This is a genomic window from Salirhabdus sp. Marseille-P4669 (assembly GCF_900240405.1).
Lineage (GTDB): Bacteria > Bacillota > Bacilli > Bacillales > Alkalibacillaceae > OEQK01.
Map to the genome: position 1 here is coordinate 576,714 of NZ_OEQK01000001.1, position 57,671 is coordinate 634,384.

At 40.8% G+C, this 57,671-nt stretch carries 51 protein-coding genes (2 of these 51 cut by a window edge); 43 read left to right on the plus strand and 8 right to left on the minus strand.

Going from position 1 to position 57,671, the window contains the following annotated elements:
- From C1A05_RS02570 to C1A05_RS02630, 13 genes are all read left to right on the plus strand, one after another.
- Window positions 1-722, plus strand: partial view of a TRAP transporter permease gene (locus tag C1A05_RS02570; protein WP_102026601.1) — the 3' end only. 1,309 nt of this gene lie to the left of the window's left edge; only the last 722 of its 2,031 coding nucleotides appear in the window; the start codon falls outside the window, past its left edge; it ends in the stop codon at window positions 720-722.
- A 145-nt stretch (window positions 723-867) separates the two neighbouring features.
- Complete coding sequence (locus C1A05_RS02575) at window positions 868-1,542, plus strand: GntR family transcriptional regulator (protein WP_102026602.1); 675 nt, start codon at window positions 868-870, stop codon at window positions 1,540-1,542.
- A gap of 97 nt (window positions 1,543-1,639) precedes the next feature.
- On the plus strand, window positions 1,640-2,497 hold the full coding sequence (locus C1A05_RS02580; protein ID WP_159461976.1) for an HpcH/HpaI aldolase/citrate lyase family protein: 858 nt from the start codon (window positions 1,640-1,642) through the stop codon (window positions 2,495-2,497).
- Window positions 2,498-2,560: 63 nt separating this feature from the next.
- Window positions 2,561-3,718 (plus strand): CaiB/BaiF CoA transferase family protein, encoded by a 1,158-nt coding sequence (locus C1A05_RS02585; protein WP_102026604.1) that lies wholly within the window; start codon window positions 2,561-2,563, stop codon window positions 3,716-3,718.
- Window positions 3,719-3,757: 39 nt separating this feature from the next.
- Window positions 3,758-4,552, plus strand: a complete 795-nt coding sequence (locus C1A05_RS02590) for an enoyl-CoA hydratase/isomerase family protein (RefSeq protein ID WP_102026605.1) — start codon at window positions 3,758-3,760, stop codon at window positions 4,550-4,552.
- 13 nt (window positions 4,553-4,565) lie between these two features.
- A complete protein-coding gene (locus tag C1A05_RS02595) occupies window positions 4,566-5,726 on the plus strand; it encodes an acyl-CoA dehydrogenase family protein (RefSeq protein WP_102026606.1) in 1,161 nt (386 codons plus the stop codon).
- A gap of 33 nt (window positions 5,727-5,759) precedes the next feature.
- Window positions 5,760-7,112 (plus strand): MmgE/PrpD family protein, encoded by a 1,353-nt coding sequence (locus C1A05_RS02600; protein ID WP_102026607.1) that lies wholly within the window; start codon window positions 5,760-5,762, stop codon window positions 7,110-7,112.
- 8 nt (window positions 7,113-7,120) lie between these two features.
- Entirely contained in the window at window positions 7,121-7,987 is an 867-nt protein-coding gene (locus C1A05_RS02605; protein WP_102026608.1) for a fumarate hydratase, read from the plus strand.
- A 13-nt stretch (window positions 7,988-8,000) separates the two neighbouring features.
- Window positions 8,001-8,552 (plus strand): Fe-S-containing hydro-lyase, encoded by a 552-nt coding sequence (locus tag C1A05_RS02610; protein ID WP_102026609.1) that lies wholly within the window; start codon window positions 8,001-8,003, stop codon window positions 8,550-8,552.
- Window positions 8,553-8,633: 81 nt separating this feature from the next.
- Window positions 8,634-9,836, plus strand: coding sequence for an MFS transporter (locus C1A05_RS02615; RefSeq protein ID WP_159461977.1), 1,203 nt, complete (start codon window positions 8,634-8,636; stop codon window positions 9,834-9,836).
- A gap of 10 nt (window positions 9,837-9,846) precedes the next feature.
- On the plus strand, window positions 9,847-10,908 hold the full coding sequence (locus tag C1A05_RS02620) for a tartrate dehydrogenase (RefSeq protein ID WP_102026611.1): 1,062 nt from the start codon (window positions 9,847-9,849) through the stop codon (window positions 10,906-10,908).
- 29 nt (window positions 10,909-10,937) lie between these two features.
- Window positions 10,938-12,398, plus strand: coding sequence for an SLC13 family permease (locus tag C1A05_RS02625; protein WP_234998274.1), 1,461 nt, complete (start codon window positions 10,938-10,940; stop codon window positions 12,396-12,398).
- 17 nt (window positions 12,399-12,415) lie between these two features.
- Entirely contained in the window at window positions 12,416-13,582 is a 1,167-nt protein-coding gene (locus tag C1A05_RS02630; RefSeq protein ID WP_102026613.1) for a mandelate racemase/muconate lactonizing enzyme family protein, read from the plus strand.
- A 43-nt stretch (window positions 13,583-13,625) separates the two neighbouring features.
- Here the strand turns inward: C1A05_RS02630 and C1A05_RS02635 are convergent, their stop codons facing one another.
- The 5 genes from C1A05_RS02635 to rpoN all read right to left on the minus strand — a co-directional run bounded on the left by C1A05_RS02635 (window position 13,626) and on the right by rpoN (window position 18,742).
- Window positions 13,626-14,342 carry a LutC/YkgG family protein gene (locus C1A05_RS02635; protein ID WP_102026614.1) on the minus strand — a complete coding sequence of 239 codons (717 nt, stop codon included), beginning with the start codon at window positions 14,340-14,342 and terminating at the stop codon, window positions 13,626-13,628.
- A complete protein-coding gene (locus C1A05_RS02640) occupies window positions 14,335-15,768 on the minus strand; it encodes a LutB/LldF family L-lactate oxidation iron-sulfur protein (protein ID WP_102026615.1) in 1,434 nt (477 codons plus the stop codon). The genes C1A05_RS02635 and C1A05_RS02640 overlap by 8 nt, the downstream gene beginning before the upstream one ends.
- A complete protein-coding gene (locus tag C1A05_RS02645) occupies window positions 15,768-16,493 on the minus strand; it encodes a (Fe-S)-binding protein (RefSeq protein WP_102026616.1) in 726 nt (241 codons plus the stop codon). The genes C1A05_RS02640 and C1A05_RS02645 overlap by 1 nt, the downstream gene beginning before the upstream one ends.
- Window positions 16,494-16,672: 179 nt before the next feature.
- Entirely contained in the window at window positions 16,673-17,389 is a 717-nt protein-coding gene (locus tag C1A05_RS02650) for a FadR/GntR family transcriptional regulator (protein ID WP_102026617.1), read from the minus strand.
- A gap of 45 nt (window positions 17,390-17,434) precedes the next feature.
- Window positions 17,435-18,742 (minus strand): RNA polymerase factor sigma-54, encoded by a 1,308-nt coding sequence (rpoN, locus tag C1A05_RS02655; RefSeq protein WP_102026618.1) that lies wholly within the window; start codon window positions 18,740-18,742, stop codon window positions 17,435-17,437.
- A 159-nt stretch (window positions 18,743-18,901) separates the two neighbouring features.
- Here rpoN and C1A05_RS02660 point away from each other — a divergent pair, with 159 nt between their 5' ends.
- The 11 genes from C1A05_RS02660 (at window position 18,902) to C1A05_RS02710 (ending at window position 33,330) form a co-directional block, all read left to right on the plus strand.
- A complete protein-coding gene (locus C1A05_RS02660) occupies window positions 18,902-19,804 on the plus strand; it encodes an AEC family transporter (protein WP_102026619.1) in 903 nt (300 codons plus the stop codon).
- Between the two features lie 305 nt (window positions 19,805-20,109).
- A complete protein-coding gene (locus C1A05_RS02665; RefSeq protein WP_102026620.1) occupies window positions 20,110-21,612 on the plus strand; it encodes an aldehyde dehydrogenase family protein in 1,503 nt (500 codons plus the stop codon).
- A 57-nt stretch (window positions 21,613-21,669) separates the two neighbouring features.
- Window positions 21,670-22,821 (plus strand): saccharopine dehydrogenase family protein, encoded by a 1,152-nt coding sequence (locus C1A05_RS02670; RefSeq protein ID WP_102026621.1) that lies wholly within the window; start codon window positions 21,670-21,672, stop codon window positions 22,819-22,821.
- Window positions 22,822-23,020: 199 nt separating this feature from the next.
- Entirely contained in the window at window positions 23,021-24,748 is a 1,728-nt protein-coding gene (locus C1A05_RS02675; RefSeq protein WP_102026622.1) for a phospho-sugar mutase, read from the plus strand.
- Between the two features lie 538 nt (window positions 24,749-25,286).
- The gene (locus tag C1A05_RS02680; protein ID WP_234998277.1) at window positions 25,287-26,237 is read left to right on the plus strand and encodes an LCP family glycopolymer transferase; all 951 of its coding nucleotides are present in this window, start codon (window positions 25,287-25,289) and stop codon (window positions 26,235-26,237) included.
- A gap of 220 nt (window positions 26,238-26,457) precedes the next feature.
- Entirely contained in the window at window positions 26,458-27,207 is a 750-nt protein-coding gene (locus C1A05_RS02685) for a DeoR/GlpR family DNA-binding transcription regulator (protein ID WP_102026623.1), read from the plus strand.
- Window positions 27,208-27,277: 70 nt separating this feature from the next.
- A complete protein-coding gene (locus C1A05_RS02690; RefSeq protein ID WP_102026624.1) occupies window positions 27,278-28,585 on the plus strand; it encodes a four-carbon acid sugar kinase family protein in 1,308 nt (435 codons plus the stop codon).
- Entirely contained in the window at window positions 28,582-29,595 is a 1,014-nt protein-coding gene (pdxA, locus tag C1A05_RS02695; RefSeq protein WP_102026625.1) for a 4-hydroxythreonine-4-phosphate dehydrogenase PdxA, read from the plus strand. Before C1A05_RS02690 ends, pdxA begins: the two co-directional genes overlap by 4 nt.
- A 176-nt stretch (window positions 29,596-29,771) precedes the next feature.
- Complete coding sequence (locus C1A05_RS02700) at window positions 29,772-31,172, plus strand: GntP family permease (protein ID WP_102026626.1); 1,401 nt, start codon at window positions 29,772-29,774, stop codon at window positions 31,170-31,172.
- Between the two features lie 280 nt (window positions 31,173-31,452).
- The gene (gene adh / locus C1A05_RS02705) at window positions 31,453-32,973 is read left to right on the plus strand and encodes an aldehyde dehydrogenase (RefSeq protein WP_102026627.1); all 1,521 of its coding nucleotides are present in this window, start codon (window positions 31,453-31,455) and stop codon (window positions 32,971-32,973) included.
- 21 nt (window positions 32,974-32,994) lie between these two features.
- Entirely contained in the window at window positions 32,995-33,330 is a 336-nt protein-coding gene (locus C1A05_RS02710; protein WP_102026628.1) for a DUF779 domain-containing protein, read from the plus strand.
- 84 nt (window positions 33,331-33,414) lie between these two features.
- Here C1A05_RS02710 and C1A05_RS02715 read toward each other — a convergent pair whose 3' ends face one another.
- Window positions 33,415-33,684: a hypothetical protein gene (locus C1A05_RS02715; RefSeq protein ID WP_145997281.1), complete on the minus strand. Its 270-nt coding sequence runs from the start codon at window positions 33,682-33,684 to the stop codon at window positions 33,415-33,417.
- A gap of 82 nt (window positions 33,685-33,766) precedes the next feature.
- Between C1A05_RS02715 and gloA2 the strand changes: the two genes are divergently transcribed.
- From gloA2 to C1A05_RS17955, 13 genes are all read left to right on the plus strand, one after another.
- Window positions 33,767-34,153 (plus strand): SMU1112c/YaeR family gloxylase I-like metalloprotein, encoded by a 387-nt coding sequence (gene gloA2 / locus C1A05_RS02720; protein ID WP_102026630.1) that lies wholly within the window; start codon window positions 33,767-33,769, stop codon window positions 34,151-34,153.
- Between the two features lie 114 nt (window positions 34,154-34,267).
- Window positions 34,268-35,365 carry an ABC transporter ATP-binding protein gene (locus C1A05_RS02725; RefSeq protein ID WP_102026631.1) on the plus strand — a complete coding sequence of 366 codons (1,098 nt, stop codon included), beginning with the start codon at window positions 34,268-34,270 and terminating at the stop codon, window positions 35,363-35,365.
- Between the two features lie 98 nt (window positions 35,366-35,463).
- Window positions 35,464-36,558: a M24 family metallopeptidase gene (locus C1A05_RS02730; RefSeq protein ID WP_102026632.1), complete on the plus strand. Its 1,095-nt coding sequence runs from the start codon at window positions 35,464-35,466 to the stop codon at window positions 36,556-36,558.
- A gap of 1 nt (window position 36,559) precedes the next feature.
- On the plus strand, window positions 36,560-37,720 hold the full coding sequence (locus tag C1A05_RS02735; RefSeq protein WP_102026633.1) for a galactokinase: 1,161 nt from the start codon (window positions 36,560-36,562) through the stop codon (window positions 37,718-37,720).
- Window positions 37,721-37,738: 18 nt separating this feature from the next.
- Window positions 37,739-39,253 (plus strand): UDP-glucose--hexose-1-phosphate uridylyltransferase, encoded by a 1,515-nt coding sequence (galT, locus tag C1A05_RS02740; RefSeq protein WP_102026634.1) that lies wholly within the window; start codon window positions 37,739-37,741, stop codon window positions 39,251-39,253.
- Between the two features lie 67 nt (window positions 39,254-39,320).
- Entirely contained in the window at window positions 39,321-40,277 is a 957-nt protein-coding gene (locus C1A05_RS02745; protein ID WP_159461978.1) for a substrate-binding domain-containing protein, read from the plus strand.
- Window positions 40,274-41,725, plus strand: a complete 1,452-nt coding sequence (locus C1A05_RS02750; protein ID WP_102026636.1) for a sensor histidine kinase — start codon at window positions 40,274-40,276, stop codon at window positions 41,723-41,725. Before C1A05_RS02745 ends, C1A05_RS02750 begins: the two co-directional genes overlap by 4 nt.
- Entirely contained in the window at window positions 41,722-43,140 is a 1,419-nt protein-coding gene (locus tag C1A05_RS02755) for a response regulator (protein ID WP_102026637.1), read from the plus strand. The genes C1A05_RS02750 and C1A05_RS02755 overlap by 4 nt, the downstream gene beginning before the upstream one ends.
- A 107-nt stretch (window positions 43,141-43,247) precedes the next feature.
- Entirely contained in the window at window positions 43,248-44,516 is a 1,269-nt protein-coding gene (locus C1A05_RS02760) for an ABC transporter substrate-binding protein (RefSeq protein ID WP_102026638.1), read from the plus strand.
- Between the two features lie 193 nt (window positions 44,517-44,709).
- Entirely contained in the window at window positions 44,710-45,636 is a 927-nt protein-coding gene (locus tag C1A05_RS02765) for a carbohydrate ABC transporter permease (RefSeq protein ID WP_373419455.1), read from the plus strand.
- Window positions 45,636-46,463, plus strand: coding sequence for a carbohydrate ABC transporter permease (locus C1A05_RS02770; protein WP_102026640.1), 828 nt, complete (start codon window positions 45,636-45,638; stop codon window positions 46,461-46,463). Before C1A05_RS02765 ends, C1A05_RS02770 begins: the two co-directional genes overlap by 1 nt.
- A gap of 150 nt (window positions 46,464-46,613) precedes the next feature.
- The gene (locus tag C1A05_RS02775) at window positions 46,614-47,495 is read left to right on the plus strand and encodes a PucR family transcriptional regulator (protein ID WP_102026641.1); all 882 of its coding nucleotides are present in this window, start codon (window positions 46,614-46,616) and stop codon (window positions 47,493-47,495) included.
- A 248-nt stretch (window positions 47,496-47,743) separates the two neighbouring features.
- The gene (locus C1A05_RS17955) at window positions 47,744-47,914 is read left to right on the plus strand and encodes a hypothetical protein (protein WP_159461979.1); all 171 of its coding nucleotides are present in this window, start codon (window positions 47,744-47,746) and stop codon (window positions 47,912-47,914) included.
- 232 nt (window positions 47,915-48,146) lie between these two features.
- Here C1A05_RS17955 and C1A05_RS02780 read toward each other — a convergent pair whose 3' ends face one another.
- Together C1A05_RS02780 and recQ are read right to left on the minus strand one after the other, a co-directional pair.
- A complete protein-coding gene (locus C1A05_RS02780; protein WP_102026642.1) occupies window positions 48,147-48,785 on the minus strand; it encodes a hypothetical protein in 639 nt (212 codons plus the stop codon).
- A 72-nt stretch (window positions 48,786-48,857) separates the two neighbouring features.
- The gene (gene recQ / locus C1A05_RS02785; protein WP_306373243.1) at window positions 48,858-51,020 is read right to left on the minus strand and encodes a DNA helicase RecQ; all 2,163 of its coding nucleotides are present in this window, start codon (window positions 51,018-51,020) and stop codon (window positions 48,858-48,860) included.
- 282 nt (window positions 51,021-51,302) lie between these two features.
- Between recQ and galE the strand changes: the two genes are divergently transcribed.
- From galE to C1A05_RS02820, 6 genes are all read left to right on the plus strand, one after another.
- Entirely contained in the window at window positions 51,303-52,292 is a 990-nt protein-coding gene (gene galE, locus C1A05_RS02790) for a UDP-glucose 4-epimerase GalE (protein ID WP_102026644.1), read from the plus strand.
- Window positions 52,293-52,328: 36 nt separating this feature from the next.
- Window positions 52,329-53,210 (plus strand): ROK family protein, encoded by an 882-nt coding sequence (locus C1A05_RS02795; protein WP_102026645.1) that lies wholly within the window; start codon window positions 52,329-52,331, stop codon window positions 53,208-53,210.
- Between the two features lie 603 nt (window positions 53,211-53,813).
- Window positions 53,814-54,248 carry an RbsD/FucU family protein gene (locus tag C1A05_RS02805; RefSeq protein WP_102026647.1) on the plus strand — a complete coding sequence of 145 codons (435 nt, stop codon included), beginning with the start codon at window positions 53,814-53,816 and terminating at the stop codon, window positions 54,246-54,248.
- Window positions 54,249-54,263: 15 nt separating this feature from the next.
- Entirely contained in the window at window positions 54,264-55,778 is a 1,515-nt protein-coding gene (gene xylB, locus C1A05_RS02810; RefSeq protein ID WP_102026648.1) for a xylulokinase, read from the plus strand.
- A gap of 12 nt (window positions 55,779-55,790) precedes the next feature.
- Window positions 55,791-56,447: a transaldolase family protein gene (locus tag C1A05_RS02815; protein WP_159461980.1), complete on the plus strand. Its 657-nt coding sequence runs from the start codon at window positions 55,791-55,793 to the stop codon at window positions 56,445-56,447.
- Between the two features lie 228 nt (window positions 56,448-56,675).
- Window positions 56,676-57,671: the 5' portion of a sugar ABC transporter ATP-binding protein gene (locus C1A05_RS02820; protein WP_102026650.1), read on the plus strand. The gene runs 507 nt beyond the window's last position; only the first 996 of its 1,503 coding nucleotides appear in the window; it begins with the start codon at window positions 56,676-56,678; its stop codon lies beyond the right edge, outside the window.

The following is a 57,671-nucleotide window of genomic DNA, read 5'->3' on the forward strand; positions in this document are numbered from 1 at the left end:
TGCGCGATGCGTTGCAATTAGTTTCCATTGTTGCATGTGCTGGGGTCATTGTTGGGGTCATTGCCCTCACTGGTGTAGGGCAACGCTTTAGCACAATGCTACTAACAATTGCGGATAACAATATGTTTCTTGCTTTAGTATTTGCAATGGCCATATCGATCCTATTAGGAATGGGGATGCCGACTACAGCAGCCTATGCGGTTGCAGCTTCTACGATTGCACCAGGCTTAATCAATATCGGATTAGAGCCACTGTATGCGCATATGTTTGTTTTCTATTATGCCGTTATTTCTGCTATAACACCTCCAGTTGCACTTGCTGCCTTTGCTGGTGCTGGAATAGCTGGGACCAATCCAATGAAGACGGGAGTAAAAGCCTTCCAGTTAGGCTTAGCAGCATTTATTGTACCGTTTGTTTTCATTTACAGTCCAGAGCTGTTACTCCAAAGTGATGATACGTTTAACATTGTCATTGCCGTAATAACAGCATTAATCGGTGTTTATTTATTAGCAGCAGCAGTTCAAGGATGGTTCTTTGGTAAACGTGCACTGTGGTATACAAGAATGTTGTTACTCGCTGCTTCTCTTCTGTTCATCTGGACAGGATTTATTACAGACTTTATTGGAATTGGGGTCGTTCTTCTAGTTGTTGCGATTCAAAAACTGTTTACCAATTCGAATCCACCATATTCAAAACAAGAAGCCCAAGCGGGTGCTGGTTGAACATAAGGTTATTTAAAAAAGGTAGAAGTATAGCTAGGTGCTTTACCTAGACTATACTTCTCATTCATTTCAACTTTCATGTTTAACCACAAGGAAGGATTCTCATTAAATTCACCAATTAAGGAATGAGAATGGAGTAATGAAAATGAATAATGTCGATTATCTTAAAATTGGAAACCGAGAAATGTTACATAACAGGGTTTGTACGGTTTTAAGAAAAGCAATATTAAAGGGAGATTTTAAACCGGGTGATCGATTAGTTCAAACGGAATTAGCAGAACGGATTGGAGTAAGTCGAATGCCCATTCGAGAGGCGCTTCGCACATTAGAAATGGAAGGACTTGTTACGATAGAGCCCCATAAAGGAGCCATTGTCAAAAGTATTAGTACAGAAGATATAAAGGAAATTTATGAGCTTCGGTCTATTTTAGAGCCGTTAGCATTAAAAAAGAGTATTCAACATTTTTCGGAAGAAGATTTAGTTCAGCTACAAAACTATCATTTGAACATGGTTAAAGCAGAATCCGATGAGGAATATGCCGAATTAAATGCAAAGTTTCATAAGCTCATGTTCAGTCGTTGCAACAGCTCTAGACTTTTAAGCTTTATTGAAGCCATTTCACACGGTTTTGCTCAAGATACACCTCTTATCATATCCGGGCAAATGAAAAAGTCGAACCTCGAGCATGAAAAAATAGTGCACGCGATTTTAGAAAAGGATGCGGAGCGTGCAAGTGAACATTTAGCTCACCACATTAGTAGAACCGAAAAAGAATTAATTATGTCCCTAAACAGAGATCCCATCCATCATTCAAACTAATCCTCGTCGCAATAGCACCGAAAATCAATCAGCCTAACATTGTATCCAATTTTACAATATCCAGTTTGTCCATTTCATTGGAAAAGGAATGATACTGTTGATCATCTCTTGGTTATTTGTACCAGGTAGTAAGGATAAGTTTTTAAGTAAAGTGAAGGAAATTAAGGCAGATGCCTTTATCTTTGATTTGGAGGACTCTGTTGCGATTGAAGAAAAAGAGCTAGCACGTCAAAAGGTTTCGCAAGCAATACGGAATGGAATAAGTGAAAACAGCTATATTCGTATAAACGGTATAGCTACAAAATTTCTTTATGATGATTTAGTAGAGGTTGTTACGCCAGGCTTGAAAGGTGTCTTTTTACCGAAAGTGAATACGAAAGAGGACATCATTATTCTGGATTATCTTTTAAGCTGCATGGAGCGTCAAAAGGGGATGGAGCACGGTCGTATATCAATTATTCCAATAATCGAAACTGCTACCGGACTTCGCAATGCTTATGATATTGCGAGTGCGAGTCATCGAATAGATAGATTAGCACTTGGAGCAGAAGACTTAATGTTCGATTTAAACATTCGCTCAGAGGAAAGAAAAAATGGCATGATTTATGCGCGCTCCAAGCTGGTTACAGATTCAAGAGCGGCCAACGTTGATTCACCAATTGATGCTATCTATGCCGATTTTACCAATGACTTAGGGTTGAAGCATGATGCAGAACGAGGAAAACAGCTAGGATTTCAAGGGAAATTACTGATTCATCCGAACCAAATACCTATTGTTACGGATGTGTTTATGCCCACTGCTCAGGAATTAAAAGAAGCAAAACGAATTGTGGAATTCTATGAAGATGCGATGGAAAAGGGTTTTGGTAGTGTTCAAGTAGATGGGAAGATGGTTGATATTCCCGTTGCAGAACGAGCAAAAAGACTCCTTTCTTTAGAGTCTTTACGCAAATAAACTTTTAAATTTAAGTGAGTACATGTTACGCGTTTTTAATATGTTTCAACAAGGAGGAATTAGATGCTGCCATTGGAGGGTGTGACGGTTGTGGCGATTGAGCAGGCAATAGCGGTTCCGTTTGCTACTCGTCAACTTGCTGATTTAGGCGCAAGAGTGATAAAGATAGAGCGCCCAAAGACGGGTGACTTTGCTCGACAGTATGATAGCACGGTAAGAGGAATGTCTAGTCATTTTATTTGGTGTAATCGTTCCAAGGAATCCATTACGCTTGATCTTAAATCCGATGAGGGAAAGGAAGTACTTCGTCGCTTATTAGAAAAAGCAGATGTTTTCGTACAAAACTTAGCACCAGGCGCATTAAAGAGAATGGGTTTTGAACCTAATGAATTAGTGGAGAAGCACCCGAGCTTAATCGTTTGTAGTTTAAGTGGATACGGAGAATCAGGGCCTTATGCACATAAGAAGGCGTACGATTTACTCGTGCAGTGTGAGGCAGGCCTTGTATCCATTACCGGAACAGAAGAGGAGCCGGTGAAAACAGGTATTCCAAGTGCAGATATTGCTGCTGGTATGTATGCCTATACAGGCATTTTAACCGCACTTTTGAATCGAATGAAAACAGGAAAAGGAACGGTTCTTGAAATTTCCATGCTCGAGGCACTTGGCGAATGGATGGGTTATCCAATGTATTATAGTGCCTTTGGCGGGGAGGAGCCGAAGCGTACAGGGGCTAGTCACTCCACCATTTATCCTTATGGTCCCTTTAAATGTGGAGATGGAAAAACAGTCTTTATCGGGCTGCAAAATGAGCGGGAATGGAGCACCTTTTGTAAGCAAGTGTTGGAAAATGAAACACTTGCGACAGATAAACGGTTTCATACGACAGCGAGAAGATCGGATAACCGAGAAATATTAAAGGAAATCATTGAGAAAACCTTTGATAGATTAACATCAGCGGAAGTGTTAGATAGGCTGGAGCAAGCAAAAATTGCGAATGCTAGATTAAATAATATGAAGGACTTTTTTGAGCATCCTCAATTAATTGCCCGAAATCGTTGGGACCAGGTGCAAACCCCAGTCGGCAGTGTAGTAGCACTCAAGCCACCTATTAATATGGAAGGCGTAGAGGCGGTTATGGCACCTGTACCTGAATTAGGGGAGCACACAGAGAAGATCATGAAAGAATTAGGTCTTCATAACAAGGTCAAGCAAAAATAAGGCTTAAGCGATGAACCACTGGAATTGTGAGGTGAAAGGATGTCTAATTGGGAAACATTAGCACTGTCACAAGATGAAAAGACAAAAGGAGTTTATCTTTTAACATTAAATCGTCCCAATGCCATGAATGCCTTAAATACGAAAATGGGTATGGAATTAATAGAATGCTTACGTCTATTACACGAAAAGGACGACTTGCGTGTACTGATTCTAACGGGGTCGGGTGAGAGGAGCTTTTGTGTTGGTGCGGATTTGAAGGAACGAAATGGGATGACGAATGAGGATTGGCATCGACAGCATGACATTTTTGAAGAAGCCTACGGAATGATTCGTGACTTCCCTTTTCCTGTCCTTGTAGCTGTGAATGGCTATGCATTAGGTGGTGGATTGGAAATGGTCCTAAGCTGTGACCTTCGCATTTTTGCCGAGCATGCAAGCGTAGGAGTACCAGAGGTGAAAATTGGACTTATTCCGGGAGTTGGAGGAACGCAGCTACTGCCACGAACGATTCCGGTTGGGATTGCGAAAGAATTATTGTTTCGAGGTCATTTTATGTCTGCTAAGCGGGCTGAAGCAATAGGATTGGCAAACTATGTAGTAGAAGGTGGCGACCTAATGGAAGAAGCCTTCGAGCTAGCCAGGGATATTGCCAAAAACGCTCCACTTTCACTTAAAGCGCTAAAATACGCTGTTAACAATGGAATTGAAACAGATTTGCACGCGGCGTTGGAAATAGAGCTCGACCAGTATTATAAGTGTGCAAATTCGGAAGATCGAGTGGAAGGAATTCGAGCATTTAACGAAAAACGACAAGCCGAGTGGAAAGGAAAATAAGGAGGGGAATTTCATGGCCGTTAGCACTTTGGAGGAATTGGAATTAATTCGTTCAAGCATACGCGCGTTGTGTGAAAAGTTTCCGGAAAGCTATTGGCGAGAAACGGATAAGCAGGATGCGTATCCAGAGGAGTTTATTAAGGCATTAACAGAGGAAGGCTGGCTATCTGTGTTAATTCCTGAAGAATATGGAGGAGCAGGGCTTGGCATGAAGGAAGCAGGAGTAATTCTAGAGGAAATTAATCGCTCTGGCGGAAATGCCGGTGCAGGTCATGCTCAAATGTATACGATGGGAGCAGTATTGCGACATGGGAACGAGGAACAGAAGCGACGTTTTTTACCGAAAATCGCTAGTGGAGAGCTACGACTTCAGGCATTTGGAATAACAGAGCCAACGGCAGGTAGTGATACAACGAGCATTGAAACAACGGCTGTGCTTGAAGGAGATCGTTATATTGTAAACGGGCAAAAAATTTGGACGTCACGGGCAGCATATTCTGATCTTATGTTGCTGCTTGCACGTACTACCCCAAAGCATCAGGTGGAAAAGAAGACAGATGGTTTAAGTCTTTTCATCTTGGATATGAAGGACCAACAAGACAAGATTACGATCCGTCCAATTGATACGATGATTAATCATGCGACGACAGAGGTGTTTTTTGAAAATGTAGAGATACCAGTGGAAAATCGGATTGGTTTAGAAGGGAAAGGGTTTCGCTATGTGTTAAGTGGGATGAATGCGGAGCGAATTTTAATTGCATCGGAAAGCGTTGGGGATGGGCTTTATTTTGTGGATAAAGCGGTCCAGTATGCTAATGAAAGAGAGGTATTTAATCGACCAATTGGGAAGAATCAAGGGGTACAATTTCCAATCGCAGCGTCTTATATGGAGATTGAAGCGGCAAAGCTAATGCGAGATAAAGCAGCTCAGCTATTCGATCAAGGTGAAAATTGTGGAGCTGAGGCAAATATGGCGAAATATTTAGCCTCTGAAGCAACATGGAAGGCGGCGAATGCTGCCATGACTACGTTTGGAGGATATGGGTTTGCCACTGAATATAACATTGAAAGAAAGTTTCGCGAGGCGCGACTATTCATTGTGGCTCCTGTTACAAATAACCTCGTATTGAGCTACGTTGGTCAACATGTGCTTGGGATGCCGCGTTCCTTTTAATCTTTAAGAAAATAAAAAAGGAGGTTTCATGAGATGGGCTTAAGTGAAGAACTAGCACGCTATATAAAACAAACATCGTATGAGGATTTACCAGAAGAGGTGGTCGCTTTTACGAAGCTTTGTATCTTAGATTATTTTAGTTCTGCCTTTGCTGGTGCGAATAAAGCACCTGTACAAATGATCGCAGAAATGATTCGAGAAATGGGTGGGGAAGAGCAGGCAACACTGGTGACTGGCGGCAAAAACTCGGTTGTGAATGCGGCCTTCGTAAATGGGGCAGCGAGTCATATCGTGGAGCTGGATGACATCCATAAAGCATCCATTATCCATGCTGCAACCGTAGTAATCCCTGCTGCCTTTGCGGTAGCGGAATGGAAACAGCTTAGTGGAAAGGACTTGATTACAGCAGTTGTGGTTGGCTATGAAGTCTGCTACCGAATTGGGGAGGCGGTGTCTCCATCTCATTACTATTATTGGCACAATACCGCAACCTGTGGGACGTTTGGGTCTACAGCTGCTGCTTCCAAATTACTACAGTTAACGGAAGAGCAAATTACACATGCGCTTGGAAACGCCGGATCCCAAGCTGCCGGCCTGTGGGAGTTTATTGAAGATGGTGCAAATACGAAGCAGCTTCATACAGGAAAGGCAGCAATGAATGGTGTTATTAGCAGCCTATTAGCGGAAAAAGGCTTCACAGGTGCCCAAAACATATTAGAGGGAGAACGTGGATTTTTCCGTGCCATGACTGAAGATTATGACGTAGCAAAGATTACAGATTTTCTTGGAACTACTTTTAAGATTATGGAAAACTCCTTTAAAATTCATGCCTCCTGTCGCCATACCCATCATGCAATGGATATGATGATGGACCTATCAAAAGAGCGTCACTTACAAGGGCGCGATATTGATTGCATCACCGTAAAAACCTACCAAGTAGCACTTAACATTACTAATAATGACAACCCATCAACTATTTACGCTTCAAAATTTAGCTTACAATATTGCACCGCTTTAGCTCTTTTTACTGGTAAGGGAGGTTTGGATTGCTTTCATGAGCATGCTCTTTGGGATGAGGAGATACGTCAAGTCATGAAGAAAGTTAAGGTTGAGGTAGATCCTGAGATGGATAAAGCCTACCCGGAAAAATGGGGAGCAAAGGTTGAGGTAAAGCTAACAAATGGAGAAGTCATTACGAAACAAGCGGATTTTCCGAAAGGCGACCCAGAAAACCCCGTCACACAGAATGATTTAGTTGAAAAGTTTATGGAGCTTGTGAGCGATATACCACAATCAAAACGACAGTCGCTTGCTACGAATCTATTATCCATAGAGAAACTAGAATCTGTCGATGAATTGTTCGAAGTAGAGGCTTTAAACCATTAACCCATCTAATGAATGCAAGGGAGGAATGTACGTTGAAAAAAATCCTTTACGAGGACATCGTCAAAGCGATTGCGGAGCTTTGCATCGAGGCGAATTATGAATTAGGAGAAGACGTGTATAACGCCTTTAAGCTTGCGCTTGCGACGGAGAAATCGGAAACAGGTAAAGGGGTCCTGCAGCAGCTTATGGATAACGCTGATATCGCATCGGAACTCCAAGTGCCCATGTGTCAGGATACTGGCACTGTCGTTTGTATCGTGGAGCTTGGTCAGGATTGTCACATTGTTGGTGGCAGCTTATATGACGCGATCAATGACGGGATTCGAAAAGGCTACGGGGAAGGCTATTTGCGCAACTCCATTGTGAAGGACCCAATTAAACGCAAAAACACGAAGGATAACAGTCCGGGAATTGTGCACGTGGAATTAGTAGAAGGAGATTCCCTGACTATTCATATGACCGCTAAAGGTGGCGGGGCAGAAAATATGAGTGATTTAAAAATGCTGAAGCCATCTGACGGTATCGAGGGCATTAAGCAATATGTATTAGATGTTGTTCGCGTTGCCGGACCAAACGCTTGTCCGCCATTAGTCGTTGGTATTGGCATTGGTGGCAATTTTGAAAGGTGTGCCTATTTAGCGAAAAAATCCCTTTTTCGTCCAATTGGGAAACGCCATGAGGATGAAGGGATAGCCAATTTAGAAGTAGAGCTAATGGAAGAAATCAATCGGCTAGGCATTGGACCTCAAGGGCTGGGCGGGACAACAACGGCGCTTGATATCAAGATAGAGGTGGAGGCTTGTCACATTGCAGCTTTACCTGTTGCGGTGAACTTGAATTGTCATGCCAGCCGCCATAAGCAAGCAATCCTTTAAAGGAGGATGACAGATGACTAAATCCATACGTATCCCCTTGGAAGAAGCGGATATTCTTTCATTGAAAGCAGGGGATAGAGTTCTTTTATCGGGAACGGTTTATACAGCGAGAGATGCTGCACATAAGCGAATGTATGAGCAGCTTCAAAAGGGAGAAGCATTACCTTTTGATCTTTCCAATCAAGCAATCTATTATGTTGGCCCAACTCCAGCGAAGCCAGGGCAGGTAATTGGATCTGCAGGACCAACGACAAGTAGTAGAATGGATACCTATACACCGGCATTACTAGATAAAGGGCTTTCCGCAATGATTGGGAAGGGATATCGAAGTAAGGAAGTAAAACAATCGATGATCAAAAATAAGGCGATTTATTTTGGTGCAATTGGGGGCTCCGCAGCACTAATCTCCCGTTCGATTACGGCTGTTGAGATGATAGCCTACGAGGATTTGGGTACAGAGGCGATTCGAAGGCTAACGATAAAGGACTTTCCCGCAATTGTTATTAATGATGCACATGGCAATGATTTGTATGTGGAAGGTGTCGAAAAATACCGCCACATATAAAGTGTAACTTCTATTAGTGAGGCTGGTTGTTTCCTCCTAATGATTGTGATTTGGATAAACTTACGAAAAAGAGGATTGCTTATGCTTTCGAATGTAGGTGTGGAAAAAAAGCCATATGAACGGTATGAGGCAAACTTTTGGAAGTTAACGATTGGCCTTACTCTAGCTTCCCTATTAAACTTTGCCAATCTTTATGTCGTGCAGCCGCTTTTGCCTGTATTTGCAAGGGAATTTAGCCTTACGCCGACCATGTCTAGCTTTGCCATGTCCCTTACAACCTTATCTCTCGTTATAGGTTTGCTCTTTTTTGGCTTTCTTTCTGACCATATTGGAAGAATTGGTATCATTCAATGGACCTTATGCTTGTCTGTGGTTCCACTGCTTGTCATTCCATTAGTAGATTCCTATCTTTGGATCCTCATGTGGAGGTTTATTACCGGCTTTGGAATTGCAGGACTTCCAGCCGTTGCGATTGCGTATATTAATGAAGAAATTGCCCGTAGTAGTCGGGGGCTAATTGTAACCATCTATATTGCTAGTAATGCATTAGGAGGTATGCTCGGTAGATTCGTAAGCGGCTATTTTGCGGATCATTATTCGTGGGAAGTAGGATTTTACGTGATTGGTGTATTTGGGGCATTTATTTGCTTTGGATGCTTTCTCCTTCTACCTAAGTCACGCTTTTTTGTGCAATACAATCGGACCTTAAAGGAAGACTTCCTCGGCATGCTCGTTCATTTGAAAAATCAAAAGCTCGCATTCGCCTTTCTATTTGGAATGATGATCCAATTTGGGTTTACAGGAATATGGACGTATATCCCATTTTATTTAGAGCAAGAGCCATTCTATTTATCTATTCATCTAATTTCTCTCGTATATTTTACGTATCTATTTGGTGTTTTTGGTTCTCCCTTTGCAGGTAGGTTAGCGGCAAAATATAACATCTTGCATTTAATGTTTTTTGGTCTTATTACGATGGTGATTGGGGTATGGATTACAACTCTCCAAACCGTAGCTTTTGTCGTACTTGGATTATCGATTGTTTGTTTCGGTTTTTTTATTGCCCATTCGTTAACGTCAGCATGGATTGGAGAAACGGCCACTCACCATAAAAGCGGTGCTAGTAGCTTTTACTTTTTCAGCTACTATATTGGTGTCACTGTTGGGGGAACAGCAGTAGGAGAAATATGGTCCACCTTCCATTGGATTGGTGTTGTTGTTGTATGCTCTATCCTTCCAGCTGTATTTGGAGCTTTGTTTTTTATCGTAGCAAAAAAAGTATAGGAGGTTCGATATGAAAAAATATAGTGTTGCTGTAGTCCCAGGAGATGGTATTGGAAAAGAGGTTGTACCAGAAGCAGTACGCGTGCTGGATGCAATATCTGAGCTGCATGGTGGTTTGAAATTTGATTATAGCTGGTATCCATACAGTTGTGATTACTACATAGAGCATGGAAAAATGATGGATGATGATGGGTTAGAGCGACTCCAAAACCACGATACGATTTTTCTAGGAGCGGTAGGGAATCCAAATTTGGTTGCAGACCATGTGTCGTTATGGGGACTTTTGCTTCCAATTCGAAGAGAGTTCGAGCAGGTGATTAATGTCCGCCCTGCCAAGCTCATAAAAGGCTTGAAATCGCCTCTTCGGGAATCAGGGGACTTTGACTTTGTCGTCGTTCGAGAAAATAGTGAAGGGGAGTATAGTGAGATTGGTGGAAGAATTCACCGTGGTGAGGACGAAATCGCTATCCAAAATAATGTATTTACTCGAAAAGGTACAGAACGAGTAATGGAGTATGCTTTTCAATATGCCAAGCGTCATGGGAGGCATGTTACAGGTGCTACGAAGTCTAATGGAATTGTGCATTCGATGCCTTTCTGGGATGAAGTATTTAAGGAGACCTCACAGAAATACCCGGATTATCAAACAGAGCTGATTCACATTGATGCGTTAGCAGCCTTTTTTGTTACAAAGCCTCATATGTTCGATGTCATTGTAGCGAGTAATCTATTTGGGGATATCTTAACAGACCTAGGAGCAGCCATTATGGGTAGTATTGGTATAGCTCCTGCAGCAAATATAAATCTGAATGGGAAATACCCGTCCATGTTTGAGCCGGTACACGGCTCTGCACCTGACATTTATGGCCAAGGAATTGCAAATCCGATTGGGCAAATTTGGACAGGAAAAATGATGTTGGATCATTTAGGTGAGCGAGAGCTAGGCGAAAAGCTATTGGAAATCATCGAGGATGTTTTGGCGGATGGCATTAAAACACCAGATATAGGTGGGAAGTGTAATACAAAGGATGTATCAAATGAAATTGTAAATCGAATCAAACAATTATCATAGGTACAGACCCGATTAAGAAGGTGAAAATGTTGAGCTCATCTAAAGTGGAGGCAGTGGAGCATTCCTATGAAAATGTAAAACAGTCACGAAATAAGAAAACAATCATCGGGTTCGTATTGGCGATTGGTGTGTTTATTGGATTGTACGTGGGATTACCAGAATCCTTTACTACTTCCCCGAGATTAATGATTGCTATCGTATCCTGTGCCGTCGTGCTATGGGCATTAGAACCGATTCCAATAGGTCTTACTTCAATCATTATTTTAACCTTGATGCTTGTTTTAGATGTTGTTCCAACTGAAATTGCGTATAGCGGCTTTTCTTCCCCGGCTGTATTCCTAATTATCGTTGGAATGATGTTGGCAAGAGCGGTTAATGAGACCCCATTGGCGAAGCGGATAACCTATCTGATTTTAACGAAGTGGGGTGGGAGTGAAAAAGGATTGTTAGCAAGTATTTTAATGATTCCCCAGCTACAAGCCTTTTTTATACCAGCAATTGCAGTTCGGACGTCTCTGTTGCTTCCAGTCGCTTTAAATGTTATGGACATGATTGATGATAAGAAGGAAAGTAATTTTCGGAAAATGATTATGCTTGGGGTTGCTTTTGGAGGGACGATTAGTGGTACAGCGGTGATGACAGCAGCCATTGGCAATATTTTAACGGTCGAATTATTAAATGAATTTTTAGGAGTTAACATTACTTATTTTGAATGGTTTTTGTATGCTTTGCCCATATGGCTTTTATTAATTCCAATCTTGTGGCTTTTACTATTAAAGCTGTTTCCAGTCGATATACCGAAATCATCCTTTCAAGCGGTCAAAAAGGAAATGGGAGAGAAGGTTAAGGATTTCGGGAAAATGAGCGGCAAGGAATTACGATGTTTGTTTATTTTACTTTTTACAGTAGGGATGTGGATGAGTGAGCCATTGCATGGGCTTCATCCTAGCATTACAGCTTTAATTGGGGTTGCGCTCATGACTTTACCTGGAATCGGCTGTGCTACTTGGAGCAATATTGTAAAAATTAACTTCGATACGGTCCTCATGCTTGGCGCGACTTTATCGGTTGGTTATGGCTTAAATCATTCCGGTGCAACCGAGCTGATAGGGGAAAGTCTAAGCACGGACTGGATCATTTCCCTTATGGAAAAACCAATTATCGCTGTTATTTTTATTTTAATCATTACGCAAATCTTCCATTTGGCGATGTCTAATGTGTCAACGGCTGTTGTTGCCCTTATTCCAATTTATATTGGGTTATCGGTACAGGCGGGGACAGACCCGATTTTAATTGCGTTCACCGCCACGCTAGCATGTGTGCATGGTTATATTTTAGTAGTGGAAGCAATGCCGAATGTGTTGGTTCATAGTACAGGTGAAATTAAACAACAAAGCTTTTTATTACCTGGACTGTTAATGACAGGTTTCATGACGTTGGTAACCATAATTGTTGCCCTTACCTGGTGGCAGCTACTAGGATTTATGTAAAAATGGAGGGATACGAAATGAAAATTGTAGATGTAAGAGAAATGGCGGTTCCAATTAGTTCTGATATTCGAAATGCCTATATTGATTTTAGCAAAATGACCGCATCGGTTGTTGCAATTATTACGGACGTGATTCGGAATGGAAAACCAGTTATTGGGTACGGCTTTCATTCAAATGGTCGTTATGCACCTAGTGGATTGCTTAGGGAGCGGTTCATTCCACGCTTAAAGGAAGCAAAGACAGAGGCTATTTTAAATGAAGCGGGTACCAATTTTGATCCTCATAAAATCTGGGATATTTTAATGACAGGTGAAAAGCCTGGTGGTCATGGTGAGCGTTCGGTTGCTGTTGGGACAATTGATATGGCCGTATGGGACTTAGTTGCCAAGCTTGAAGAGAAACCGCTGTATCGATTATTAGCGGACCAATATGGGAATGGTGAAGTAGACGATAAGGTGTTTGTCTATGCTGCAGGTGGGTACTATAGCCCTGACAAAGACTACTCGAAGCTACAAGATGAAATGCAAGGATATTTAGACCAAGGCTATAATGTCGTGAAAATGAAAATCGGTGGAGCGTCGCTTGAGGAGGACATACGTCGGATAGAGGCAGTTCTGAAAGTAGTGCCAAGTGGGAGGTCACTTGCTGTAGATGCGAATGGTCGTTTTGATTTGGAAACAGCGATTCGCTATGCAGAAAAGCTCGAGCCTTATGATTTGTTTTGGTATGAGGAAGCGGGTGACCCACTTGATTATGAATTACAAGCAGAACTATCGAAGCATTACAAAAATCCGATGGCAACAGGGGAGAATTTGTTTTCCATGCAGGATGCTAGAAATTTAATTAGACATGGAGGCATGCGTTCCGACCGAGACTATTTGCAGTTCGATTGCTCCTTAAGCTATGGTCTAGTAGAATATATGCGGATATTAGATATGCTAAAGGAATATGGGTGGTCATCTCGCCGTTGTATTCCACATGGGGGACATCAGTTATCCTTAAATATTGCAGCAGGACTTGGTTTAGGGGGGAATGAGTCTTATCCAGGTGTGTTCCCGCCATTTGGTGGATTTGCTGAAGGATATCCAATAGAAGATGGTTATGTTCGATTACCAGATGTGCCTGGGATTGGATTTGAAGTAAAGTCAGCGTTATTTCAATTACTTCGAACACTAGCAGACTAGTAAAAAGGCGAAAGAACAGATGTTACGTTCTTTCGCCTTTTTATTAGTCCTCCACAACCACATAACTAACCTTAATCGGCCCATGCACCCCAACCACAAGATTCATTTCAATATCGGCCGAATTACTTGGTCCGGTAATGAAATTCACACATGAAGGCACGATTTCCCCTGCTTCTACCCGTTTATGGATTTCCCGAGTTACTTGTGACATTCTTGGAACAATGCTGCTTTTCGGGATGATTGCGATATAGGTTGCGGGAAGTAGACTTACCGATCTCCCTTTTCCCTTATCGCTAAAGAGAACAACCGTACCGGATTCTGCAAGTGTCATGTCGCTAAAGGTAATGCCCACATCTGCACGCTCCGCAAAGGTTACATTCTCTTCCCTGATTGCAGGATCCCAACGGTGGAACTCCACATCCTTTTCCTTTAAGGAATCGAAATAACCGGATATTCCAAATGCTTCAAATCGTTCATCATCCCACGTAATCACGGATTTCCCACCATACGCAGTGATGATTTCATCGAGTTTGTCTGCTAAACTAGCTTTTGTTGTTCGTACGAAATTCGTATGAATATTTTTACACTGTTTTTCCAATACATCGACTAATTCATCTACCGATTTATTCTGAAGCACCTTCCATTGCGGCTGATGCTTCCAATTCGGTCGAACCACATTTGCTGTTTTCCGTTCTCGACCTAAGTTTTTGGCAATGTTATTTAAAAAGGAGTCACGATTTTGCACGAGACCTTCAGGCATTTTGATTGCCTCCTTTTTCACGATTTTTAAACCAATCTCGAAACCGTTCATTTTCTGGAGCAGGGAATTCTCTGACACTTGTCCAGAGCTTAATCGGTCCTGGTCCTTTTGAGATTTTTTCTTCTTTTACAAAAGGCTTTAGCATCGTCGGGGCCATTTTTGTTCCCATTTTATAAAGGGATGGCTTGCCAGTCCCCATGCTGAACCCTTTCATTGCAATTCGCTCCAGTAGAGGCGATTTTTTCTCTTCCTCTACCATTTTTTTGCGGTGTAAAATCAATTGCTCATGCAATGGTATTTTTACTGGGCATACCTCTGTGCATGCGCCGCATAAGGAGGATGCATAAGGTAATTCCTTGTAATCGTCATAGCCACCAAGAAGTGGTGTGAGTACAGCCCCGATCGGTCCGGGATAAATCGAGCCGTATGCATGCCCACCTACATGACGATAAACTGGGCAAACGTTAATACATGCTGCACAGCGAATGCAGTGAAGTGCCTCCTGAAATTCAGTGCCTAATATTTTCGAGCGGCCATTGTCGACGATCACTAAATGGAACTCTTCTGGTCCATCCACATCTCCTTCTTGCTTTGGTCCTGTTAACGCGGTTACGTAGCTCGTTAATTTCTGTCCAACTGCCGCTCTCGTAAGTAAGGAGACGAGAACATCAAGCTCCTCCCAGGTAGGAACAATACGCTCCATTCCCATTACGGTAATTTGGGTTTTCGGTAAGGTGGATACAAGTCTTGCATTCCCTTCATTTGTTACAAGAGCAAAGGAGCCAGATTCGGCGATGGCAAAGTTACAACCGGTAATGCCCACATCTGCGGATAAGAAGTCCTTTCGCAGCTGCTCCCGAGCGAATAATGCTAATTCCTCCGGTTTTTCTGTCTTTGTATAGCCAAGTCGTTCTTGAAAGACATCGCGAATTTGCTCTTTGTTTTTATGCAAGGCTGGCGCAACAATATGGGAAGGGGGATCATGATCGTCAATTTGCAAAATGTATTCCCCTAAGTCTGTTTCCACTACCTCGCAGCCTTCTTGCTCGAGTGCGTCGTTTAGGTTAATTTCCTCTGTAACCATGGACTTCGATTTGACAATTTTCTTCGCTTCTTTTTTCCGAATGACGGAGCGAACATAGGCATTTGCTTCCTCGGCGGTTTCCGCGAAAAAGACGTGCCCACCAAGCTCGGCTATTTTATCGCTAAGCTGCTCCAAATAATAATCAAGATTTTCCATCGTATGGGTACGAATTTCTTGCCCCAGATTACGCCATTCTTCCCATTCCCCAAGCTCTTCTGCAGCATTTGCTCGACCGTTCTGTAATCTTTCCTGTGCAGAACGAACAGCACCGCGCATGAATTGATCCTCTAGTCCTTTTTCGACCCGGCTTGTAAATTGCTTTTCCCCAATATGCATTGGCATTACGCATCACCTCGACTATTTAAAATTTCGGCAATATGCATAACCCGAATGGGCTTCCCAATTCGATCGATACGTCCACCAATATTCATTAAGCATCCTGCATCTGCACCGATTAATACTTCTGCTTCGGTCTCTTCTACATGAGAAATCTTTTCATCTACCATTTGCTCGGATATGTTTGGCATTTTAATAGAGAACGTGCCTCCAAATCCACAGCAATCTTGTCGACGAGGTAAGTCTACTAATTCCAAGCCTCTTACATTTTTTAATAGTGTAAAAGGCGCTTCTTTTTCGCCAAGTAAACGGGTCATGTGGCAAGAGGTATGGTAGGTTGCTTTCCCATGAAATTCAGCCCCCGTATCTTCAACCCCTAATACGTTTACTAAAAATTGAGTGAGCTCATACGTTTTTTCGCTAAGCGTACGAGCCTTTTCTTGCCATTCGGGCTCTTCTTTCAGTAAATGCTCGTACTCGTGAAACATATAAGCACAGGAACCAGACGGGCTCACGACATACTCCGAATGCTCAAAGGTCCGAATCATATTTTTGGCAGCTGCAATCGTATCCTTGTGATACCCGCTGTTATATGCCGGCTGGCCACAGCACGTTTGCGTTTCCGGAAAATCTACTTCACAACCGTAGCGTTCCAGTAATTCCACCGTTGCCTTTCCTGCATTTACGTAAAACATATCTCCTAAACACGTTATAAATAAGGACACCTTCATCGGTAACCCCTCCTATGTTGGACTGGGAAATAATTTAATTGTTTTCTACTTATCTGGCTATTTTTAAAATGGATAAAACAACGAATCTATGTTTACCTCATAAACAGTCATAAGGTCATCTGATGACTTCTACTATAAGAGTACATAAAAACGCTTCAAAATACAATCCTTTTTCATTACTACTTGGTTGGAGCGTTTTTCATTAATGTCTCTTCGACAGCAGTTAAATGAGCGAGCATCAAGCTTTGAGCAAGCTGTTCGTCTTTATTTACAATGGCCTCATAGATTTCTTTATGTTCCATATAAATTCTCTCTAAGGTTGTTCCCTTTGAAAAAAGCCAAATCCTTCTTGTTTCCCGCATGGCTTTGCCCATCATTCCAGATACTTGATCCATAAGCTCAATTAAAATATTGTTGTTCGATGCTTTGGCAATACCCATATGGAAACGAAGATCTGCTTTGTCGCCAAGCTCTTCATTGCCTTTTGCTTGCTTCATATCTTCTAGAGCTTCTTCTATTTCTTGTAGATTCTCTCTTGTTGCTTGTTTTACAGCAGACGCTACACTACCTAGTTCTAAAATTTTGCGGATTTCGAGTAAGTCCTGAATGTCCTTTTTATTCATTAATATGGTAGAAGTTGTGATGGTAGAAGATAAAATTTTTGGATCGAATGCTTTCACAAATGTCCCTTCCCCTTGTCGCATTTCTAAAATTCCTTTAGCGCGTAAGGCACTTAATGCTTCGCGAATAGCAGATCTTCCAACATTAAAATTTTTCGCTAATTGTTCAACAGACTGGAGACGATCCCCAGGCTGAAACTCACCATTTTTAATTTTGTTTACTAATTCATCGGCAACTTTTTCGTAAATTTTTTGTGGCTTTTGAAAGGCTTCCATTCCTGTATTCACTCTTTCTTCGTTGAATGATACTTGCATTATATACTAAAATACTTGAAATTTCTTTCGAATGCTAGAAGAAGGGATATTCATTTCCTCGCGATACTTGGCAACGGTTCTTCTGGCAATGTTAATATGTTTCCCTTTTAACAGATTGGCGAGCTGTTGATCGGAAAATGGTTTTCGTTTATTTTCCGATTCAATATATTGACGGATCAATGTTTTAATTTTGTGGGAGGACGTGATGCTTCCCGAATCCGATCGTACACCGGAAGTAAAGAAATGCTTTAGTTCAAATAATCCATAAGGTGTTTGCACGTATTTGTTTCTTGTTGCTCTGCTTACGGTTGATTCGTGTACCTCACATATTTTGGCTACATCCTGTAAGGTCAGAGCCTCCATGTGATTTGGTCCTTTTAAGAAAAAGTCCATCTGTTTGTCCACGATCGTTGACATAACGTGATGCAGTGTATTCTTTCGGTTGTAAATACTTTTTGTTAACCAAACATATTGCTTGTATTTATGCTGTAAGTACGTTTGGGTATGACGGTCCGCTTGAGAACGCTGTAATAAATTAGCATAATCGTGATTTAAATTGATTTCGGGTAAGGTTTGGTCGTTAAATGTAAGGCTAATTTTATTGTTTTGACACTTTACAATAAAGTCTGGAATGACATAGGTTGGTACATGGTGTTTACTTATGAGCAAGCCAGGCCTAGGATGTAATGTTTGAATAAGCTGATAAGCTAAGGTAACTTCCTCAATGGAGCATACTAGCGCATCCGCAATACCTTTGAAGTTTTTCGTAGCTAATGCTTCTAAGTGATGTTCGACTATTTGTCTAGCAATCTCGTTATTTTCTCGGGCTTCTAGTTGAATCAAAAGGCACTCCTGTAGACTAGTTGCTCCAATTCCTTTTGGCTCTAGTTGCTGCACATAGGATAATGCGGTTTCAATCTCTTCCACCGTTTGATTAAGGTGAACGGCCGTATCGTTAATAGAGTCTTTAAAATAACCATCCTCATCTAGCATGTAAATGATATACTCTGCTGTTTTTCGCTCCTGCTCTTGAATCGGTAAAAAAGCGAGCTGGCGTACTAAGCGTTCTTGTAAAGAGGGCTCGTGATCGCGAATAAAATCTGTAGTAGGTTCTCGTTTGGTTGTCTTTTTCGTAAGCGCTTCCAAATTAGAGTGGAACGATTCATCTAATTCAATCAATGGGTTCTCTAAAGTAAGGTGTTGAATGTACTCGAACAGTTCGACCGTGGAATATTGGAGGATGGAAATCGCTTGTTGAAGATGTGGTGTCATCGTAAGCTTGAGTTTTTGGTTTTGAAATAATCCCATTTCCATTATTTTTGCCTCCTTTTCTGTTCTTAACGATTATGTTTATTTTACTATAAAATAGCCTGCCTAAGAACAGGAAATATTTTAAAAATGCACGAATTGACAGGATTTTAATCTTTGTTTACGCTTATTCTATTATTTTTTCAACAATCTGAGGTGTACACCATGTCCTTTTTAACAATTTTGCTACCAATCTTTTCCGTATTTGCCATTGGGTATGGAATTGGGAAATTTAAAAAGCTTGATATAAAATCCTTATCCTTTGTTGCAATCTATGTACTATGTCCTTTTTTAGGATTTGAAACGTTTTATGCCAATGCATTAACGTCCAGGCATTTATACATTTTTGCCGTTATCGGACTACTTGTTTTCGTTTTAGTTGTTCTTATTCTATTAATCTCTCGTTTTTTACAGGTAGAAAAGAAGCGAAAGCATGCGATGCTGCTTTCAGGTGTGTTTTTAAATGGTGGGAATTTAGGTGTTCCGGTTGTGTTATTCACGATTGGTGAAGAGGGCTTTATTTATGCCCTGATGATTATGGTTGTAATGGATTTGTTAATGAACTCACTTGGTATATACATTGCTGCAAGTGGGGGAGATGGAGCGATTACGAAGAAGGAGTCGCTTATAAGAACAGTTAAGGTTCCGATATTATGGGCAAGTATCGTAGGGATACTATTGAACCAATTGGCTATTCCATTGCCAGTCCAAGTAGAAGATATGATTGTTTTGCTGGCAGATGCTGCGATTCCTCTTGTGATGATCGTACTTGGACTACAGCTTGCAACCATCAAAATACGGTCCATTGAATTTCGACCAGTTGGCATAATGGTGCTGTTACGTTTGGTTATTTCGCCGCTTATCGCATTCGCGATCGTTTCTTTAATGGGAATAGGAGATACGGTCTTAGGAACGGTACTAGTCCTAATTGCTGCAATGCCTTCCGCAGCAAATACAACGATTTTCTCTGTGCAATTTAATGTTGATCCCGACTTTGTATCGGCGACGACGTTACTAAGTACAATCGTAAGTTTGTTTACATTACCAATTTGGTTAACCATATTATAACGTGCAAGAGGCTGGGGCATAACGAAACAGTTTGAATCTAAAGATGAATCATGAACTTTCATTAGCGGAGCGGTATTTCTCCGCAAGATTAGGTTCGGGTTTTCCTTTTTTAGAAAAAACGTTTGCCCCATCCTCTTTTTTCATTTTTTCTATTGTTCGAACAACGACAATCATATTAAACTTATCCAAATTCATACATTAAAGTAAGTTCTCGTATACACTACAGTTTTTGTCCTCGATAATCCCTCTACCAAAACCTTTTTTCAAGACCTAATAAAATGTTTCATAAGGAGGTAACGTTGTTCATGTCCAATTCCTTACTGAAGGAAGAGCGGTTGAAAAATTTTATAAATGGGGAATGGGTGGATTCTACAAGTGGGAATGCTGCTCCCGTTATAAATCCAGCAAATCAACTGGTGTTAACAAATGTACCATTATCGCTTGCAGAGGATGTGGGTCGTGCTGTCCAAGCAGCAAAAGCCGCCCAAAAACAATGGGCGCTCATACCCGCGCCCCAGCGTGCAGAGGTGTTATATCGAGTCGGATATTTGATGAAAGAACGTAAAGAAGAGCTCTCAAAATTATTGACAATGGAAAATGGCAAGGTGCTTGAGGAAGCCCGTGGGGAAGTTCAAGAAGGAATCGATATGGCATTTTATATGGCAGGTGAAGGGAGAAGATTGTTTGGACAAACGACGCCATCTGAATTAAAGGATAAGTTTGCCATGAGTGTCCGCGCACCTGTTGGAGTAGTTGGAATCATTACCCCATGGAATTTTCCAATCGCAATCGCAACGTGGAAGTCCTTTCCCGCGATTGTTGCTGGTAATGCGGTTGTATGGAAGCCGGCGACAGAAACGCCAATCATGGCATATGAGCTTGCAAAGATTTTTGAAGAAGCAGGACTTCCGAAAGGGGTTTTAAATGTTGTATTTGGATCTGGAGCCATAGTTGGAGAGGCCATGGTGGAGCAGGATGATATTCGGGTAATTTCCTTTACTGGCTCCAATGAAGTAGGAAGAATAATTGCTGCGAAATGTGGGGCAAAGCTGAAAAAGGTCTCTCTTGAGATGGGTGGAAAAAATGCAGTTATCGTCATGGAGGATGCCGATTTAGAGCTTGCGGTGGAAGGGATATTGTGGAGCGCATTTGGAACGAGTGGACAACGATGTACGGCGTGTAGCCGGGTAATTGTGCATGAGGATGTGAAGGATGCTTTAGAAGAAAGACTATTAGCAGAAATGGCTAAGTTAACAATTGGGGATGGGTTGGATGAGTCGGTTAAAGTCGGACCAATCATTAATCAAGCTGGATTAGAAAAAATAAATAAATATATGGAAATCGGTAAAAAGGAGGGCGCAACGTTACTTGCTGGTGGATATGTTATGAAGGAAGGCGAATTTGCGAATGGCTGGTATTTTGCCCCAACGTTGTTTACCGATGTTACGCCACAAATGCGAATTGCACAGGAAGAGATTTTTGGTCCAGTCGTATCACTAATTCCTGTTAAGAGCTTAGAGGAGGCCATTGAGGTAAATAACCATGTGGAATTCGGTCTATCCAGCTCCATTTTTACAACCAACGCAAATAACGTATTTACAGCAGCCCGAGACTTAGACACGGGCATCGTTTATGTGAATGCAGGGACAACAGGTGCAGAAATTCACCTGCCATTTGGTGGAACAAAAGGAACAGGGAATGGCCATCGGGATTCCGGTGTTGCGGCGTTAGATGTATTTACCGAATGGAAAGCAGTATATGTGGATTATAGTGGGAAGCTGCAGCGAGCACAGATTGATGTGGAATGATAGGAATTAAACACTTTCCTGATTACGTCCTTACATAAAAAAAGGAGGTGTTTCAACATGAAAATAGCTGTGCTTGGCTCAGGGCTAATGGGGAAGGAAGCGGCACGGGACTTGGTGCAGAGTCGAGATGTAGATGTTATTGGATTAGCAGATATTGATCTAGCACGTGCCGAACAGGTTTGCAAACATCTAAATTCTCATAAACTAAAAGCCTATCAAGTAGATGCTAGCAATAAGCAAGAATTAGCAGACTTTATGGGACGTTTTGATGTTGTGATCAATGCGTTGTTTTATACCTTTAATGAAATGGTGGCAAAAACCGCAATAGAAGTCGGAGTCCATTCCGTCGACTTAGGTGGGCATATCGGACATATAACCGATAACGTATTAAAGCTAAAAGAACAGGCGAAAGAAAAAGGGGTTACAATCATTCCAGATTTAGGAGTCGCTCCTGGAATGATCAATATTTTATCGGGATATGGCGTCAGTAAGCTGGATACTCCAAAATCGATTCGCTTATTTGTCGGCGGCATTCCAGTTCGACCAGAGCCGCCTCTAGAATACAATCATGTGTTTTCCATGGAAGGGTTACTGGATCATTACACAGACCCTGCCGTCGTCATTCGGAATGGGATTATGCAAGAGCTCCCTTCGTTATCAGAGGTGGAGGCGATTCACTTTGAACGATTCGGACCACTAGAAGCATTTCATACCTCAGGTGGCACTTCCACGTTGCCAAATTCCTATCCTTATTTAGATACGCTAGAATATAAAACAATCCGCTATCCAGGACATGCAGCGAAATTTAAATTATTAGTAGACTTAAATTTAACGAAACGTGATCTCGAAGTAGAAGTAAATGGTCAAAAGGTGAAAACGAGAGACGTATTTTTGAAAACCATTCATCCTATTGTGGATTTAAAAGAGAAAGAGGATGCTGTATTGCTCCGTGCCATGATTACAGGACTACGTAATGGGAAAACCGTTTCGTATCAATATGAAATGATCACATACAAGGATAAGAGCACGAATGTGACTGCAATGGCTAGGGCAACAGCGAATACTATATCTGTCGTTGCTCAAATGATTGGCACTCGAGCCATTACCAAGCGTGGTGTATATCCACCAGAGCAGATTGTGCCAGGAGATATTTATATAAAAGAAATGCGCAAACGAGGCGTTATGATTAAGGAAAGTATAATCGAATAGTAACCTTTTTCAGTAACCTTTAAGGGTTACTGATTTTTTATGATACTATTTGTACAAGGTATATCGTAATTGGTATTATTAGAATAGGATATTTATGATGCTATTACGATGAACCTATACTTTTCCCTGAATATGGAAAAGTTATTCGAGAAATGGTAAGCTAGTAAAGTTAATGTGTACTTATAGGAGGAATAGGTTTATGTCTTGGCAACAACATTACAATCGATGGAATGAATATAAACAGTTAGATGAGGCGCTTCGTCATCAATTAGATGCTCTTTCTGGAAAAGAGGATGTGTTAGAGGACGCATTTTATAAGCCGTTAACATTCGGTACTGGTGGCATGCGTGGAGAGCTTGGCCCTGGTATTAACCGAATGAACGTGTACACCATCCGAAAAGCTTCAGAAGGATTAGCAAAATACATAGTAGCACAAGGGGAAGAGGCGAAAAACGCAGGGATAGTAGTTGCACACGATTCTCGTCATATGTCCCCTGAGTTCGCATTAGAGGTTGCGAAGGTGATGGGTGCACACGGTGTTAAAACCTATCTCTTCACTTCACTTCGTCCAACACCAGTGTTATCCTATGCGGTTCGTTATTTAAAAACTGCTGCTGGCGTAGTGATAACTGCAAGTCATAATCCACCTGAATACAATGGATTTAAAGTATATAACGAAGATGGTGGACAAGTTCCACCAGCACAAGCAGAAGAAATTGTAACACTTGTAAATCAAGTGGAAAATGAACTAGCCATAAATGTTATGGAGCAAGCCGAACTGGAAGAGAAGGGCTTACTTCAATGGATCGATGAAGAAGTGGATGAAGCTTACTTAAAAGCACTGAAGTCAGTCACGTTGAATCAAGAGATCATAAAAGAGCAAGCAGAAGACTTGAAAATCGTTTTTACACCATTACACGGAACGGCCTATCATCCGGTGAAAAATGGACTTGCTCAGCTCGGCTTTAAGCATGTAACGATTGTGGAGGAGCAAGCGAAGCCGGACCCAGAATTCTCAACCGTTACATCACCAAATCCAGAAGAGCATCAGGCCTTCACATTGGCAATTGAATACGGAAAAAAGGTTGATGCAGATATTTTAATTGGAACCGATCCTGATGCCGACCGCTTAGGGGTTGCAGTGAAAGGGAAAGATGGAGAATATAAAGTACTTACTGGAAACCAGCTTGGTAGCTTAATGATCGATTATATCCTATCGAATACACCAAACTTACCAGATAACGGTGTTGTTATTAAAACGATTGTTACATCTGAGCTTGGGCGTGCTGTAGCTTCTCATTATGGATTAGAGACACTTGATACGCTAACAGGCTTTAAATTTATAGGGGAGAAGATCCGCCAATTTGAAGAGTCTGGTCCATATCAATTTATGTTTGGCTATGAGGAAAGCTATGGTTACCTAATTCGTGACTTTGCAAGGGATAAGGATGCGGTTCAATCCGTTATGCTCGCGTGTGAGCTAGCAGCTTATTGGAAATCGAAAGGAAAAACTCTTTTTGAAGCATTAGATGAGCTTTTCGAACGTCATGGCTACTACATAGAAGACCTGCATTCCATTACACTAAAGGGCATAACAGGCACAGAAAAAATCCAAACCATTATGGATACATTCCGTAAAGAGCCTCTTGAAAAAGCAGGTGACGTGAAGGTTATCGCAGTGGAGGATTATGAGATAGGAGAGCGCACCTTCCTAAACGACAACACGAAAGAAACCATTGATTTACCGAAATCCAATGTTATTAAGTTTTTACTAGAGGATAACTGCTGGTTATGCTTACGCCCATCAGGAACGGAGCCGAAGATTAAGTTTTATTTCGGAGTAAAAGGGAACACACATGAGGAAAGTACCTCTCGATTAGCTGCTATTAAGGATGCGGTACTTTCAAAAGTGAATGAATTGGTTTAAGTTATTTGCAAGCCGAAAGGGTACGAGTATTTTTCCGTTTTCGGCTTGTATTTTTTTGGTTTGCACGCGTAAATATTAATTATAGACGAGTATTTTTCAGGCAGACGCGTATTTTCAGTAAATAGACGAGTATTTTCTCTTAATTGAAGAATAAATTGGCCAATAGACGAGTATTCCAAGTTTGCACGAATAAAAGCGTAAACCAGACGAGTAAAATTCTAGAGTTTACGAATATCCTTCATTCAGTTGCGAATATTTACCTATTTTCAATACTTTTCCTCGGAATTCCCTTATGGTAAGGCATAAAAATGCGAAGACGGATGCTACGGAGCTGCATTTCCTTTGTTTGGACCAAAAATTTAGTAATGGCAAGAACCTTTTAATTTAAGAAAGCACCATGAAGAACGTCGATACTTAAATTTCACCACAGCGCCTGCACGTACGCATCATCAATCTAATGTATGAGCAAAAGTAACTAGTAAAACATGCCATTAAATGGTAAAATTTATAATGAAATTGAACAGATGGAGTGAGCCGATTGCAATCAGAGAAAACGAAAAAGCCGATGAGCAAAAGAAGAAAAATAACGTTCATCGTATTAGGTATCATGCTTGTGTTGATTGTTGGGATTGTAGGTTATGCATATAGCATTTATCATAACGTGAAAGAAACTGTGGATGAAGAAATGTATAAACCGGTAGATAGTATTGAACATACACCGGAGCAGAAGGAAAAAATCGAAAAGAAAAAGACATTAAATATTTTATTAATGGGTGTGGACGAAAGGGAATACGATAAAGGTCGAACCGATACGTTGATTATTTTATCGATCAACCCGAACAGCAATAAGATGCAAATGATTAGTATTCCTCGTGATACAAGAACAGAGCTTGTTGGACTTGGCTTTGAGGACAAAATCAATCACGCATATGCTTTTGGAGATGTTAATACAACAATTGAAACCGTTGAGGCATTTGCAAACATTGAATTAGATTATTATGTGAAAATGAACATGGAGGGCCTCGTTGATTTAGTTGATGCGGTAGGTGGCATAACGATCAATAATCCATATGATTGGGAGCAATCCGGTTTTCATTACAAAAAGGGTGAGCTTTCCATGAATGGGGAACAAACGATGGGATTTGTTCGTATGCGTAAAATGGATAGTGATTTTAACCGAAACGATAGGCAGCGTATCGTCATTGAAGGAATTCTGAAAAAAGGTGCTTCCGTTGGGTCGATTACAAAAATTGATGACGTGCTTGATGTATTGGGAGATAACATGGAGACGAATTTAAGCTTTGATGATATGAAGAATTTGTTTAAAAACTATCGAGATACGAGAAAGAACTCAACAACGTACCAAGTTACAGGTACAGGTCAGTATATGGAAAATGGAAATGGCCAAAACATATACTACTTAATTGTTCCGGAAGAAGAACGGGATAAGGTACATGGAATGATAGTCCATTTCAATAATGAAATGTAAGAAATAGCGTGGAGATGCTCCGATTGGACGGAGTGTTTCCACGCATTTTTTTGTGTGCTTTTCACATAAAACAAGCTATTTTGTTCAAAATAAACAAATATAATGACAAAATTGAACATTTTAGGTTGACAATTATGTTCAAAAGTAACATAATGTTGTTAGAAGTTATCAAACAACGTTGCGATTGATGATAATTTATTACATCGAAAGGGTTGATTTTATGCACCCGACGAAACGTAGAGATTGGGTTTTGCGCGTATTGCAAACCGATGGAAAAGTAGAAATCAATTCCTTGTCAGAAGAGCTAGATGTCTCTCCAATGACGATTCGTAGAGATTTAGATCAATTAGAGGAAGAGGGGCTCGTAATTCGGGTTCATGGTGGAGCAATCCTTGCCAAACCACTTATTACGGAAACGCCTTTTTCTGCAAAAGAAGGTCGTCAAACGGAGCAAAAACGCCAAATAGCGAAAAAGACACTTTCCTTAATTAAAGATGGTCAAACAATTTTATTGGACTCAGGAACAACAACATTAGAGATTGCAAGACTATTGAAAACGAGAAACAACCTTACTGTTATTACAAATGACATAAAAATCGCTGCCGAATTATTAGAAAGCAATTTGAAAGTAATTGTAACAGGTGGCGAGCTACAAAAGGATGTGGGAGCTTTATTTGGACCACAAGCCCACATGTTCTTAAAAGATATTAATGTGGATGTGTTCTTTTTAGGGGCACATGCAATTGACGTCCAAGCTGGAATCACATCGCCTACATTTGAAAAATCACTGATGAAACAAGTGATGATTGAATCAGCTGACAGCACTTGGCTAGTGGCCGATTCTAGCAAGCTAAATCAAAAGGCATTTTCAAAGGTTTGTGGATTTGATCGTATTTCAGGCTTTATAACCGACGATGACATCCCTTCAGAAAATAAAGAAAAGTTCTCAGAATATATTCGATTTTTATAAAAAACGTCTAGGCTGAGCGCCTTATACCCAAGGTGCTTATCCTTCTCAACATCATCAGGAGGTGGACAACATGAAGATTGGTATTGTAGCGGATGATTTAACAGGAGCGAATGCTACAGGAGTTCGTCTAAGTAAACAAGGCTTTTCTGCTGCAACGGTTGTCTATCGTGAGAGGATTCCAGATTCACACGAATTAGATGCAGTTTGTATCGATACAGATACCCGTTATCAAAAGGATGAAGTGATTGTAAGACGAATTAAAAAAGCGATGGAAAGCTTTCGGGAATGGGATGCTAAAGTGTTTTGTAAGCGGATAGATAGTACAATCCGCGGAAATATTGGTCTTGAAATCGATACAGTGCTTGATGAGGTTGGAGCGAATAGTGTATCGGTTGTTGTGGCATCGTTCCCAGACTCCGGAAGAATTTCCTCCGGTGGCTATTTATTAGTAGATAGCATCCCGGTACAGGAAACGGATGTAGCGAAAGACCCAGTTCGTCCAATTACCCAATCCTATATACCAGAAATTATCCAGAAGCAAAGTAAACATACAGTAGCGCATATTGGATTAGATAAAGTACTATCTGGAATTGATCCATTAAAAACAGCATTGGAAGCAGAGATTGATAAGGGGCATCGAATTATTGTCGTAGATGCCGTTACCGATGAAGAAATTGAAACAATTGCCGAAGCGATGGTATTAATTCCGGATATACCAATGGTTCCAGCTGACCCAGGTCCGCTAACGGTTGCGTATTCAAAGGCCTATTTAAACCAATTGGTATCCCAAAGCAAGGTTATTGTAACCGTTGGAAGTGTGACTACATTAACAGGTCGTCAGCTTGCCTATTTAAAGGACAAAACAAATTCAAATCCGGTTTATGTTTCTGCAGAAAAACTAGCGACGTTAAATGGCTCTTGGGAAGTAGAAGTGCAACGTGCAGTTGAGGAAGCATTGGAAAGAATTAAAGAAGATGATGTGTTGATCATTACAACACACAAAGAAGGCACTAACATTCTTGATTTAAAAGCGAAAGCAGTGCTAGAAGACACAACACAGGATGCCTTAGCAAAACGGATTACCGATGGGCTTGCGAAAATTACCAGAATCGTAATGGAGCGAACATCCTACTCCATTCAAGGCTGCTTTACAAGTGGTGGAGATGTAACAGCCTCCCTTTGTGCAGTATCGATGGCAAATGGCATTAAGCTAGAGGATGAGGTTTTACCACTAGCAGCATATGGAACGATGATTGGTGGACACTTCCCAGGCCTTCCGATGGTAACAAAAGGCGGAATGGTAGGGGATCGAAAATCAATTTACGATAGTGTGAAGTTTTTACGAACAAAAAATACAAGAAGAGGTGCTACAACATGACAAATGTAAAAGAAATTATCGCAATTCCAATGGGAGACCCAGCAGGTATTGGACCAGAAATTACCGCGAAATCACTTGCGAACAAAGAAATTTACGATATGTGTAAACCAGTAGTTGTAGGAGATGCGAAGGTTTTTGAGAAAGCGATTAATATCGTAGAAAAAGACTTAAAGGTAAATGTTATTTCCAAGCCATCTGAAGGTAAATTTGAGTATGGAACAGTGGATGTAATCGACTTAAACAACATTGATATCGACAAGTTAGTTTATGGTGAAGTTCAAGCACAATGTGGTCAGGCAGCCTTTGAATATATTAAAACATCTGTTGAACTTGCTAAAAATGATGAAGTAAAAGCATTAGCAACAACACCAATCAACAAAGAATCACTAAAAGCGGCAAAGGTTCCATACATTGGCCATACGGAAATGCTAGAAGACTTAGCAGATACAAAGGATCCATTAACAATGTTCCAAGTAAACGGCATGCGTATCTTCTTCTTAACTCGTCATTTATCTTTAAAGGATGCAATAGCACAAATGACAAAAGAAAGAGTACGCGACTACTTAAACCGTTGTGACAAAGCACTTCAACGTTTGGGTGTAGAAAACCGTAAGTTCGCTGTTGCTGGTTTAAATCCACACAGTGGTGAAGGTGGTCTATTTGGATATGAGGAAGTAGATGAAATCGGACCTGGTATTGAATTAGCGGTTCATGATGGAATCGATGCAGTAGGACCAGTTCCAGCTGACTCTGTATTCTTCCAAGCACTAAATGGGAAATACGATGCTGTATTATCCTTATATCATGACCAAGGACATATTGCTGCAAAAATGACAGATTTCCATAGAACGATTTCGATTACGAATGGTCTTCCATTCTTAAGAACTTCTGTAGACCATGGTACTGCATTTGATATTGCAGGTAAGAATATCGCTTCAAGCGTAAGCATGGAAGAATGTATTAAATTAGCTGCAGAATATGCACCTAAATTTACAAAAGAAACACTTTAATCAATGGGATGATTTACTTAGTCGAATAGGCTAGGTTATGGAAAGACAAAAGGGAGATGGGGATAGTTCGCTATCCTAATAAATAGAGATAAATATAGGATAAGGGTGAATACATCACCCTTATCCATGCGTCTCAAATGGAAACGCTTAACACAAAATTATAGGGGGAAAACGAGATGGATGTTTCCAGTTCACAAATGATTTTAGGTCTAATTATTGGGGTAGCTTTATTAGTTATTCTAGTATTAAAAACAAAGATTCACGCGTTTATAGCACTTATTATTGCAGCTTCTATTACAGGTATCGTTGGAGGAATGAATCCAAACGATGTCGTTTCCACCATTACAAGTGGGTTTGGTAGTACGCTAGGATCCATTGGTATTGTTATTGGTTTTGGTGTTATGATGGGACGACTTTTAGAAGTATCTGGTGCAGCGGAAAAGCTAGCCTATACGTTAATTAAAACACTAGGTAAAAAGAAAGAAGAATGGGCAATGGCAGCTGCAGGTTACATTGTATCAATTCCTATTTTTGTTGACTCTGCGTTTGTTATTTTAAACCCATTAGTGAAAGCACTTTCTAGTAAAACAGGTAAGTCTGTAATCGGTTTAGGTGTCGCTTTAGGTGTTGGTTTAGCGGCGACTCACCACGCAGTACCACCAACTCCAGGACCACTCGGAGTAGCAGGTATCTTCGGTGCGGATATTGGTATGATGATTATTGCTGGTCTATTATTCTCGATTCCAATTATCATTGTTGGGGTTATGTATGCAAAGTGGATTGGGAAAAAGATTTACCAGCTTCCTGCTGAAGATGGAGAAGGCTTTGTAAGACCAGATCAGCATAAAGTGTATGAAGAGTTTTTAGTAGCGGTGGATGAAAGAGAAAAAGAATTACCATCATTAATGAAATCGATTATGCCGATTTTGCTACCGATTATTTTGATCTTCTTTAATACAACATTTACGGCACTCGTTGAATCTGGTGTGTTTACGTTAAATGAAACCGTTCTGTCCTATATTCAATTTATCGGGAACCCAGTAATTGCAGTAGGGCTAGGTTTAATCGTAGCAATCTACACACTTGCTCGAAATGCGAACAGAGAAGAAACGTTAGATCGTATGGAAGACGGTATCAAAACAGCTGGTATCATTTTGTTAGTAACAGGTGCTGGTGGTGCATTCGGACAAGTACTTCGCGTAAGTGGTACAGGTGATGTGATTGCCGAACAAATTGCACAATGGTCCATTCCAGCCATTTTAGTTCCATTCTTTATTGCAACAATCGTTCGCTTGATTCAAGGTAGTGGTACAACTGCTATGATCACAGCTGCATCTATTTCTGCTCCAATTGTAGCAAGCTTAGATGTAAACCTTGTATTAGCTGCACAAGCAGCCGCATTAGGTGCAATGATTTTCTCTTACTTTAACGACAGCTTATTCTGGGTTGTAAACCGAATGATGGGCATTAAAAATGTAAAAGAACAAATTATGGTATGGTCTGTACCAACAACAATTGCATGGTTTGTAGCACTAATCACACTTCTTATTGCAGACTTTGTAGTAGGAATGTTTTAGGAGAAATCCGCTCTGGAGACGCCAGAGCGGATTTTTTGGTTTTTGGGTGCCTGGCACCACCCGAGATTTGTCGCAATTTGTCGGTGCTTGGAGCTTGGTTTGAGTGCCTGGCACCACCCGCATTATGTCGAATCCTGTCGCTGTGATTCTCCCTCCCAAAATCCCTTTTCAAATAAATAGTAATATTCCGACCGCTTTTCCAATATATTGTAATAGGCGTATGGCCAAGTTTTTTTACCCAAAATATAAAGCGCTTACATACGGAAAGGGAGGAATGAAAATGAAGTATGCAGCACCGAACAGTTCTGGGGCAGTTGTAAATTTTAAAGAGCGATATGACAATTTTATTGGAGGGGAATGGAAGCCACCAGTAAACGGCCAATACTTTGAAAACATTACACCTGTCACTGGGAAAGTGTTTTGTGAAGTTGCCCGTTCTACAGCTGAAGACGTGGAGCTTGCACTTGATGCGGCCCATGAAGCAGCACCAGCATGGGGGAAAACATCTCCAACAGAAAGAGCGAACATTTTAAATAAAATTGCAGATCGAATGGAAGAAAACTTAGAAATGCTAGCTGTTGCCGAAACATGGGATAACGGAAAGGCAGTGCGTGAGACATTAGCAGCAGACCTTCCATTAGCAGTGGATCATTTCCGTTACTTTGCAGGAGCTATTCGCTCTCAAGAAGGGACGATTAGTCAAATCGATGATGATACAGTAGCTTATCACTTCCATGAGCCACTTGGAGTAGTCGGGCAAATTATCCCATGGAATTTCCCACTACTAATGGCGACTTGGAAGCTTGCACCGGCTCTAGCTGCTGGAAACGCAGTCGTAATGAAGCCGGCTGAGCAAACACCTGCCTCCATCCATGTATTCCTGGAGCTTATTCATGATTTACTACCACCAGGTGTAGTGAATGTGGTAAATGGTTTTGGCTTAGAAGCAGGTAAACCACTTGCATCCAGCAGTCGGATTGCAAAAATTGCCTTCACAGGGGAAACTACGACAGGTCGTTTGATTATGCAATATGCATCAGAAAATATTATTCCAGTTACACTTGAGCTTGGAGGGAAATCTCCAAATATTTTCTTTAAAGATGTTATGGATCACGACGATGACTTCCTTGATAAGGCCATTGAAGGAATGGTGATGTTTGCCTTAAACCAAGGGGAGGTTTGTACGTGTCCATCCCGCGCGCTAATTCATGAAGATATTTATGATGAATTTATGGCTCGTGCGTTAAAACGAGTAGAGGCAATTAAAATTGGTCATCCATTAGATACTGAAACAATGATGGGAGCCCAAGCATCAACAGAACAAATTGAAAAAATCACATCTTACTTAGATATTGGAAAGCAAGAGGGTGCAGAGGTGCTCATTGGTGGCGAGCGCAATCGTTTAGCTGGTGAGCTTGAAAGCGGGTTGTATGTGAAGCCTACCATTTTTAAAGGGCATAACAAAATGAGGATCTTCCAAGAAGAAATTTTTGGCCCTGTGCTCTCGGTAACCACGTTTAAAGATGAAGCGGAGGCCTTAGAGATTGCAAATGATACATTGTACGGCCTAGGTGCAGGTGTTTGGACACGCGATTTCCATAAAGCATATCGCTTCGGTCGTGGAATTGAAGCAGGACGCGTCTGGACAAATTGCTATCATGCATATCCTGCACACGCGGCGTTCGGTGGATATAAAAAGTCAGGAATTGGGCGTGAAAATCACCATATGATGCTCGATCATTATCAACAAACGAAGAACCTCCTCGTAAGCTATAGTACAAAGGCGCAAGGATTCTTTTAAACGCATAGGGGGTGTGGAAGGTTGGCGGAACAAGAGAAGGTGTTAGCAACAGAAGCAGCTGTTGAATTGATGGATATGTTAAGGGAAAAGCACGGCCCATTAATGTTTCATCAGTCAGGTGGCTGCTGTGATGGAAGCTCACCAATGTGCTATCCGAGAGGGGAATTTCGGGTTGGCAACTCCGATGTGTTGTTAGGCTGGATTCATGATACCCCTTTTTATATGTCCAAGGATCAGTACGAATATTGGAAGCACACCCAGTTAATTTTAGACGTTGTCGAAGGTCGGGGAGGCATGTTCTCCTTAGAAAACCCAGAAGGAAAACGGTTTTTAATTCGATCTCGTTTGTTTGAATGAATAGGCGGAATGCCCCTTTTGAGAAGGGGCATTTTTCTTTTTTTCATTCGTAAATAGAGGGAATTCAGCAATTGAATGCGATAATCATCCAATGAGGTGGGGGAATTCATCAACATCGGCGAATAATCCTCCAAGCAAAGCTCGCAATTCGCCAACATCCCCGAATAATCCTCCAAGCAAAGCTCGCAATTCACCAACATCCCCGAATAATCCCCCAAGTAAAGCTCGCAATTCGCCAACATCCCCGAATAATCCTCCAAGTAAAGACCGCAATCCTTCAACATCCCCGAGTAATGCTCCAAGCAAAGCCAACAATTCCCCACCACCCGCGAAAATTCCCCCAACCAAAGCCAAAAATCCAACAACCCTCCCCAAAAAATCTCCGCAATTACCCTCCATCTATGCTATCCTATTCATAAAAACGGAGGGCAAGCGTATGTTTCTAAAATCTATCCATCACACTGCAATTATTTGCTCCAACTATGAAACTTCGAAAGACTTTTATGTGAATAAATTGGGCTTAGAGGTAATGCAAGAGGTTTATCGGGAGGAGCGAGATTCCTATAAGCTAAACTTGGCTCTGAATGGTCAATATGTTATCGAATTGTTTTCCTTTCCGAACCCGCCAGAGAGAGCGAGTCGTCCAGAGGCTCGTGGCCTGAGACATCTTGCATTTGCAGTGGATGATGTGGAGGCTGCTATAGAAGCTTTACAAGACAAAGGGATTTCCTGTGAAGATATCCGCATCGACCCAACAAAGAATAAAAAATTTACCTTTTTCCAAGACCCAGATGGCTTGCCACTTGAGCTTTATGAGCAATAAGGAGAAGCTGTGCACAAAATCCTTTCCCATTTTTTGTGCACATTGTCCATACCAACCTATCTATGAAAAAGCTACAATGAATGTATAAAACGCTTACATAGGAGGTCGTTTCGTATGGCTGATGTAAAATTAGAAAACGTAAATAAGGTCTATGATGGAGATGTAACGGCAGTTAAAGATTTCAATTTAGATATTAAGGATAAGGAATTTATCGTATTTGTAGGTCCGTCTGGTTGTGGGAAATCTACGACTCTACGAATGATTGCAGGTCTCGAGGAAATTACTGAGGGAGACTTAGTCATTGATGGGAAGCGAGTTAACGATGTTCCACCTAAAGACCGTGATATCGCAATGGTGTTCCAAAACTATGCCCTTTATCCGCACATGAATGTGTATGATAACATGGCATTTGGGCTAAAGCTTCGCAAGTTTGATAAAGCAGAAATCGATCGTCGAGTTCAAGAAGCGGCGAAAATTCTAGGGTTAGAAGACTATTTGAAGCGTAAGCCGAAAGCATTGTCTGGTGGGCAGCGTCAGCGTGTTGCGCTCGGTCGTGCGATTGTTAGGGATGCAAAGGTATTCTTAATGGATGAGCCACTTTCCAACCTGGATGCAAAGCTTCGTGTGCAAATGCGTGCAGAAATTCAAAAGCTTCACCAGCGCTTGCAAACAACGACGATTTACGTAACTCATGACCAAACAGAAGCAATGACGATGGCTACTAGACTAGTAGTTATGAAGGATGGGGTTATTCAACAAATTGGTTCGCCGAAAGAGGTATACGACAATCCAAACAATGTATTTGTTGGTGGATTTATCGGATCTCCAGCAATGAATTTCTTGAATGGTACGCTTGAGGAGCAATCGGTCAAAGTTGGGGAGCTAAGCATTAAAGTACCTGAAGGAAGAATGAAGGCCTTAAAGGAACAAGGTTATGTCGGTAAAGAAGTTATTTTAGGAATTCGTCCAGAAGATATTCATGATGAACCAATCTTTCTTGAATCTTCACCTGATACAAAAGTATCAACAAAAGTAGATGTTGCGGAATTAATGGGGTCTGAAACGTATCTTTACTCAACGATTGGTGGTCAAGAAGTGATTGCGCGTGTAGATTCTCGTTCAGATTATATTGGTGGTCAAAATATTGACCTAGCACTCGACATGAACAAAGCACACTTCTTTGATAAAGAAACGGAAGAACGAATTCGATAAACCTCACGTCTATTTCAAAACCCGCAAAGTCATTATGACCATTGTGGGTTTTTCATCTTTTTTCAAAAAGCATTATACATTTTAGGGGGGAGTGGAGCATGTCACCAATCGAAAAAGTAATAAACTATTTAGTGGAGCACGACTTAGACGGCATCTTGCTTAGAAAACGGAATAACTTTTCATGGCTTACAGGAGGAAGTGCGAATCACATTGTATTATCGGACCCAAATGGCGTATCGGACTTTCTTATTTTTCGGGATAAAACCTATTTAATTACGACCTCGATGGAGGAAAAACGGATTTTGGAGGAAGAGTGCTCCAATGTCAGCTTTGCGTTTGAGCTCATTAGTGCTAATTGGATGGAGGGAACCGATTCCATCATTCGAAATCTCATTTCCAACAAAAGCGTTGTAACAGATTCACAATTTGATGAGCTAAAAAATGTTGATGCAGACTTAATTCGATTACGAGCAGCCTTATCCAAAGAGGAGATTGTGAATTATAAAGAAATTTGCCAAACGACTGCATTCGCAATTGAAAAGACAGGGAAAGAAATTAAACCTGGCATGACTGAGCATGAGATTGCGGCGGCATTACAAACGAATGTGCTTGAAAAAGGTCTGAATGTCCATGTTGCTCTTGTTGCGACCGATGAGCGAATTTTTAAGTATCGACATCCAATCCCTACCTATAAAAAACTGCGCAAATATGCGATGCTTGTAATTTGTGCGGAAAAGGGTGGGCTTGTTGCGAACTGTACTCGTTTTGTCCATTTTGGCGAGCTACCTGACAATCTTGTTCCAATTCGGGAAAAGCTAGCTCGAATCGATATGACGATGAATCTTGCCACAAAGCCAGGCGTCCAAGTTGGTGAGGTCATTCAAGCAGGGATTGACGCGTATGCTGAGCAAGGCTACAAGGACGAATGGCGTTATTTACATATGGGTGGATTAACAGGCTACAACACGAGAGAAATCATTGGAACTCCGGAGTCGAATCATTTGGTCCGAGTAAATGAAGCATACGCCTGGAATCCAGCATTGCCAGGGGTGAAATCGGAGGATACGATGCTAGTTCAGGAGGACCATATCGAATTCCTTACCCACACAGGAGATTGGGAATACATTACAGTAGAAGTAGATGGCAAAAAATACGAGCGGCCAACGATTTTAGTACGAAATGTAGGTGAATGATATGAAACAACTAAAGCAAACCTTTACCGAAATATTTGGAGCAGGAAATACCGAAACCTTTTTTGCACCAGGACGAGTCAACTTAATTGGTGAGCATACAGATTATAACGGTGGACATGTTTTCCCGTGTGCGTTAAACATTGGAACATACAGTGTAGTTCATAAACGGAAAGATTCCAAGGTGCGAATGTACTCGATAAACTTTCCGGATATAGGTGTAGTTGAATTTGATTTAAACCATATCGAATATGAAGAAGCGCATAATTGGGCTAATTATCCAAAGGGCGTTCTTTCCGTGTTGCAGCAAAAGGGGTATGACATCACTCAAGGATTTGATGCAGTTTTTTACGGGAATATCCCGAATGGAGCGGGCTTGTCTTCTTCCGCATCGATTGAATTGGTTACTGCTGTTATGGTGAATGATCTTTTCGGCTTCGATATCGATCCACTAACCCTTGTCCAAGCAGCCCAGCAAGCTGAAAACACGTTTGTTGGGGTCAATTGTGGCATAATGGACCAGTTTTCCATCGGCTTTGGAAAAGAGAACCATGCGATTCTATTAAACTGTAAAACCCTTAAATATACATACAGTCCCATGGAGCTTGGGGCATTATCTTTAGTAATTGCTAATACAAATAAACAAAGAGGCTTAGCAGATTCGAAATACAATGAGCGACGGGGAGAATGTGAGCAAGCATTAAAAGACTTGCAACAAATCCATAAGATTGACCATTTATGTGACCTATCACTAGAAGACTTTGAAAAGTCCAAATACCTTATTGAAAATCCAATCCATCGAAAGCGAGCACAACATGTTATATCGGAAAATGAACGTACGGTAATGGCGAGTGAGCTATTGAAGCTTGGGGATATTCAGGCCTTTGGTCAGTTAATTAATGAGTCTCATCAGTCCTTAAAAGAAAACTATGAGGTGACGGGTGTTGAGCTAGATGCTTTAGTGGAGGCTGCTTGGGAAGAAGGTGCTGTGGGAGCACGGATGACAGGGGCAGGCTTTGGTGGCTGTACCGTTAATCTAATTGAAACAGAAAAAATGGATGCGTTTATGGCGAAGGTAGCAAAACGATACGAACAAACAACAGGCTTATCTCCAGCATTTTATCCAGTTGCCATTGGGGATGGAGCGAAAAAGCTAAGCGAATAATCGAAGGGAGGCGCAATCATGTCTATTCCTATTTACCAAGAAATTGGACGTTTACTCCAATATGGCTTGCAGAAGGGCTTAATAGAAAAATGGGATGTGGATTATGTTCGAAACCAACTACTTGATACATTAGGACTTAAGGATTGGCAGGAGTCTGAAATCCCTGAGGAGCAGCTGGATAATCCCTCTTCTATTTTAGAAAATATGTTAGATTGGGCGGCTGAACAAAATCTGTTTACACCAAATACGGTAACGAACCGAGACTTATTTGATGCGAGAATAATGGGGCATTTCGTTCCTCATCCATCTACCGTAAATAATCACTTTAAAAAATTAGCTCGTGAAAAAGGCATCGAACAAGCAACAGATTACTTTTATCAGTTTAGCCAGGATGTGCATTACATACGAACGAATCGAGTTCAAAAAAACATGCATTGGTTAAGCGCAACACCTTATGGGGATATGGAAATTACCATCAATTTATCAAAGCCAGAAAAGGACCCGCGAGATATTGCTGCTGCCAAAAAGGATAGGACAAACTATCCGGAATGTGTGCTGTGCAAAAACAATGTAGGATATGCTGGAAGAACGAATCATCCAGCACGTCAAAATCATCGCATTATCCCACTGGAGCTGAACGGTGATCAGTGGTATTTGCAATATTCACCGTACGTGTATTACAACCAGCATGCGATTGTTCTATCAGAAGCGCATCGTCCAATGAAAATTAATAAGAAGGCATTTGAAAACTTATTAGCCTTTGTCGAGCAGTTTCCACATTTCTTTATTGGATCGAATGCAGATCTTCCTATTGTAGGTGGCTCTATCTTAAATCATGATCACTATCAAGCTGGCCAGCATGACTTTCCAATGGCCAAAGCAAGCATAAAGGAATACGTTACGCTAACGGAATACCCAGCTGTAAAAGTAGGCATTTTAGACTGGCCAATGTCCGTTATTCGTTTACAGTCGGACTCTAAGGAAGACTTAACCAATTTAGCAGCTCACATTTTGCAAGCCTGGCAGCAGTATGAGGATCCAACGGTCGAGATTTTAAAGGAAACAAATGGGGTGCCACACAATACGATTACGCCAATTGCAAGAAGAAGAAACGATCTATTTGAGCTCGATTTAGTGCTACGAAATAATCGTACAAATGAAGAGCATCCGATGGGGATTTTCCACCCGCATGCGGAGGTGCATCATATTAAGAAAGAAAATATTGGCTTGATTGAGGTAATGGGGCTTGCGGTACTACCTGGACGTTTAAAAGACGAGCTAGAAAAACTAGTAACCTATTTAGCGCTGCCAGATTACAAGGCACGGATCGAGCAGGACCCTGAAACGAGCAAACATGTGCAATGGGCTGTTGAGCTAATGGAAAAATATGATAAAGTAGAAATTACCAAAGCCATTTTACAAAAGGAGCTAGCTGACAAGTTTCGTATCGTGCTTGAGCATGCAGCAGTTTTCAAGAAGGACGCGAAGGGAAAGGATGCATTCTGTCGGTTCTATCAATCTTTAAATGACTAGTAAATTTGGTGATTCTATGAAAAATATTTCAAAGTCAATAGCATACGGAGTGGGCGGTATACTCTTTGTGCTTTCCTTTTTTCTTATGATCTACTTTGGAAAAGAGACATTCCACGTACAAGAACGGGAACAAGTAAAAGCCGTTCAAGAGGATCCCCTTCATATCGTCTTAATTCCGGAAGAGATGAATAATCCGTACTGGCGAATGATTGAGCGTGGGGCTAAAAAGGTTGCAAGTGAACACAATGTGTATTTAGAGTATGAGGGGCCAAAGCAAGCGGATAACGATGAACAGCTCCGTATTTTGGATAAAATGATTGATGCAGAAGTAGATGGAATTTTAGTGCAAGGTGTAGAGGATGAACGATTTGTTCAGCTTGTAACATTAGCGAGAGAAAAAGGGATTCCGGTTGTAACGCTTGATGGGGATGTTCCGATGAGTTCCCGAAATGCTTATGTTGGGATGGACAACTATCGTGCAGGCTATGTAGCTGGTAAATCGTTAATCTATGAGACTACTGGGGAGCAATTTGTTGGCATCATCGCAGGACGCCTGGATTCTGTCCATCAGCGTGAGCGGATACGTGGCTTTAAGGAAGCCATCAAGCAAGAGAAACGGATTCAGCTTTTGACCATTAAGGAGTCAAGCTTAACGACAATTGGAGCGGCACAAGCGACCTATCAGCTGTTCAAGCAGTATCCAGAGGTGACGGCTATTTTTGGGGCAAGCATTCTGGATGGAGATGGTATTTTACAAGGAATGGAGCAAATGAATCGCTCGAAGCGAAAAGCAACCATCATCACAATAGATACGTTGTCACAAGCGAAAGCCTACTTAAAAGAAGGCTATGTGGATGCATCCATTATTCAATACCCAGAGCAAATGGGAGAAAAGGGAATGACATTAATGCTAGGCTTCTTGGAAGGACAATATGCCGATGCCCTACAGCATACACCGATTGAGCTCATAACCAAGGAAGAGGTTCGCATCGAGGAGCAGCAAGGGAAAGGAGAACAGCCATGAAATCCATCCGTAGTAAATTAATGCTGTATTTCTTCTCCTTTGTTGTTTTATTTAATATTGTATCCGTTTCCATCTATTTCAGTAGTAATCGCCTATTAGATGAGTACCATCATAGCTTTGAGCGATTTTTAACCTTAAATACAATATCCCAAACCTCCATGGATTTGTATGACAAGGTAAATGCATTCGTTTTAAAAGGAGATATGGATTCGTTTAAGGAATTTTATGAAGTAAAAACGAATATGGTGGGGCTAAAAAATGGTCTATCTGATACATTAATGGGACTAGACCCAATCCAATTTCGAAAATACAATAACATGATCGAAACCTTCATTCAAGAAACCGAAATGACGGCAGGATTTTTAATACAAAATGATATGGAGCAATATACGTATCATTTAAAGGAAGCAAGAGAAACGTCTTCGTACATACAAGAGACAACCTTAAGCTTAATCGATTTGGAATTAACGGAATATCAGTCGTTTTATCAAGTGCTTCAGGAACGGAACCAAGCATTTAAATGGTTTACGATTAGTTTGTTTGTTACTACCGTCTTACTCGCCATTTTTGTCGCCATTTGGTTTTCACGAGGGATTAATCGACCAATTCGATCGTTATGGAAAGCCGCGGGACAAGTATCGAAAGGAAATTTTATTGGGCCAGACATCGAAATCAAATCTAATGATGAACTGAAGCTACTCGGAAATACCTTTAACGATATGCGACGAAACATTCAAGGCTTAATTGAAGAAATAAAGGAAAAGTCCGAGCTCGACCGATTATACAAGGAGCTGGAGCTGAAGCATTTACAAAATCAAATTAATCCACATTTTTTATTTAATACATTAAATACGATTGCACGTATGTCGTACTTGGAGGATGCTCGGTCTACGACGCGATTAATTGAGTCGGTTTCCTCTATTCTACGCCATAGCTTAGGGGATATTAGTAAGTCTGTTACGTTAAAAAGTGAAGTGGAGATTGTGGAAGATTATTTTATTATACAAAAGACAAGGTTTGTAGACCGAATTCAATTTGTTCGCGACCTGAGGACATCCCATTTAGATATTTCCGTGCCTCGATTAACGCTCCAACCACTAATTGAAAATGCGTTTATTCATGGGATTGAAGAGAAAGAAGAGGGCGGAATGATTGTATTAAAAATCTATGATAAGGGAGCTCAAACCATTGTCGAGGTTTCAGATAATGGGAAAGGGATGTCGGAGGAGCAAATCGATCAATTGCTACACGGGAAAAATCATACCGACGAGGAGCATCAAGGACATTCTACAGGACTTGGATTCACCAATGTCATACGGCGCCTACAGCTCTTTTATCAGCAGGACCATATTGTTGAGATTGAGTCTACTTTAGGGGAAGGGACGACCATTCGTCTGTTCTTACCACAAGAGGATGCAAAGCTGAACAGGGGAGGCGAAATCGCATGAGGGTAGTCATTGCGGAGGATGAAATGTTTGAGCGAAAGGCGATGAAGAAATTTTTAGAGGAAAGCTTTCCACATCTACAAGTCGTTGGGGAAGCGGTAAATGGACGGAAAGCCATTCAACTCGCAGACGAGCTTCTGCCGGACTTTATCATTATGGATATTAAAATGCCTGGTGTAGACGGCTTGAAAGCAATAGAAGCGATTTTGAAAACCCACCCAAATATGAAATTTATTATTGCCTCGGCGTATGATTCCTTTGAATATGCGAAGCAAGCGATGAAAATGGGCGTTAAAGAATATATATTAAAGCCCAGTAAAAAGGATGAAACGATTCAAGCAATTGTTCGTGTGCAAAAGGAAATAACAAGGGAGCAGGAGCAGGCGAAAAAGGATGGGGAAACGAAAGAGCTTGCAAAGCACCACTTTTTGTTGAAGGTGATGCAGCATGAAATTGACGAGGAAGTAAAAGCGTTGAAGAAAGACTTGTATCCAAGCATTAAGTCTGCCTGTTTTTTTAATATAGAGCCAGTTACAGAGGAAATCATTCAGGAGGTTGATTTCTTTTTACATCAACATAGCCCACATACCTACATTACACAAAAGCAAAATGACCAATATGTCGTCTTTTTTTTATCCAGGGAAAAGGAAATAAAGTCTACGATGTTAACATTTGCTAGAAAATTACATCTTGCATTGGAAAAATCCGTTTATATTGGAATCGGAAATCCGTATACGCAGCTTAAAGATTTTCCTACCTCTTTTTATGAGGCTACAAAGGCTGTACGACAGCTTGCCGCATCCAAGCAAGCAAATTATGGTTTCTATACAGAAGAAATGGATTCCGATGTCGATGTAGAGGAGCAATTTTTACAGGAAATCCAGGCTGGGAATGAGAAGGGTGCAGAGCAAGCCTTTCGTAAAGTGAAAAGGAAGGACATCGATTTACAGGAGCTTTTCTTTAAGGTAAAGCAATTATTAGAATCGATGCAAATTGAAACACGCTCTCTTAAACTAGCCGATTACGAAAGTGAAGTGGAATGGATTCGCTTTATTCCGTTTTGCTGTGTGGAAATTCAACAAGTCTATCAATCTCGAAAATATATAGAACGTGCAAAACGATATATTTTAGAGCGATATGACCAGCAAATCACATTAGAGGAAGTAGCCCAGTATGTCGATTTAAGTCCGAATTACTTTTCGTTATTGTTTAAAGAAAAAACATCCAAAACCTTTATTGATTTTCTAACCGAAGCCAGACTAGATCGAGCGAAGCAGCTACTGGAGGAAAATGAATTAAGCCTGAAGGAAATATGCTATCAAATAGGCTACAAGGATCCCAACTATTTTAGCCGGGTGTTCAAAAAGCATTTTCATGTATCTCCTAAGCAATTCCAAAAACAAATCTTAAAAATGTGAAGAAAATAGGAAAAAAGTATAGAAATTTACATCCCCTTAAACGTTCCCTGGTTACTATAATGAAATATGAAAACGCTATCAAACTTTTAGAAAAGGGGGAAAATAGAATGAAGAAAAAGCTATGGATGTTCGCTGTATTATTTTTTGTAGCTATTGTTGCAGCGGCATGTAATTCGGATGATGCTTCTTCCGATTCCGAAGGCGGAGATAAAGTAGAAATCTTCAGCTGGTGGACTGGTGCTGGTGAGGAAGCAGGATTGAATGCACTTATTGAGGTATTTAAAGAAAAGCATCCAGACATTGAAATTGAAAACGCAGCTGTAGCTGGTGGTGCTGGTACAAACGCAAAGGCAGTGTTGGCTAGCCGTATGCAAGGGGACGATCCACCTTCTACATTCCAGGTGCATGGTGGAGCTGAGCTAAATGAAAGCTGGGTTGCTGCTGACAAAATGGAACCAATCAATGATTTTTATGAAGAACAAGGCTGGATGGATAAGTTCCCACAAGACTTAATTGATTTAGTAAGTAAAGATGGAGACATTTATTCTGTTCCAGTTAATATTCACCGTGGTAATGTTATTTTCTATAACAAAAAGGTGTTTGAAGAAAATGGTTTAGAAGCACCTACAACGTATGAAGAATTCTTTGCGGTTGCGGATTCCTTAGAGGCGGCAGGTATCACACCTTTAGCTCTAGGTGATAAAGAGCCATGGACAGCAACGCAAATCTTTGAAAACGCTTTATTAGCTGTGCTAGGTCCAGATGATTATCGTGGATTATGGACAGGGGACGTAGCATTTGATGATCCTCGTGTGAAAGAGGCGGCAGAAATTTTCGGTCAAATGCTAGATTATGTGAACGAAGACCATGCATCACGCAACTGGCAGGATGCAACACAGCTTGTAGCCAATGGGGAAGCTGGAATGACTATTATGGGTGACTGGGCGAAAGGATATTTAGCTCATGACCTAGGCCTTGAAACAAATGTTGATTTTGGTTATATCGAAACGCCGGATACAGATGGAGAATTTATGGTTATTACCGATACATTTGGATTACCTAAAGGTATTGACAATGTAGAGGATACGAAAAAGTTTTTGGCAGTATTAGGTTCGGTTGAAGGGCAAGACGCGTTCAACCCATTAAAAGGATCTATTCCTGCACGTGTGGATGCAGACCCTGAAAAGTATGACCAATATGGTAAAGATACAATGGAAGACTTTAAGAATTCAGCTTTAACTCCAAGTCTTGCACACGGTTCTGCAGCATCTGAAGGTTTCCTAACAAAGGCAAACCAAGCAGTAAATATTTTTGTTACACAAAGAGATGTTGACCAATTAGTTCAAGCACTAATGGATGCATCCTCTGATCTATAAAATGACGTTTGATTGATTTGTACAACTCCCACATATAAACCACCCTATGCCACATGACGTGGTATAGGGTGCACATTTTTAGCGTGCGCCTTTCGTTCGCGACGACTGAAATCTATTAAACTTGGAATGCAAAACGCTCTGGAAAAAGAACGTTTTTTAAATACATGAGATAGCCTCTTTAAGGGGGATGGATATGGAGAAACGAAAAAAGAAAAAACGATCAAAAGACCAATGGACCGCAATCGCCTTTTTAATGCCATCCGTTGTTTTACTATTTATCTTTGTCTACGGCTTTATTGGCTGGACAGGGTATGTATCCTTTAGTAATTGGAATTCACTCGTTCCGGACTTTTCTTTCGCTGGATTGAAAAACTACCTCTATTTATTTGGGGATTTTCGATTCCAAGCGGATTTGCGGAACATGCTATTCTTTACGCTTCTGTTTATTGCACTAATTATTCTATTAGGTTTATCGCTAGCGGTATTGATTGATAAGAAAATCAAAGGGGAATCGATTTTCCGTAACATCTTCTTCTTTCCAATGGCCCTTTCCTTTGTTGTAACCGGGGTTGTTTGGCAGTGGATTTTAAACCCATCCACTGGGATTAACAACTTTTTAAAGACCTTTGGAATAGAGCCGATGTGGTATACCGATACCAATATTCTAGCAGGGTTTCGCTGGGGAGAAATAGAGTTTGGATTGCCAGTCGCAATCATTTCCGTTGTGATTGCTGCCGTTTGGCAATTAACAGGATTTGCACTAGCTATGTATCTCGCAGGTCTGCGTGGTATTCCGGATGAGCTTCGTGAAGCGGCACGTATGGATGGAGCTTCCGAGTTAAGAATATACCGGAAAATCATCTTGCCCCAATTACGTCCGATAACAGCTGCGGTTATTATTATGATGGCTCATATATCCTTGAAAATCTTTGACTTAATTTATGCGATGACAGGGCCAGGTGCAAACTTTGTAACCGACATGCCAGGGGTCTACATGTTTGAAACGACCTTTAGAGGAAACTATTATGCACAAGGTGCGGCAATTGCAATCATCATGCTACTTGTTGTTGCAATCTTTATTGTCCCTTACTTGTGGAACAATAGGAGGGCTGATAAGTAATGACGACAACACCATTTTCAATTGGAAAATTATTTAAGTACACCATTTTAATCGTATTAGCCTTATTTTTCTTAATGCCCATTTATGTCATGCTCATTACGAGCTTAAAGCCCTTTGATGAAGTATCGCTTGCCACGATGTGGGATTTACCGAGCACATTGGATTTTAGTAGCTATGTGGAAGCCTTTGAAAAATTAGGGCCAAACTTTGCAAACAGCTTTTATTTAGCAATCCCTGCTACGATACTGTCTGCGTTACTTGGTGCGATGAATGGGTACGTATTATCGAAATGGCGCTTCAAAGGTTCGGAGACCATTTTTACATTGATTTTATTTGGAATGTTTATTCCGTATCAAAGTATCTTAATCCCAATGATTCAGTTCCTACGTGAGGTAGGGCTTTATAACTCAATTTGGGGATTGATTCTCGTTCACGTCGTATATGGTATCCCCGTTACGACATTAATGTTCCGTAACTTCTATGCGAACATTCCAGATGAAATGATTGAATCGGCACGTATTGATGGCGCGGGATTCATTGGCATCTTCCGCCACATTATCTTGCCATTGTCTATTACAGGATTTGTCGTAGTTGCCATTTGGCAGTTTACGAACATATGGAATGAATTCTTATTTGCGGTGACCATCACCCAATCGGACCAACAGCCAGTAATGGTAGCCTTGCAAAACCTTTCTGGTAGTCAAATCGTACAATGGAACGTGCAAATGGCCGGTGCTCTTATCGCCGCATTACCAACATTGCTCGTTTATATTATTTTAGGTAAATATTTTGTAAGAGGATTACTCGCTGGTTCGGTGAAAGGATAAACAAGTTTTTGCAAAGAAAAATCCAAATCCACATGGTTTGGATTTTCTTTGCTATTGGTGAGATTTAATAGGGTAATTCTATTTGTTTCTTGCTAATTCATTTACACGTTATATAAAATAAAGAAAACGTTAACATAATGGGGTAATCGGATGAATGTTGCGAAATTAAAAGCTATCTATCCATCTTTAATCCTTTTGGAGCAGGATGAAATGGAACGCTTTGATCAATACGAATGGTTTGAAACCGACACGAAAGAAACACTTGGAATTAAGAAAGCAGAGCTGTCGGAAAAAGAATATACACTTTTAAAAACGTTGCTAACAACTGTCGATGTGCTACCGCCCCTTAATGACAGGGAAAAGATGTGGTCACGTATTCTATTTGAAAACAAAGAGGTAAAGGAGAAGCTAGAGGGATTCAGATTTGTATTCTTTTTTACCAATCAAGAGGTAAAAGAGCCTGAACTTTTTAACGAAGCGATAAAAGCAGCATCTCCATCACCCATACTTTGGATGAATCGCCGGGAAGGTATCCTCATTGAAGAAATCCGATCCAAAAGGCAAAACCCTGCGAGATTCCATGAAATTGTGGATTTGATTATGAGTGACCTTTATATGAATGTTTCTTTTTTTATCGGGGAACGTCATCATGACCTGTCCAATGCTCATGCCTTATTTCAGTGGTATCAATCCTTTGTGAAAAACTGTAGGAAAAAATCGAGCAAAAAGATCATGTACGTGAAGGATCTAGTCCCTTCTTATTTGGCAAGTTTAATAGATGCTAGGACGAGCGATTACTTGCCTACGGTTTTACTTAAGGAAGCAGCCGAAGACCGAGAGCTAATCAAAACCGTTCGACTCTTTTTAGAATCCAATTTAAATGCGACGGAAACAGCTAAGAAGATGTACTTACATCGGAATAGCCTACAATATCGAATTGATAAATTTATCGAAATGACTGGTATTGACATTAAAACCTTTCAAGGTGCGGTTACAACCTATTTAGCGCTGCAGATGCTGGAGGAAATGTAAGGGATCATATTCGTTCGAACTGCAACCATAGGACTATTAGGATGGATATGCAATTTCGTTATAATCTATTAAAATTTTCAAAAGAAGTGGGTAATTTTAACTGGTAAATAACCATTTTTGTGGAAATGATAACTAAAATAAGTAAAATATGACTATATTAAAACAATATTTTGTTAGATACTATAGTATAAGATGCGAAGACAGCAGCTTTCGAACACCAGATTAATTGGAGTTGGAAGGAGATTCGAATGAGAAGGCTTTATTATCGAGTAAAATATTACTGGCATTCTACTAAATTTAAACAATTAAAAATGGTTATACCAGATTGTATTTGTGATAAAACAAGGGATGAGCTTCAGCATAAAATGGAGTATCATGAGAAAGCAGCATTACGATACATAATGAAGAGTTCCAAATAAGGTGGGGTCTTGTAGGAGGCGCTGCCTTTTCTATTTTATTGAAAATTTGATGTGATGAGCTATGAGTATTTATTTGAAGCGTTGTGTGAAAACACAAACAAAGCTCCTCACTCGTAAGTCTCGTAGGTTCATGTGGTTAGCATGTAAACCTAACCAATAGAGAGCTACATTACGGTAGGAGCTTGTATCAATGTTTCCAAAAACAAGAAGGTATACCTATTCTAATTAATTTTTACAAAGAGGCGTGGTAGATCGCCGTATTTATTTTAGAAGGCTCCATTTTTTCCATGGTTTGTATGGTCGAAAGGTTTATCGCCTTTGTTGGATGAAGGGCCCATGTATATAAGGTTTGTTTTACTCGCTCTTCAAAATGAACTGATTTTGCAATCGTATTTAAAGCTACGATTTTATCCATTTCAATAGCGTCGAGATCATAAGAACGAGGGATTGCTGGATCGATTAACACCTCTTTTGTTTCTTCCATGCTACATTTTAATTGCTTCGCTAACGCAGCTACCGATTCTCCCATACGAAATAATTCCCAAACGAGATAGTGAATAACGTGTCTATTCGGTTCATCAGCTTGTAAAACGACTTGTAAGACAGCATCTAATTCTTTTCTTCTATTCCTGCGAGAAATCACATTACAGAACACCATTTGATCCGGATTTTGATCGTAGAGGACTTGATAGTAGGAATGGCCACTAACTAATACATATTCGTTATAGGTGGATTCTCTTTTATCTACAATTAGTAGCGGAGAACGTTCCTTGCGATTTTTTAGGTGATAAACTGTACGTTTCCAATTCGTCGTTTCAACTGCATGTAAGGGTTCGATCGATAATAACTGAATATATTTCTTCATAAACATATCGTTCACCCCTTTCTATAAAACGTTATGACTAGTACAATATGTCCTATACCAAGAGAGGGGTGAACCATTCTATTTTAAATATCCATTTTTCAAGAGCACCATTTGAATCATAAAATAACTAATGGTTTCTGGTAATGCTTCTTTAATTGGCTTTAGTCGGTTTTCGTCTGATTGGTCCCGTGCTTCCAGAATCATTTTCTCTTCCTGCTCGTTAAAAATATCCTCATAGCTTATCGAATGGCCTTCTTGTACACTCCGAATGATATGCTTTTGTACAGTAACGGCTGTTACCCCACGCTGCTTCGCTATTTCATCGATGGTCATCCCATTTTGATATAGGTCATACGTGTATATATGGCTAGGCTTTCCATCTAAGTCCTCGATAACCTTCGTGCTTGATGAGCTATTAGTCAGGTGGTTCGTTGGTTGAGATGTAGGTGTGATGTCGTGCTGCTCCACGTACTTTTGAATCGCTTCGATAAAAGCAAGTCCATACCTTTCAAACTTCGCCTTCCCAACTCCTTTTATCTTCAGCATAGTAATTTCATCAGTAGGATAATAGCGGCTCATTTCCTTTAACGACGCGTCAGAGAAGACAATATATGGAGGAACACCTTCACCGTCTGCTATTTCTTTACGAAGCTCTCTTAATGATTCAAATAAAGCGAGGTTATCCTCACTAGGTGCCTCCTTCATAACGGTCATTTTCTTATAAACCTTTTCTTCCCCTTTTAAAATGCCAATTGCTTTTGGAGCAAGCTGAACTACTGGATATTGCCCGTCTGTTAGCTTCAAATAGTCCCCTGAAAGTAAATAATGAATCAAATCGGCAATATCTTTTTCTCGCTGATTGCGCATTAATCCATAAGTGGAAAGACGTTGAAAACCAAGCTCCATGAGTCTTTTGTTGCGTGATCCCTTTAAAACCTGGGCAATAAGCGTGACACCAAATTTCTCATCCATCCTTTTGACACAGGAAAAAATCATTTGGGCTTCTGTTGTAATATCAACACGTTCACGGTTGTCCATACAATTCGTACACTTACCGCAAGCTTCCAGTTGTGCATGATCTCCGAAGTAGGTTAAGAAATATTGATGCAAGCAAGTCTCTGTATGACAGTACTGAACCATTTGTTGTAGCCTTGTGTATTCATTGGTTTTTTGTTCAACTGGAAGCTGACCTTCTTCAATTAAAAACTTATGAACGTGTACGTCTTGAGGGGCAAACAATAAGTAACAATCACTTTCCTCTCCGTCACGACCTGCTCTTCCAGCCTCTTGATAATAGGATTCGATGTTTCGTGGAAGATTATAGTGAATCACATATCGGACGTTAGATTTATCTATCCCCATACCAAAGGCGTTGGTTGCAACCATAATGGAGGTATTATCGACAATGAATTGCTCCTGTGCATGCCGGCGCTCCTCCTCAGAAAGTCCGGCATGGTATTTTGCAACGGAATAGGATTGTTTCTTTAAAAATTCATAGATTTGATCTACTTCTTTCCGAGTAGACGCATAGATAATACCTGATTCCTGGGACCGCTGCTTGAGATAGGTTAGCAGAAAATCACGCTTGTTTTCTCCTTTTACAACGTGAAAGGATAGGTTGTCCCTTGCAAACGTCGTAAAGACCACGTTGTCCGCTTCAATTTCTAACAGTCTTGAAATATCCTCTGCAACCTCTTTTGTTGCTGTTGCTGTCAGTGCCATTACCGTTGTTTCCTGTTGAATTTGCTTAATTCTTGTTATGATTGAGCGGTAACTTGGTCGAAAATCATGACCCCATTGCGAAATGCAGTGTGCCTCATCAAAAGCAATGAGCGAAATGGGCAACTGTTGGATCATGGATAGAAATGAATTAGATTCAAATCGTTCAGGAGCAACAAACAATAATTTGTAAGCGCCGCTTTTAAGATTTTCCATTCGCTCGGTTAATTCAGTATTGGTCAAGGAGCTATTGATATACGTAGCCTCCACACCTGCTGCATGCAAACCATCCACCTGGTCCTTCATGAGAGCGATTAATGGAGAAATAACAATCGTAATCCCGGGTAAAACGAGCGCTGGAATTTGATAACAGAGCGATTTCCCGCCTCCTGTAGGCATGATTCCGAGGGTGTTTTTCGATGCTAATACTTTTTCGATGATCTCTTTTTGTCCTTGGCGAAAAGAGGGAAAGCCAAACGTTTCTTGTAAAACTTGTTGAGCTTGATTTAACAACTTGATCACCTAATTTAATAAGATTTTTCTTTAGTTTATCATGTATTTCAAAGAGTGGACAGACATGAGTGCGTTATAAAAAGGAGCGTTTGTACTTTTAAAATCTGCTAAAATAAGCCTTTTATTTTAGAAAAGAAAAAGTTAGTCTTGTTGCATTACTGAAAAATAAATTTTGCAAAAAAATACATATGGAAACATCTCTATTTTACTATTTTTTTGTAGTATACTTATATAGATGGTTACTTTTGACAGTTATGGAAGGATACATATATTTACATAGGAGGACTAGTTATGGCGATTTTAGTTACGGGTGGAGCAGGATATGTTGGAAGTCATACAGTTGCTGCACTTCTAGAGCAAAACTATGATGTTGTTATTGCTGATAACCTGCAAAAAGGACACGAACAAGCATTGCTACCTGGTGCAACATTTTATAATGGGGATCTACGCGATGAAGCTTTCCTAGCAAAAATTTTTGAAGAACAGTCTATTGATGCTGTGATTCATTTTGCAGCGAATTCTTTAGTTGGAGAAAGTGTAGAGGACCCACTTAGCTATTATGACAATAATGTTTATGGCGCAATGATTTTACTGAAGAGCATGCATAAATATAATGTGAACCATATCGTTTTTTCATCAACGGCAGCAGTTTATGGGGAGCCAAAAAATATTCCAATCGTAGAAACCGACCCAACCGAACCGACAAACCCGTATGGTGAAACAAAGCTTGCAATTGAAAAAATGATGAAGTGGTGTCGAAATGCATATGGCTTGAATTACACGGCACTTCGCTACTTCAATGTTGCAGGCGCACACCTGGAGGGCAAAATTGGCGAGGACCACAATCCAGAAACCCACTTAATCCCGATTATTTTACAAGTTGCACTTGGACAACGAGAGAAAATATTTATTTACGGAGATGACTATGACACTCCAGATGGTACGTGCATTCGCGATTATATCCATGCTACTGATTTAGCTTCAGCCCACATTTTAGCAGTAGAAAAACTATTAGCAGGTGGCGAAAGTGGCGCGTATAACTTAGGGAACGGAAATGGCTTTAGCGTAAAAGAGGTAATTGACACTGCACGCAAGGTAACGGGACATGCAATTCCAGCTGAAATTGGTGAACGTCGAGCAGGAGACCCGGCAAAGCTTGTTGCTTCTAGCGAGAAGGCGAAGCAAGTACTTGGCTGGAAGCCGCAATATGATTCGTTAGACGTGATGATTCGCACTGCTTGGAATTGGTTTCAAAATCACCCGAACGGATATGAAGCATAAAACGTGTTGATCGAGAAATGAGGGGGAGTGTATCGTATGCTTTTTGGAGCAATTGAAGCTGGTGGTACGAAGTTTGTTTGTGCTATTGGAAATGAAGATGGGGAAGTGCACGAAAAGGTTGTGATTGATACGATTTCACCTGAGGTCACAATGCCTAAAGTAATGGAATTTTTCCAAGGCAAAAACATTCAGGCGCTTGGGGTAGGATGCTTTGGGCCAATTGATGTTAACAAGGAAAGTCCTACATATGGATATATTACGAGTACACCAAAGATCAAATGGCAACAATACAACTTTGTTGGGGAGCTTGAGGAAAAGCTTCATGTTCCAATTGCCTTTGATAGTGACGTAAATGTTGCCGCACTTGGGGAAAAGCTATTAGGTGCAGGGCGTGATGTGAATAGCTGTATGTACATTACTGTTGGAACTGGTATTGGAGCGGGATATTATGTAAATGGCAAAACATTGAGCGGCATTTCCCATCCTGAAATGGGTCATACGCTTGTCCTTCCGCATCCAAAGGATCAACAGTTTGAAGGTAATTGTCCGTTTCATGGCCCAAACTGTTTAGAGGGAATGGCGGCAGGCCCGGCCATTGAAAAACGCTGGGGAATGAAGGGCGTGGATTTGCCTCAAGACCACGTGGCATGGGAGCTAGAAGCCTATTATTTAGCCCAAGCATTGATGAATTTTGTGATGGTTGTGAGCCCAGAGAAAATTGTAATGGGTGGAGGGGTAATGAAGCAAAAACAACTCTTCCCTTTTATTTACGACGCACTTGAGGAACTGTTAGCAGGATACTTAGATTTTCCACAATTGAAGAAGGGAAACATGAAAGATTATATCGTCCCACCAGAATTAGGTGATGAAGCGGGTGTGAAAGGTGCACTCATGTCAGCGGTAATGCTTGGTGGATGAGGGGTATAGGTGAGAAGTCCAAACGTTGGGGGTTTGGGCTTTTTTTGTTTGGATTGGTTTGGTGGGAATTAATTTATAATCATGCAGTAGGTGGGTGGGTGGAATTCATTAAGGTTTGCCTTTAATCATGCAGTTGGTGGATGGAATTCATTAGGATTTGCCTTTAATCATGCAGTTGGTGGGTGGAATCATTCAACATCGCACGATAATCATGCAGTAAATGGGTGGAATCATTCAAGATGCTGTAATAATCATTCAAGATGCTGTAATAATCATTCAAGTGAGAGGGATCATTCAACAAGATGATATAATCATTCAGCAAATTAAATCAATTATTCAACATCACATCAACATTATCCAATTAATTATATTAATCATCCAACATCCCGCCACAATCCTTCAACATATCAACTTAATCCTCCAACACGCCCCAAAAATCCTCAAAAATCCACAAAAAATCCCCCAAAAAACCGCAAAAATTCCACAATCTGCACCTCTTTATTCGACATCGTATTTAGAAAATTACCATTTTTATATATTGTCGGAAAACATTTTCTCGTATACAATGCTAAGAGATAGCATCTCAAATAAGGAGGAACTCAAATGTTAAAAGGAATCCCAAGTATTTTATCGCCTGAATTAGTGAAAGCGCTTTTAGAGATGGGGCATGGGGATGAGCTTGTTATTGCAGATGGGAACTTTCCGGCAGCTACATGTGGAAAGCGATTGCTGCGTGCTGATGGGCATGGGGTACCAGAGCTGCTGGATGCGATTTTGCAGTTATTCCCGCTCGATACGACGTATAGCGAATATTCGGTTGCCCTTATGCAAGTAGAGCCAAATGATCCAACAGAGCCTACCATTTGGAAAGAATATGAATCTATTATTCAAAAGCATGATACTAAGTTCAAAGAGTTTGCGTTTGAAAATCGCTTTGATTTTTATGAGCGTGCAAAGGTAGCCTTTGCGGTGTTAGCAACAGGGGAATCGGCACTATATGCCAATATTATTATTAAAAAAGGTGTTGTAACCGAGTGAAACGGAGGTTGAGAAATGACAAAGTTTCTATTAGCCCATGATATAGGCACAACTGGAAATAAAGCGACACTTTACGATCAAGATGGCAACTTAATCGCCAAAACGTTTTTTGCTTATGCCACTTATTTTCCTAAAGTGGGGTGGGCCGAGCAAAATCCGGAAGACTGGTGGAAAGCGGTTTGTGTATCAACCAAAAAATTAATTGACCAAGCATCCATTGCCCCTGCGCAAATTGCTAGTATTTCCTTTAGTGCACAAATGCAAGGCGTTGTATCTGTTGATGAAAATGGACAACCTCTCCGTCATGCCATGATCTGGGCAGATATGCGGGCCGAGCAGCAAGCAAATCAGCTAAGTGAAACGATTGGCTTTGCGGAAATTTATAATATAACAGGCCATCGCATTAGCTCATCCTATTCGGGAGCAAAAATGGTTTGGCTGAAGGAACACCAGCCAGACATCTATAAGCAAACCTATAAACATTTACATGCAAAGGATTACTTGATTTATAAACTTACTGGAAGGTTTGGCACCGATTATTCCGATGCTAGTGGGATGAATTTGCTAGATATTCGCTCGAAGCAATGGTCATCTGCAATTTTGGAGGCGTGGGAAATCGATGAAGCAAAGCTGCCAGAGCTTTATCCTTCCTCACACGTACTTGGTGAAGTGACAAGTCAAGCCGCAAAAGAAACAGGCCTAACGCAAGGAACTCCTGTTGTAATGGGAGGAGGCGATGGAAGCTGTGCCGCCCTTGGAGCAGGGATCATTGAGGATGGTGATATTTTTAATTATATTGGTTCCTCTTCATGGATTGCCTTAAGTAGCAATAAACCGGTACTAGACCCGGAAATGAAAACATTTAATTTTATCCATCTTGATGAGACGAAGTATTTGCCTTGTGGGACTATGCAGGCGGCAGGTGCCTCCTACCAATGGGTACGAGATCAATTTTATCAAGATGCCAAGCTAGCGGAAAATCAGTCCATTTATGATTTGATGAATGAGGAAGCGGCGGGATCCATCCCTGGGGCCAATAAGCTGCTATATTTACCGTATCTTCTCGGAGAGCGTTCCCCATGGTGGAATCCACAAGCAAAGGGCGCTTTTATCGGCATAAATATTAAGCATACCCGTGGTGACCTGGCAAGAGCAGCATTGGAAGGCATTACGATGAACCTACGCGTTATATTAGAGGCCTTCCGCAATGCAGGTCAAACGGTGGAGGAGATGTGGTTGTTTGGTGGAGGAGCAAAAAGTGCCCTTTGGCGACAAATATTAGCGGATGTTTATGGGGTGCAAATCAAGGTTCCAAAGCTATTAGATGAAACGACATCCATGGGTGCGGCCATTGCTGGTGGAGTTGGGGTTGGATTGCTGAAGGACTTTACGGTTGCGAAAAGCTGGGTAGATCAACAAGCGACTCATGCTCCGAATAAGAGCAATCAAGCAATTTATGATAATATGTTTAATATTTTCAAGCGGTCCTATGAACAATTGGTTCCCATTTATAAAGAGTTACATGACTAAAGGAGGATGACAATGGAGTTTTATGTAGATACAGCAAATATAGAGGAAATTAAAAAGGCATCACGAATGAAATTTTTAGATGGTGTAACGACCAATCCAAGTATTATTGCAAAGGAAAAGCAAGAATTCAAAAGTAAAATAAGGGAAATTGCCGAGTATATTGACGGAAAAATTTGGTGTCAGGTTACTGGGAAAACAGCAGAGGAAATGTACGATCAAGCAATTGAGATGAATACGTGGGGAAGAAAAATGGTTATTAAACTACCAATGACCTTTGAAGGCTTGGCAGCTGCCAGTGAGCTTGTAAAAAAAGATGTGGAAGTGAACATGACCCTCGTCTATTCATTGGCACATGTGGTGTTGGCGGCAAAAGCGGGTGTTGCTTACATTAGTCCTTATGTTGGTCGTGCAGATGATCATAGTTTAGATGGACAACGTTTCATTAGAGAATCCTTGACTACTATTCAGAACCTAAAGGCGGAAACGAAGGTAATTGGAGCGAGTATTCGTGGACCACAAACCGTTGTGGATTTAGCCAATGCAGGTGTGGATGCGATTACGATGTCCTATTCTACCTTTGAAAAAATGTTTCAATCGCCACTTACAGATATTGGTTTGAACCAGTTTAGAAGCGATTGGGATACGTATTTGCGTACAATGGAATCGTAATAATTATCTTTAAATTAAGATTATTTCAATTTTTATGTTGATTTCCTAATTTGCATTCGTTATAATCTAAACAATAAATCAAAAATGTAAGTGCTTACAATTCTGAAAAGTTTGAGAGTGTAAAGATCCCTGTTCAAAAGCATATTTTTTTATCGTAATTTGTTATCGGTAACATAAATAACATGCAGGGATTATTTGCACCATACTTTAACAAAAGTAGGTGATGGAATGAGTACGGTTTTACTGAAAATGGAGGGCATCTCAAAGGGTTTCCCTGGTGTTCAAGCGTTATCCAACGTACAGCTAGAGCTGAAAGAAGGAGAAGTTGTTGGTCTTGTTGGGGAAAATGGTGCTGGAAAATCAACAATGATGAAAATCTTAACCGGTATTTACCAAAAGGATGCTGGGAAGGTCCTGTATCAAGGTAAGGAAATTCAGTTATCCAATACGAAAGAAGCGCAGGAGATGGGGATTAGTATTATTCATCAGGAATTAAATCTAGCCCAGGATCTCACGGTTGCTCAAAATATCTTTATTGGACGAGAGCCACGGAAAGCATTCGGGATGTTGCTTGATGAAAAGAAGCTGAATGAGGATGCGCAAAGACTTTTTGACCAGCTAAATATTAACTTAAATCCAAAAGACTATGTTGCCGACCTCTCCGTAGCAAAGCAGCAAATGGTTGAAATAGCAAAGGCATTATCCTTTAACTCAAAGGTTTTAGTAATGGATGAGCCAACCGCAGCGTTAACAGAAGCCGAAATAGATGCCTTATTCGTCATTATGGATAGGCTGAAAAAAGATGGTGTCGGTATCATTTACATATCTCACCGAATGGAAGAATTACAAAAGATAACCGATCGCATTACGGTAATGCGGGATGGAGAGTATATTGGTACCGTTAGCACAAAGGATACAACGATTGATGAAATCATTTCTATGATGGTTGGAAGACAAATCTATCAATCTTCTAAACCAGAAGTACACTCCAGCACAGAGGAACTGGTGCTAGAGGTTAAAAATCTAAATCGTGGAAAAGTGCTGAAGGATATTAACTTCCACTTGAAAAAAGGAGAAATCCTTGGCTTTGCTGGTTTAATGGGAGCTGGTCGAACGGAGGTAGCACGAGCAATCTTTGGTGCAGATTCCATCGACTCCGGTGAAATTCGGATAAACGGTAAACCAGTAAAAATCAAGTCTCCAAAAGATGCCGTTCAACACGGT

Bases quoted from the DNA above. Each gene is read 5' to 3' on its own strand.
- C1A05_RS02575 (WP_102026602.1), top strand. From the start codon at position 868: ATGAATAATGTCGATTATCTTAAAATTGGAAACCGAGAAATGTTACAT.
- C1A05_RS02585 (WP_102026604.1), top strand. From the start codon at position 2,561: ATGCTGCCATTGGAGGGTGTGACGGTTGTGGCGATTGAGCAGGCAATA.
- C1A05_RS02590 (WP_102026605.1), top strand. From the start codon at position 3,758: ATGTCTAATTGGGAAACATTAGCACTGTCACAAGATGAAAAGACAAAA.
- C1A05_RS02595 (WP_102026606.1), top strand. From the start codon at position 4,566: ATGGCCGTTAGCACTTTGGAGGAATTGGAATTAATTCGTTCAAGCATA.
- C1A05_RS02600 (WP_102026607.1), top strand. From the start codon at position 5,760: ATGGGCTTAAGTGAAGAACTAGCACGCTATATAAAACAAACATCGTAT.
- C1A05_RS02605 (WP_102026608.1), top strand. From the start codon at position 7,121: ATGAATGCAAGGGAGGAATGTACGTTGAAAAAAATCCTTTACGAGGAC.
- C1A05_RS02610 (WP_102026609.1), top strand. From the start codon at position 8,001: ATGACTAAATCCATACGTATCCCCTTGGAAGAAGCGGATATTCTTTCA.
- C1A05_RS02615 (WP_159461977.1), top strand. From the start codon at position 8,634: ATGCTTTCGAATGTAGGTGTGGAAAAAAAGCCATATGAACGGTATGAG.
- C1A05_RS02620 (WP_102026611.1), top strand. From the start codon at position 9,847: ATGAAAAAATATAGTGTTGCTGTAGTCCCAGGAGATGGTATTGGAAAA.
- C1A05_RS02630 (WP_102026613.1), top strand. From the start codon at position 12,416: ATGAAAATTGTAGATGTAAGAGAAATGGCGGTTCCAATTAGTTCTGAT.
- C1A05_RS02635 (WP_102026614.1), bottom strand. From the start codon at position 14,342: ATGCCTGAAGGTCTCGTGCAAAATCGTGACTCCTTTTTAAATAACATT.
- C1A05_RS02640 (WP_102026615.1), bottom strand. From the start codon at position 15,768: ATGCCAATGCATATTGGGGAAAAGCAATTTACAAGCCGGGTCGAAAAA.
- C1A05_RS02645 (WP_102026616.1), bottom strand. From the start codon at position 16,493: ATGAAGGTGTCCTTATTTATAACGTGTTTAGGAGATATGTTTTACGTA.
- C1A05_RS02650 (WP_102026617.1), bottom strand. From the start codon at position 17,389: ATGGAAGCCTTTCAAAAGCCACAAAAAATTTACGAAAAAGTTGCCGAT.
- rpoN (WP_102026618.1), bottom strand. From the start codon at position 18,742: ATGGAAATGGGATTATTTCAAAACCAAAAACTCAAGCTTACGATGACA.
- C1A05_RS02660 (WP_102026619.1), top strand. From the start codon at position 18,902: ATGTCCTTTTTAACAATTTTGCTACCAATCTTTTCCGTATTTGCCATT.
- C1A05_RS02665 (WP_102026620.1), top strand. From the start codon at position 20,110: ATGTCCAATTCCTTACTGAAGGAAGAGCGGTTGAAAAATTTTATAAAT.
- C1A05_RS02670 (WP_102026621.1), top strand. From the start codon at position 21,670: ATGAAAATAGCTGTGCTTGGCTCAGGGCTAATGGGGAAGGAAGCGGCA.
- C1A05_RS02675 (WP_102026622.1), top strand. From the start codon at position 23,021: ATGTCTTGGCAACAACATTACAATCGATGGAATGAATATAAACAGTTA.
- C1A05_RS02685 (WP_102026623.1), top strand. From the start codon at position 26,458: ATGCACCCGACGAAACGTAGAGATTGGGTTTTGCGCGTATTGCAAACC.
- C1A05_RS02690 (WP_102026624.1), top strand. From the start codon at position 27,278: ATGAAGATTGGTATTGTAGCGGATGATTTAACAGGAGCGAATGCTACA.
- pdxA (WP_102026625.1), top strand. From the start codon at position 28,582: ATGACAAATGTAAAAGAAATTATCGCAATTCCAATGGGAGACCCAGCA.
- C1A05_RS02700 (WP_102026626.1), top strand. From the start codon at position 29,772: ATGGATGTTTCCAGTTCACAAATGATTTTAGGTCTAATTATTGGGGTA.
- adh (WP_102026627.1), top strand. From the start codon at position 31,453: ATGAAGTATGCAGCACCGAACAGTTCTGGGGCAGTTGTAAATTTTAAA.
- gloA2 (WP_102026630.1), top strand. From the start codon at position 33,767: ATGTTTCTAAAATCTATCCATCACACTGCAATTATTTGCTCCAACTAT.
- C1A05_RS02725 (WP_102026631.1), top strand. From the start codon at position 34,268: ATGGCTGATGTAAAATTAGAAAACGTAAATAAGGTCTATGATGGAGAT.
- C1A05_RS02730 (WP_102026632.1), top strand. From the start codon at position 35,464: ATGTCACCAATCGAAAAAGTAATAAACTATTTAGTGGAGCACGACTTA.
- C1A05_RS02735 (WP_102026633.1), top strand. From the start codon at position 36,560: ATGAAACAACTAAAGCAAACCTTTACCGAAATATTTGGAGCAGGAAAT.
- galT (WP_102026634.1), top strand. From the start codon at position 37,739: ATGTCTATTCCTATTTACCAAGAAATTGGACGTTTACTCCAATATGGC.
- C1A05_RS02750 (WP_102026636.1), top strand. From the start codon at position 40,274: ATGAAATCCATCCGTAGTAAATTAATGCTGTATTTCTTCTCCTTTGTT.
- C1A05_RS02755 (WP_102026637.1), top strand. From the start codon at position 41,722: ATGAGGGTAGTCATTGCGGAGGATGAAATGTTTGAGCGAAAGGCGATG.
- C1A05_RS02760 (WP_102026638.1), top strand. From the start codon at position 43,248: ATGAAGAAAAAGCTATGGATGTTCGCTGTATTATTTTTTGTAGCTATT.
- C1A05_RS02765 (WP_373419455.1), top strand. From the start codon at position 44,710: ATGGAGAAACGAAAAAAGAAAAAACGATCAAAAGACCAATGGACCGCA.
- C1A05_RS02770 (WP_102026640.1), top strand. From the start codon at position 45,636: ATGACGACAACACCATTTTCAATTGGAAAATTATTTAAGTACACCATT.
- C1A05_RS02775 (WP_102026641.1), top strand. From the start codon at position 46,614: ATGAATGTTGCGAAATTAAAAGCTATCTATCCATCTTTAATCCTTTTG.
- C1A05_RS17955 (WP_159461979.1), top strand. From the start codon at position 47,744: ATGAGAAGGCTTTATTATCGAGTAAAATATTACTGGCATTCTACTAAA.
- C1A05_RS02780 (WP_102026642.1), bottom strand. From the start codon at position 48,785: ATGTTTATGAAGAAATATATTCAGTTATTATCGATCGAACCCTTACAT.
- galE (WP_102026644.1), top strand. From the start codon at position 51,303: ATGGCGATTTTAGTTACGGGTGGAGCAGGATATGTTGGAAGTCATACA.
- C1A05_RS02795 (WP_102026645.1), top strand. From the start codon at position 52,329: ATGCTTTTTGGAGCAATTGAAGCTGGTGGTACGAAGTTTGTTTGTGCT.
- C1A05_RS02805 (WP_102026647.1), top strand. From the start codon at position 53,814: ATGTTAAAAGGAATCCCAAGTATTTTATCGCCTGAATTAGTGAAAGCG.
- xylB (WP_102026648.1), top strand. From the start codon at position 54,264: ATGACAAAGTTTCTATTAGCCCATGATATAGGCACAACTGGAAATAAA.
- C1A05_RS02815 (WP_159461980.1), top strand. From the start codon at position 55,791: ATGGAGTTTTATGTAGATACAGCAAATATAGAGGAAATTAAAAAGGCA.